The organism is Congregibacter sp. (assembly GCF_045107095.1).
Classification (GTDB): Bacteria; Pseudomonadota; Gammaproteobacteria; order Pseudomonadales; family Halieaceae; genus Congregibacter.
The window spans coordinates 1-47838 of the sequence record NZ_JBGCFU010000037.1 but is presented as its reverse complement, the minus strand read 5'-3'; the positions used below and the strand labels follow the sequence as shown (position 1 = coordinate 47838).

Genomic DNA, 47838 nt, shown 5'->3' with positions numbered 1-47838 from the left:
TGGATCTGGCACAGCACGCAGAAGCAGCGGGCTATCATCGATTTTGGCTTGCCGAGCATCACAACTTTGATGGCATCGCCAGCGCCGCCACTGCCGTGTGCATTGGCCACGTTGCCGGTGGCACCAGCACCATTCGGGTGGGTGCTGGCGGCGTAATGCTCCCCAATCATTCGCCCCTTGTGATCGCCGAACAGTTTGGCACCCTTGCAACACTGTATCCGGACCGCATCGATCTGGGTCTTGGCCGTGCGCCGGGCACAGACCAAAACACCATGCGAGCAATGCGGCGCAGTGCGAACTCGTCGGATCAATTTCCCCAGGATGTGATGGAGGTACAGGCCTTGTTAGGTCCACCGCAAGATGGTCAGTCGTTGCATGCCATCCCCGGTGAAAACACCAACGTGCCGCTGTGGATACTCGGATCCAGCCTCTTCGGAGCACAGCTCGCCGCCATGCTCGGATTGCCCTATGCCTTTGCGTCACATTTCGCCCCCCAAGCCTTGCATCAGGCCATAAAAATCTACCGCGAGCGCTTCGAACCATCCGCGCAACTTGCCAAACCCCAGGTAATGGTCAGCTGCAACGCAATCGTTGCGGACACCGAGGACGAGGCAAAGCGACTATTCACCTCATCACAGCAAACCTTTACCCGTATGGTGCGCGGTGGCCGAGGAAAACTACCTCCGCCTATCGACGACATCGAAACGTTCTGGTCCAGCACCGAGAAAGCTCAAGTCTCGTCAATGTTGGCATGCTCGTTTTACGGATCTCCCGATACGATTCGCGCAAAGATTCAACCCTTAGTAGACGCAACGGATGCTGACGAGCTCATGGTCTCTGCCGCAGTTTGGGATCACAGTGCTCGGGTACGCTCCTTTGAGCTACTTGCTCAAGCGATGGGGCAAGCCGCTGAACCTGCGGCACTAAAATCCGCGTGAGCAAATCAGACCCCATCAAATGGCCAAAGCTCTTTGCGGAATCCGCCGCGATTGTCGCCAGTATTCTCCTCGCGTTCGCTATCGATGCATGGTGGGACGAACGGAAAGAACGACGCTATGAGCAAGAGACCGTATTGGGACTCAAAGCAGAGTATGAAGAACACTACAAAGACATTAGCTGGCAGATAGACTTTCACGAACAGCTTCTTGGGGGTATTACCACATTGCTCCAGGCTTGCTCTGTGGGCAGCTTTGAAGAAACAGGGGTACGCATCGACGACGCCGTCTGGGCCTCACTGGTGCCCGTAACTACCGACCTCGGGTCCAGTGTTCGCGACTCATTGATTAACTCTGGACGCATCGAAATCATCAGCAATATTGAGCTACGCAAGAAGCTCGCCGATTGGGACAGATACGTTGATGAATTAACAGATACGCAGTTGGATAGCGCTGATCTCGTGAGGGACCAACTCATGCCCTACTACGCGAAGCACGGAATAGGGCTAGCCCATGGGAATACCGACAAGGATGGCACTCCTTGGCCCATAGCAACAAAACCCTCAAACCCGGAGTCCGAAGCTTTCGCGCTGCTATTCAGAGATCGAGCCTACTGTACGACCCTTGAGTTTCGCTATGCGAACATGAACCATACTTTAGATGAGTATAGGTACGTTTTAGAGGCAATCGAAGAAATACAAAGTTTGCTCGAAGAGCCATAGTTAGGGAGAAGCCCATGAGCTACATCGACGGTTACTTAATCGCAGTTCCGACAGCGAACAAACAGGCCTACATTGATTTCGCAAAGTCCAGCGATAGCATATTTGTGGAAATGGGTGCCACGCGAGTCGTTCAGTGCTGGGGTGACGACGTGCCGGAAGGGAGCGTCACTGATATGCGAAAAGCGGTTCACGCGGAAGCAGAAGAATCCATCGTATTCGCCTGGGTCGAATGGCCCGACAAAGACTCTCGTGAAGCGGCAATGGCAAAAATGATGGCTGACGATTTCGAAGATGATCGACTGGACTCTCAAAAGAACCCGATGCCCTTCGATGGCAGCCGTCTTATCTATGGTGGATTTCAGCAGATCGTGGAACTATGAAGGCAGCAAGTAGCGAGCGGACTGAGAGTTAACGACGCGGCATGACGAAAGAACAAACATTTTTCTGGATCCAGCTAGTCAGTGTTGCAGCATTATTGATTGGTGTCGTGCTGGTCGTGGTGCAACTTCAGCAAAATGAAGAGCTTTTACGATTTCAACTGGCGACAGATTTACGCGCGAATCGAGACAGCCTCAGAACAGCGACCTTAGGTGAGGATTATTCGTCGACACTGGCCAAGCTCAACAACGTCGACACGCTGAATCCGGCAGAGCTCCAGCAGTTCAGCGCTCACGCCTTTTCTGTGTATTACGAGCTAAGCCATCGATGGCAACTCTTTGATGAGGGTATTTTTGTCGGCGATTGGACACGCTGGTTGTTAGATGACAGATGCCTTCTCTTTAACAACCCTACAGGCCAGGCGTGGCTAAACTGGATGACAGAGGTCACTGAGGGCGACGACATTATCGAGCAGATTCGCAAGGACTTGCCCCTATGTGGCGTTTCTTTTAGCGAGTTTATTGAGAACAACACCTAGGTCCTCAGCAATTGATGTCCGTCAGCGCAAAGGCTCAGCACAAACACAACAACAAGGGCTAACCCATGAACCGAAGACGCTTTATCGCTCAGAGTGCCGCTCTGCTTACTCTCGGAGTACAAAACAACGTCTCGCTTGCGAAGTCCTTCGCAGCAAGTCTTCCTTCGCGAATCACAGACCTTGATGCTACTGAACTTTCTTTGGCCATACGAATGAAACTGCTGAGCTGTGAAGAAGTCATGGCCGCGTATCTACAGCACATTCATCGCTACAACCCGATTTACAATGCGATCGTCGCGCTCCAAGAAGACGACCTACTGTTAGAGGCGGCACGGAGGGCCGACCAGGAGCTTGCGCAGGGTATCTATCACGGGTGGATGCACGGTATGCCTCACGCGATAAAAGACCTCGAAGCAGTTAAAGGCATGCCCGTAAGCTATGGATCCCCGCTGTTTAAAGACAACGTAGCCGAGGCAGATGACCCCCTCCCAGCGAGTATTCGTCGCGCGGGTGCTATCTTTATCGGAAAAACCAATACACCGGAGTTTGGACTGGGTTCGCAATCCTACAATCCTGTTTATGGCGCAACGGGAAGCGCCTGGAACCCGGAGCTAACCGCGGGTGGCTCCAGCGGCGGTGCGGCATCGGGTTTAGGTACTCACATGCTGCCCGTGGCCGACGGCAGCGACATGATGGGTTCTCTTCGCAATCCGGGAGCGTTTAACAATGTTATCGGGTTTAGGCCCAGCGCGGGGTTAATGGGAAGCGGCAATGTCTTTACTCGTGATCTGGCCACGACAGGGCCCATGGGACGCAACACTCGCGATGCCGTGCGTCTGCTCAATACCATCATGCCGAAGCCCGAGCTCGACGCCCCCCAAGCTTTGTGGTCCGCTGCAAAAAACGTCGCGGCGCCGGCTCTCCTCAAACTTGAGGGTCTTAAGCTGGCTTGGTTAGGCGACTTCGATGGCTATCTTGCTATGGAGTCTGGCGTTCTCCCCTTATGTGAGTCTGCGCTTTCAAACGTCACGGATGCCGGCGCAACAGTCGAGGCAGTAACACCGCAGTTCGATATGGCTGATCTTTGGGACTGTTGGTTGACGCTTCGCAATCTGTCGCGTGTGGGCATGCGGGAGTGGTACGAGAACCCACAAAAGCGGCCACTCCTCAAACCCGAATTACAGTGGGAGATAGAGCAGTCCTATACTTTGACCGCAGAGGATATAAGCAGAGCCAAGGCAACGCGGTCGCGCTGGTATAGCGAACTCCAACGCTTGTTTGAAGCTTACGATTTTCTGCTATTACCCAGTGCGCAGGTTTTTCCCTTCGACAAGAATGTACATTGGCCTGCGACAGTAGGCGGACGGAAAATGGATACCTACCATCGTTGGATGGAGGTGGTCATTCCGGGCAGTATCCCCGGTCTACCCGTTGCAAACCTACCCGCAGGATTTGATGGCCAAAGACGGCCCATGGGCATTCAGGTGATGGGGCCGTACGGCGGCGACGGTAAAGTCCTTGGCTTCGCTGCCGCCTACGAGGGCATTACCGATTTCCTTGTCCAGCGCCCGGTACTTGTGGAGCGTTAATAACGAGGCGCTGTAAGTAGCTAAATACTCAAAGGCCTTTTCGTTCCTAGCGAGACAAACCTGCAAGAGGCCATGAGGGAATCTCGCCGCAGCCCAGGTCTTGATACTCGCGAGTATCAAACTGTTCACTCAGTCCATTGTTATCCAGGAACAAATCAACGTAGAGCGCGCAGCGCAGGCGCTCTGGCAGCCTTGTCTCTTGGGAGAGGCGCTGCTTAACATCCTCAACGGTGACGCTAATAGTCTCCGAACGGACGCCCTCACCTTCGTTGCCATCGAGGAGCATTAGATTGGGTTGCCGAGCACTCCAGACAGGCCAGGCCGGCTGCGACGCACTTCTTCCACTGCCTGGTCGCCCGTTATAGGCAAAACCTGCCCAGTAATCTCGCATTGTGCTGCCCAGAGCTTCGCGATCACCCGTGTTACCGACGTGAAAAACTCCCGGCACAATGCGACTGATGAGGGGGCCAAACAAGAAGTCCAGCTCAAGGGCATGGGTTGCACCAAGCAACTCAGGGAGATCCACAAGCCAGTTTTTGCGCATGTTGTCCCAGTCAAATCGATAAGCAAACAGCGCAGTATCTGGACTGCTAGCACTTATCAAAGACAGTGGGAGGTCCACCCCGGTCGCCTTCCAGGCATCACTGTGATACCGGTTCAGCAGTTCATAACGCTCAGGGTCATCTACCTGAGGAATAACGCCGAACAGGTTCGAGGTGTGACGACCCGAAAGAACAAGAAACAGCTTCATCTCATCGAGGTTTCCGCCGATCATCAACGGCATTTGATTCCAACGAGATGCGTCACTGAATATCTCTGTAAGAGGCTCTTTTGGCAACACAACGCCATCGCGAAACAGTGCCGGTGCACGGTACATACCGCCGGCCGTGGCAAGAGGCGCCATGATATCTGCAGTCCTCAAGCCTCTAAGAAAACTGGCAAGTTCCGTTGCTGACATTTGATCAAGCATCGCCGTTTCACTTCGGGCTTCATCTTGCTCAAGCCATGCCGAGGCCAGCGCATGGGATCCGTTAGGATGACCCGGCTGAGGACTCGAACTTGGCTTTTCTGCGCGGGCGCGAGTGAAGGTGCCAGGAAACCCACTCTGAATAATCGCGCCGTGAAAAAGGTTTTTGGCTAAGGGAGAGGCCAAAAGACCATAGATGTTCCGACCACCCGCAGACTCACCAAACACCGTGACGCGGGAAGGGTCGCCACCAAAATTTTCGATGTTGTCCTGAACCCACTGCAGAGCTGCAATCATGTCTAGCAATGCAAAGTTGCCCGAAGCATCTACCGCCGATGCGCCTTCGCGTAAGGCTGCGTGGCTAAACCAACCGAGCGCACCCAAGCGATAGTTGAGGGTGACCATGAGCACCCCTTGCTCCTGTACAAACGCCGAGCTCTCGTAGGGAATGGACGATCCAATGGTATTTCCACCACCGTGAATAAACACCATGACAGGCAAGGCCGCGTTCGCTTCCACGCCGCCGGGAGCAAATACGTTGAGAGAGAGACAGTCCTCGCTACCGATGAGAGTTCCGGGATCGGCAGAGGACGCAGACAAGCGACTTGCAAACTGCGGGCACACCTCCCCATAAGCGAGACTTTCCCGAGCTCTTAACCACGGCTGGGCCGGAGCCGGTGCTCGCCATCGCCGCTCGCCCTCGGGAGCGGCGGCGTAGGGTATTCCCAGCCAAACCTGCGCGCCGGGCGAACTTATTCCACCGACTACCGGACCGGCGTCCGTATCGCGCAAAGTGCTCATATCGGCGACCAACGTAAGCGGGCCTTTGTCGACATCCTGGCGGTTCATAAAAAGTCCGCCAACGATAAGCGCCATACCCGTAATCAAAACTAGCCAACGCATTGCTTGTTCCTCCTTTGCGCTACTGTAACGCTAGGCGCGCCTGCTTTGAACAAGTACTCCCTTGGCTGTCCGCACAATCTCTAGCAATCTCGGTGGTGTACCATTGCGCGCCCAACTGATTGCGTTGCTCCTAATCCTGTTTGGCAGAGCGCAACACAAGAAGCACTACCCCGTTAACAGTTCATCTACGGAGCCCGAACAAACATGAAAATTGGCATCCTCAGCGGCAGTCATCGAAACGATTCCCAGAGCGAGAAGATTGCCCGCTACGCAGCAGCGCAGTTAGAGAAGCAAGGTCTTTGCGATGAGACTTATCTTTTCTCTCTCGCAGACAACCCCTTGCCCTTCTGGGACGAGGGCCTTTGGACCGGAGATCCCAAGTGGGAAGAGGCTATCGGTGAACTACGTTCAGAACTGAACAGCTGCGACGGGTTTATTGTCGTGACACCGGAGTGGCATGGCATGGTGCCCTCGGGACTCAAAAATCTGTTTCTACTGTTTCCCGGCACCGGTGAGCTCGCTCACAAGCCCGCTCTTATTGTGTCTGTGTCAGGTGGGGCTGGCGGCGGCGCTTACCCGGTCGCTGAACTACGTATGAGTAGCTATAAGAACAGCCGGATCTGCTATCTGCCCGAGCACTTAATAGTGCGCAATGCGGGAAAGGTGTTTAACGAAGACAGTGCTGAGAATGACGACAGTCAGCATGACTACCTAAACGCGCGCCTCACTTACTGTCTGGAAATGCTGGGGGAGTACACCCGGGCGTTTCAGCAAATCCGAGCGAGTGGTAAAACGTCTCTGGAGAACTACAGCAACGGAATGTAGGTAATGTAGCGGGAAGATCCCGCCGCGGTTCGCGGCGGGAGTTTTGATCAGGAGTCCGAGCTCGCCACCTGCATAGCAGCGCGTTCTTTCTCTATAAGGAAGTCAGCAATTTTCAGCATGTTTGCCTGACCGCCGGCCTTGCGCGTGGTAATACGGTATTTTCCGGCAACCATAATCTCAGGAGTCCCTGTGATTTTTGCGGCGCGGGCTCGGGCATTTGCCTGCCGAGTCTGACTGCCAACGCCAAAAGAGTTGTAGGCCTTGGAAAAGTCCTCAGCAGAAACTCCATTCGCTTCGAACAAATCTGCAAGCTCGCTTTCGCTAGCCAAACGCTTGCGATCAACATTCAGGGCCTGAAACAGCGGCATGTGCATCTTATCCAGAACGCCTAGGGCTTCAGCGGCATAGAATGCTTTTGCGTGGATCTCCATGGGCGCGTTCCACATAGCGGGAGAGCCTTTCAAAACAACGTCGTCCGAAAGGCTTTTTTTCCATTGGGCCAGCTGAGGCTCAAAGTTGTAGCAGTGTCCGCAGCCGTACCAGAAAAACTCCGTAACCTCGATTTTGTCTGAGCTACTGCGAATAGCCGGGGAAATAACATCATAGTGCTCGCCGGCGACATAGTTGCCATCTTGGGCCTGAGCCGTAAAGGCGCTGAACTGCAACGCGAGCATGGCGATGGCTGCCAGACAAATACGCTTGTACATGGGGTTCTCCAGATTTCTTTGGTGATTACATAATAGGACAGGCATCCTAACGAAAAGTTCGCTGTTTTGGCAGCGCTCCAAGACTGCGGATACTCTTTAGCTGGACCATTCCGGGGCATCGCTGTGGAGTGGCCGGGCTGGGTGTCGCCAGCTTGGTGCCGCCAAGCCCGCAATCACCGGGAACCGAACTCTCCGCGCTGGCCCCCAATAGGTAGACTCAAGATCAGTAGTCAGATCTGCAGCGTCCTGGTCTGAAAACGCCATGGATGTGGCTTTGTGCGCTGTGCCCTTGAGCAGTGCTGCGGTTCGCGCCAGAGACAATCGTGCAGAAAGAGCTGTGCCAGTCTCACGACGCACACGCAGAGCTCGCAGCACAGCTGCCGCCATAAGGTAACCGGTGGCATGATCGAGCGCCTGAACAGGAAGCGGGGTAGGTGTTTTTCCATCACCACGTATCATGCCCTCGTGAACGATGCCGCTACTCATCTGTACAAGGCTGTCGTACCCCCGGCGCGTCGCCCAAGGGCCTGTCCAGCCATAGGCTGAGAGAGCTACATCAATGAGTGCTGGATTAATCGCTCGCCGTCGTTCAGCGCCCAAGTCGAGGCCCTCAAGCGCATCCGATCGATATCCATGTACAAATACGTCTGCACTCGCCAGTAACTTTTCGAAACACCGCTTATCGGCTGATGCCCTGAGGTTCAAGGTGGTCATTCGTTTACCCAGCGTTACCTCGGGCACTATATTCGCTTCGTCCCACCCCGGAGGATCGACTCGTAAAACCTCCGCTCCGTAGCCAGCGAGCAGGCGGGTACAAACAGGCCCGGCGAGAACACGAGTGCAATCCAAAACTCGCAAGCCCTTTAACGGAAGGCTCTCGGCACCGAAACTCGGGGCCGGCGCAGAGCTCTCTCCCGCAATCCAGGCAATAAGGGGCTCCTCTTGGCTAGCCACTCCCTGAGGGTGGGCGTCCCACTCCTCCTTGCTTCGAAGTGCCGCTGCACAACCCCCATTAGCAATAATCTCACGCTCGAGGTCTTCCGCCGTCCACTGAGAAACGCGCGCTGCAACATCCTCGCGTAAGCCTTCGCAAGAGAGCACGTCCAGGGCTGCGTGGCGATGGTGCGGCGCATTGGTGTGTAACCGTATCCAACGATCTTTGGCGCGATAGAGTCCTGCGATCGCATCCCATACAGGAGGCATCTCCCAGCCCTGTGGTCGAATGCTCATATCAAACCAGAGCGAGGCCAATCGTCGGCTTATTACAACTTGCTGATCAGATGGTCGGCAAGCTAACGCTGCCAGTTCAGCGCAGGCGGCCCCAATGCTTGCAACGGCGAGACCAGTAACGTCAAAGCAAGAAGGAAGTGCGGCAAAATCGTCATCACCCGTCACTGTGCTGGTGGATGAATCGACAGGGAAAAGCGCATCATTGATAGCTGCAAAGAGATCAACATCGTTTCTGTCGGTTTGCACGGCTGCTTACTCCAGAATTATGGGCAGACGATGCGGAGGCGTCTGAATAATGGTTTTTGCGTTCTTTACAACGAAAAACGGCCCGCAATGCGGACCGTTATCGAATGCACTGTAGCGTGCCTTAAAGCATCTGATCTATCCGCGTCTAAATGCTCTACTGCAAGCCCGACACGTAGGCAGCAACTGCCTCTATTTCCATGTCAGAAAGCCCGAAAGCGTTGCTACGCATGATCTTGGTATCTCCACCCGTTACACGACCGGTAGGATCCTCGTAGCCTTTGCGATACGCCCTTAGCTGCGCCGCAACATAGTCGGCGTGCTGACCACCGAGGGCTGGAAAGCCTGCAGGTGCGTTGCCTGTACCACGAGCACCGTGGCACGCGATGCAAGCGGCGACATTTCGATCCGCAACTCCGGCGCGATATACCTTCTCGCCCAGGGCTACCAGCGCGGGGTCAGCTTTTTCGACGCCGCGGGGCTTGCTGCTGAAGTACGCAGCGATATCTGCGAGATCCTGGTCGGACATATTGTCGACCTGCCCAGCCATCTGCGCTACGGGACGCACACCATCACGGATGTATTGCGTTTGCTTCAACAGATACTTTTCGCCCAAGCCTGCGAGCTTTGGAAACATAGGGACCATGCTATTACCGTCGGCGCCATGACAGGCTCCACAGGCAACGGCCTTCTGTTCACCGGCAACGGGGTCACCCTTAAGGATGTCCGCAGCCTGGACATTCACCGTGCTAAACACTGCGCCAAAAATGAACGCTCTGAGAACAAGCAGCTTTTTCATAACTTCAGAATCCCTACTCTTTTTTGCCCGCTGATTATTCAGCAGCAGTCGACATGTACTTGATCAGTTCCATGTACTCTTCATCCGAACAGTCAAAGCACATCCCCATGGGTGGCATAGCGTTAAGACCATTCTTTACGGAGGCTAGCAGCGCATCCATGCCCTTTGCCAAACGTGGCTCCCAAGCAGCGCTGTCGCCAATCTTGGGGGCACCAGCTACGCCAGCTGCGTGACATACGGAGCAGCTCTTGCCGTACTTTTCCATATTAGGTTCTGCCTGAGCAGCCATAGCAAATACCGCTACCGCAGCGGCCAAAATGACTTTCTTCACGGTAAACACCTCCCAGTGGTTTATTCGGTCACCCTTACCCAGCCCTGTCTGTGGGCACGTTAACTTAACGGTAAAAGACAACTCATAAATCGTGCCCCCTATACGAAGGGCGCGCTATTATACTCAAGATGGATACCCCAACAAATCACCAAAATGAGCAAGTTTTGGACGAACCCGTGAGCAAGCCGGCCTATCGCAAGGCCGAGTTCCTAACCAGTGCCGCAAAAGTAAGCCAGTGTCCCGACGACAATGGCTGGGAAGTCGCGTTCGCAGGACGCTCAAACGCGGGAAAAAGCAGTGCAATTAACAGTTTGACGCAAAACCACAAGCTGGCCCGAACATCCAAAACGCCGGGCCGAACCCAGCTCATCAATTTTTTTTCCGTAGGTGAGCAACAGCGCATAGTAGATCTTCCGGGCTACGGATATGCCAAAGTACCGCAAAAACTCAAACAAGAGTGGACCAAACAGATGGAGGCCTACCTCCAGGAGCGGCAAAGCCTCCGCGGGCTGGTTTTGCTGTCAGATTGCCGTCACCCGCTACAGCCCTTCGACCAGCAAATGCTCGGATGGGCCGCAGAAGCCGATATGCCTGTGCATATGCTCCTAACAAAGTGCGACAAATTGTCTAAAGGGGCCGGTAAACAAACACTTTTAAAAGTCAGAGGCAAAGTCGCACACCTCGGGGAACTCGTAAGCTGCCAGTTGTTTTCGGCGCTTAAGCACCAGGGGCACGGTGAGTTAATCGCCACGCTTGATAAATGGCTGACTGATACTTCGGTGTTTGATGACGAACCTGACGATTAGCTCTTAATCGCTCACAACCAGCGTGACACTCTCGCGAACCAGCAGCCAATAAGGTCCACTTCCCGAAAAGACTTGGGTGATCGGTGCGTGGACCTTATTGGCTGCTGATTCGCTGACATCCTGCATAGTGAGCGAGCGCGTGGCTGTATCGCGAAGCGTGGAAGCGCAAGCAGCGAGCGGTGCAGCCACGTGATTGCTCACGGCCCTGCGCGAGCAGCGCAAATATCAGCAAGTTAGGGTGGTTTTCAGCGAATTGCAGGCAAAAAAAGGCCCGGTTGCAAAACGAGGAGAAAAGCAACCGGGCAGTCAGGGTCTCTCAAGGGGAATGGACGCTGGAAACCATGCTAACCAGCGTCCTTGAACAATGCACTTCACCTCATTGTCACGATAAGTTTGAGGCTCAGTTATGACAAAAGTTCCGAAAGTACAAAAAAAGTTTTAGTGCGCCTCATCCCAATTGGCACCGCGACCGGCTTCCACCAGCAAAGGGACCGCAAGATCCGCGGCTGCCGACATCTGGCGGCAAAGCTCGTCACACACGGAATCAAGCTGCGAATCGGCAACCTCTAACACCAACTCGTCGTGAACTTGCATGATCATCCGCGCATCGACGCTATCTTCGTCGATCCACCGATCAACTGAAATCATCGCGCGCTTGATGATATCAGCGGCTGTTCCCTGCATCGGCGCATTAATCGCCGTTCGTTCGGCGGCCTGCTGTCGCATTTTATTGCGCACATTAATTTCGGGTAGGTACAGCCGACGGCCAAACAAGGTTTCTACATAACCTTGCTCGTGCGCGAGGGCTCGGGTGTTGTCCATATACTCACGAACGCCTGGGTAACGCTCAAAGTAAACATCAATGTAACGCTGGGCTTCTCCGCGATCCAGATGCAGCTGACGGGCGAGGCCGAAGGCTGACATACCGTAGATCAAGCCAAAATTGATCGCCTTGGCTTTTCGGCGCTGCTCCCCGGACACGGAGTCCAAAGAAACACCAAAAACCTCTGCAGCAGTGGCACTGTGCACGTCCAGGTTCTCCCTGAACGCCGCCAGCAAACCGGGATCCTCTGACAGGTGAGCCATAATCCGCAGCTCAATTTGTGAGTAATCCGCTGCGACGACCTGATAGCCCTCCGCAGCAATAAACGCCTGACGGATCCGCCTGCCTTCTTCAGTTCGAATGGGAATGTTCTGGAGGTTAGGATCCGATGACGACAAACGCCCCGTAGCAGTGACCGCCTGATGGTAAGAGGTGTGAATGCGTCCGGTGCGAGGATTGATCATCCCCGGCAGCTTGTCGGTGTAGGTCGACTTGAGTTTGGAGAGTCCGCGGTGCTCTATGAGCAACTTCGGCAGCGGATAATCCAGGGCCAGCTCCTGAAGGACCTCTTCTGCCGTGGAAGGTGCGCCTTTTGGGGTCTTTTTAAGGATCGGCAGTTCCAGCTTCTCAAAGAGAATCTGACCGAGCTGTTTTGGAGAACCAAGATTGAACACCTGACCGGCTAGATTATGGGCTTCTTCTTCTAATGCCTGAAGGCGTCCCCCTAACTCGCGACTCTGCTCCCAAAGGCGCTCTTCATCCAGCAGCGCACCTGTCCGCTCCATCCGCGACAGCACCGGCACCAAAGGAAGCTCAATATCATTAAATACGCTTTGCAGACCTGCATTTTCCTGAAGCTTTGGCCACAAGGTTTCATGCAAAGCGAGGGTAACCTCCGCGTCCTCTGCAGCGTAGGGAGCTGCTTGCTCGATCCCCACCTGATCAAAGCTTATCTGTTTGGCGCCTTTACCGGCCACATCTTCAAAGTGGGTCGTGCTGCGCCCAAGATACTTGAGTGCAAGGCTGTCCATGTCATGGCGTGATCCCGTGGAATCGAGAACATAGGACTCAAGCATGGTGTCAAAGGCTATGCCCTGCATCTCGATACCATGGCGAGCCAACACACTGGCATCATATTTAAGGTTCTGCCCAAGCTTGGCGCAGGCAGGGTCTTCCAACAAAGGTTTCAGGGCCGCTAACACGGCATCGCGATCAAGCTGTGCCGGGGCGCCGGGATAGCTGTGAGCTAAGGGCACGTAGGCTGCCTCACCGCGCTCTACAGCAAAGGACACACCAACGATGTCCGCTTCCATGTAGTTGAGACTGGTCGTCTCCGTGTCGAAGGCAAACAGAGGCGCGGATGATAACCGCGCTATCCATTCATCCAACGTCGCCTGATCAAACACCGTCACATAGTGCTGCTCACGGGTATCCGGCTCTACCGGCGTATCGTTATCGTCTAGCGCAGCCCCTTCAAGCTCATCTATCCAGCCCTTGAATTCGAGATCCCGGAAAAGCTCCAGAAGCGCTGCATTGTCCGGCGTCGCGTTCGCAAGCTCGGCATATGCCAGCGGCAGCTCCAAATCCGTAGCGATCGTTGCGAGTGTGTAAGACAGGTAAGCATTGTCTCGCTCTTTCTCGAGCTTGGCGGCCATAGTTTTGGCGCCGCGAAACGACAAGGTTTCTACCTTATCAAGAGAATCGTAAATTTGATCAAGGCTACCTAGCCCCTGAAGGAGGCCCAAGGCCGTTTTCTCTCCGACTCCAGGAACCCCGGGAATGTTGTCGACCTTGTCGCCCATCAGCGCAAGGAGATCGATAATCAACTCAGGGGGAATACCGAATTTATCCACAACGCCCTGAGGGTCCATGACCGTATCGTTCATGGTGTTCACCAGGGTGACTCGCTCGTTTACGAGCTGCGCCATATCTTTGTCACCGGTGGACACAATAACCGAGCAACCTGCGTCACCCGCTTGCTTAGCTAGGGTGCCAATCACGTCGTCGGCCTCTACTCCCGGCTCGCAAAGCAAAGGCAATCCCATTCCCCGAACAATGTCGTGAATGGGCTGGACCTGCTCCCGAAGATCATCGGGCATAGAGGGTCGGTTGGCTTTGTATTCGGGGTAAATGTCGTCGCGGAAGGTTTTCCCCTTTGCATCAAATACCACGGCAATCGTGCTTTCAGGGTAGTCTTTTTGCAGCCGACGGAGCATGTTGATAACGCCCTTGACCGCGCCGGTTGCCGAGCCTTTCGAATTCGTCAGCGGTGGAAGTGCGTGGTAAGCGCGGTAAAGATAGGAAGAGCCGTCAACCAGAACCAGGGGTTTCGTGTCGCTCATATCGTCGTGTGGCTCCTGTTCATGTCAGGCCTATCAATGATCCCAAATATAGCGTGCCGCGCGGTAGGTAACTTTCATTTTCGCGAGATCAAGGGGTGCTTTAAAAAACCCATGATAATGCCCGCGAGGATTAATAAGGACTACATTCGCACTATGGTCTACCTGATAGTCATCACCTTGACCCGGTACCTTGCGAAACGGTGTATTCAGTGCCGTAGCAAACCGAAACAAATCCAGAAACTCGCCGGTTACGCCGGTGAAGTCGTCATTGAAGTAAGGCACATAGCTTGCCAGCTGCTCCACTGTATCTCGTGCGGGGTCCACGCTGACCATTACCACAGCGGTATCTTTGGCCTCAGTGCCTTCAAGCTGGCCTACAAACTGATCCAAAAACGCCATAGTAGTGGGACAAACGTCAGGGCAGTAAGTAAATCCAAAAAATACCAGCGTCCACTGATCTTTGAGTGAATCCTGTGTGAAAGACTCTCCGCGATGGTCTGTTAGGGCAAAGTCACCAAAATCCCGAGGCGGGTCCATCAAATACAAGCCATTCGCCTGCAGCTCACCATCAGACATCAAGCGCGGTTGGCCAATACGATGAATAAAACCCGCAACCACGATGAGCATGAAGGTTAGAACTAAAGCTATGGTCAGCCGTATCCCCCGGCGCTGGCGTTTATCCTGATCGGTGGTCATACGGGGTAGGCCGGCACGGGAAGCAAATAATGATCAAGAAGCATAATCAGGAACAACAACATGAGATAGGTGATGGAGTACTTAAAAGCATAGATCGGCGCTTTGGGGTTTTTCTCTCGCCAAATCTCGATTGACCAGTAAAAAAAACGCAGACCCAGAACCACAGCACCCGCAAGATACAGCCAGCTGCTCATGCGCGTTGCAAAGGGCATGAGCGTAATCAAAAACATGATGATGGTGTAAAGGATGATATGCAGCTGCGTGAAACGCACCCCGTGGGTGACTGGCAGCATAGGGATATCCACTAGTGCGTACTCCTCGCGGCGATGTATCGCCAACGCCCAAAAGTGCGGTGGCGTCCAGGCAAAGATGATCAAAACCAGCAACAGGGCATGTCCGCTAACTTCGCCGGTAACTGCGGTCCAGCCAAGCAACGGTGGCGCCGCTCCTGCCAAACCACCAATGACGATATTCTGCGGCGTCGCCCTCTTTAGAAACAATGTGTAGATAAATGCGTAGCCCACCAAAGAAGCAAAGGTCAGCCAGGCGGTCAGGGCATTAATCCAAATCAGCAAAATAGCCATGCCGGCGACGCCCAGTGCCAGGGCAAAGATGATCGCATTGCGATTGCTCACTCGCCCCTTGGCCAGCGGACGGTTGCGAGTGCGCGCCATCCGCTGATCAATGCGCTGATCAACAACATGGTTGACGGCCGCCGCCGCCGCTGCACAAAAAGCGATACCCAGATTGCCCAGAATCAGTACATCGATGGGCACCCAACCGGGCACTGCCATAAACATACCAATCACAGAAGTGAGGATCAGTAAGGCCACGACCCCTGGCTTAGTGAGCTCCTTGTAATCCCGCCATGTCGCGCGGGAGTCTTGAGCCTCGTTGGATGCCGTAGCTGACTCAGCCATTGGAATTCTTCATCAGGAATTTAAGATCAGAGATGACATCCTTGTAACTCACGGACTGGTCGTAGCGCATCATCACCCATCCGGCGGGGTCCATAACGTACCAACTATCAGGGTAATCAGCATACTCGGGGAACATGTCAGCAAACTTGCTTTCAGTCGTATGCCACAGAGTCATGCCTCTTTGCTCGCGCTCCACGTAAGCTGCGAAATCGTCTGGAAGAGGTCGCTGGTCACTCAATGCCTCCACCGTAAGAACAACATTAGCTAGAGCCGCGTCCGTGATCATTAATCGTTCAGCCCTGCCCAGCTCTTTGCCCAGCGCCATATGAATCTGACGAACTTCATACAGACGTTTTTCGCAAGCAACATCGCAGCTGCCTCCACGCTGGGGAATAACCAGTGTCCACTTAGGATCATTGCCCACGGCAAAAGTCTCGCCTTGAGCATCTTGCCAGCCGGCCTCCGTAGCCTGTCTTGGAGGCTGTACCAGCTGCCCGCGATTAGAGGTTCCTAGGGCACCGACCAAATCTAACTGACCATTCGCCACGAAGTACCACATCCAGCTCGCTGCAAGAACGACAATCACCGGTATACCGGCAATCAGCAAGAGGGTCATACGACCATTACCTGGTTGCGGCTGTGTTGTAGCATCTGAGGGATTTTGGCTGTCTACGCGGTTCACGCGCTCATTACTCCTTAATGGTCCGAAGTGTTTTCTTCCGCGGAACCCGTGTCCGAGGAAGAGCCTAAAGACTTCTCTGGGGGACGGCCCGTCCGACCCAAACTCAAAACATTACTGCTACGAATGACAAAGAACACCAGTAAAGCGGCGGCCATGGTAAACCATTGCACAGCATAACCCTGGTGTTTTTCCGGAGACACATTCACTACCGGCCAATCTCTGCGAAAACCGGTGGGCTCTTGGGCAAGCAGGCGCAACTCAGTGGCAAGGAGACTACCTGACAGATCGGCACGCAGTATTTTTCGCAATGCGGGTGAGGACACGGTTTGCACCAACAACGGCCATTCCAGAGAATTGAACTGGTCCTCAGCGAGGAGGTAAGGCTCTCCCGGCGGCACATAGGCAGAAGTGCTCAAGGTAAACTGTCCCATAGGTACTTCTACCTGTGGAACACTCCGTCTTGATGCGTCCCCCGGCACCCAGCCGCGATTCAACAGAACGTGCTGCCCGCTATCTTGATCATAAAAGACCCCGTAAACATCGTGACCATAACGTCCGTCCCGTATCTGGTTGTCCAATAGGATCACTGCGTCGGGCACGTACTCTCCGCTTACGGTGACTGCACGATATGCCCGTTCCTCCGTAGGCATCTCGATGAGAGACGCTACGTCGATTGGGGCAGCGATCGCCCGTTGGCTTTCGCTCAGCGCAAGCTCAGACTTTTCCTGGGCCCGATCCAGCTGCCAAAACCCCAATGCAATAAGGCCGGGAAACAACAATGCCGTGGTCAAAGTGGTGCGCCACTCAAGATCAAGCTTAAAGGCCGTCATGGGGCACAGCTCCGCAAAACCAAAGCACACGACGCTCCGTTATACTGTGGGTTTGGCTTAAACAAGGTACCAGCTGTGCTGAAATTCTTGATCGTGCTTTTCATGGTGATGCTGGTGGGCAGCCTCGTTAGTGGTGCGTACTTCCTGATGGTGGATCAGGGAGACAAAACAAAACGCCGTACACACACGTCATTGGGTGTACGACTGGGGCTGGCAATAGGTTTAATGGGTTTGATTATCTTTGGCGTTGCAACAGGACAACTTGGTCATCGCAACCCCTGGGACAGCGGCCCCCAAGGGGCCGCGATGCCTACTCAGCAGCAGTAGGTTTAATCAGAGGATGTAAACGAACAGGAACAGGAATACCCAAACTACGTCGACAAAGTGCCAGTACCAGCTCGACGCTTCAAAACCAAAGTGATCGCCGGCGGTAAAGTGTCCGCCTCGCAGGGAACGCATGAGCTGGATTGCCAGCATGGTCATTCCCATAAACACGTGAAATCCGTGGAATCCGGTCAGCATAAAGAAGGTGGATCCATAGATACCTGAGTTCAACGTCAGGCCAAAGTGCGCGTAAGCCTCGTAATACTCAGCAATCTGCAGGATGACGAAGAGCACACCCAAGGCAACCGTACCGGCCAGCCACAAGTTAAACTTCTTCTTGTCGCCATTCAGAAGACCCGTGTGCGCAATGTGCACGGTCACTGAAGAAGACAGCAGGATGATGGTGTTCCACAAAGGCAGCCAGGCATACCAGTGGTGGGCTTCAGCAAAAGACATGCTCTGCTTGGCGCTGGCAAAGGAGCCATTGTTCGCGATCAGCTGATCCGCAGCACCGCCCACAGCTTCCTGAGGTGTCTGCATCATGGGCCAGCTCATCTGAAAGCCCTCCCAGAGCAGGTAGTTCATTCGTCCGCCTTCACCTTCAGCGGCCAACCAGGGTCCCGCCAGATTGCGAACATAAAACAGGACACCAAAAAATGCTGCGAAAAACATCACTTCTGAAAAGATGAACCAGTACATACCCAGCACATAAGACTTCTTGAGCTGGCCACTAGCCATGCCTGCGATATTTTCGCGAATAGTCGTGCGGAACCATACAAACAAGGTCGCTGCAAAGACGAACAGACCACAGTAAAGAATAGTGGGGGAGGCTTCGCCTGCCTCACCGAAAGTCAGTTGATTAATAAAGTTGGCCGCACCAAAAACGCTGAGAACAAGGCCGATAGTCGCCATAACAGCGAGTGGGCTTTTCTCCGGTACGTAATACTTTTCGTAATCCGTGGAGGTCTGGCTTGTCATTGAATTTTCTCTCCAGTTAAACCGTCGGTCCCCCTGACCGACAGCCGTTAGCGTGCAGCAACGGCGCCCTGCGCCATATCTGTCACGTCAAACAAGGTATAGGACAATGTGATTGTCTTAATATCGCTTGGCAGCTCACGGTCAATAATAAACTGCAAAGGCATTTCTGCCGAGCTGCGCCCATCCAGCGGTTGCTGGTTAAAGCAAAAACACTCTGTCTTGTGGAAGTACTCTGCTGCACGCGACGGCGAAACACTCGGTATTGCCTGTGCAACCATCGCCTGAGGCAAAGGGTTGCGGGCCAGGAAAACCGTGTCGTTCGACGCGCCAGGATTCACACGCATCATGGTGCTCGATGGCCGAAACTCCCAGGGCATCCCGTCGTTGTTAGTGGCAACAAACTGAATGGTGATTTCCCGGCTCTCGTCCACGCCCGCCTGTACAGCAGTGTAAACCTCACCCGAAGTCTTGCCGTTGATACCGAGAGCGTCACAAAGCACGTTATAAAGCGGCACCATAACGACGAAAACAAACGCAAACATAGCCACCGCTACCGTCACCAACTTGATGACGGTATCGATGGAAGGGTTGTTGCTTATTCGCATCATTCGAAAAGCTTACTCGACTCTAGTCCAGTGCTGCTTAAGAGTGCGCGTGCGCTGGATCGAGCGTCGGTGGCACTTCAAAGGTGTGATACGGCGCAGGTGTTGCTACCGTCCACTCAAGACCTTCGGCACCATCCCACACTTTCTCATCACTCACAGGCTTGCCCGCGACAATCGTTGCAACAACGTTGTAGAGGAACAGGATCTGCGATCCGCCGTAAATAAACGCACCAATAGAAGACATCATATTGAAGTCCGCAAACTGCAGGGCGTAATCCGGAATACGACGAGGCATTCCCGCAAGACCAACGAAGTGCTGTGGGAAGAAGGTGATGTTGAAGCCGATGAACGAAATCCAGAAGTGGGTTTTACCCATGGTCTCGTTGTACATCTTGCCGCACCACTTGGGCAGCCAGTAGTAAACCGCCGCCGACATGGAAAATACCGCACCCGCAACCATCACGTAGTGAAAGTGAGCAACAACAAAATAGCTGTCGTGATACTGGAAGTCCGCCGGAGCGATAGACAGCATCAAACCAGTGAATCCACCAATGGTGAATAGCACCAGGAAGCCAATGGAGAACAGCATGGGTGTCTCAAAGGACAGGGCGCCACGCCACATTGTGCTAACCCAGTTAAAGACCTTCACACCGGTAGGTACCGCGATGAGCATCGTCGCATACATAAAGAACAGCTCACCAGCGACAGGCATACCAACGGTGTACATGTGGTGTGCCCAAACGATGAACGACAGAAAGGCAATCGCTGCGGTGGCATACACCATGGAGTCGTAGCCAAAAAGCGGCTTGCGGCTAAAGGCTGGAATGATCTGAGAGACCACACCAAACGCTGGCAAGATGATGATGTATACCTCTGGGTGTCCGAAGAACCAGAAGATGTGCTGGAACAAGACGGGATCACCACCACCGGCTGCCGAGAAGAAGCTGGTGCCAAAGTGGATGTCCATGAGCATCATCGTCACCGCTCCGGCCAGTACAGGCATCACCGCCACTAGCAAGAAGGCAGTAATCAGCCACGTCCAAACGAACAGTGGCATCTTCATGTAGCTCATGCCGGGAGCGCGCATGTTCATTACCGTCGCGATAATGTTGATCGAACCCATAATGGAAGACAGACCAAGGATGTGGATCGCGAAGATAAAGAAAGTTACTGAAGGTGCGGCGTAAGTTGTTGAAAGCGGAGCGTAAAAAGTCCAACCAAAGGCCGGTGCACCACCTTCCATGAACAGTGTAGAAGCCAGCATCAGGAACGCAGGAGGAAGAATCCAGAAGCTCCAGTTGTTCATGCGTGGCAGCGCCATATCAGGTGCGCCGATCATCATGGGAATCAACCAGTTTGCCAGGCCCACAAAGGAGGGCATGATCGCGCCGAACACCATCACGAGGCCGTGAAGGGTCGTCATCTGGTTAAAAAACGCCGGCTCGACAAGTTGCATCCCGGGCTGGAAAAGCTCAGCGCGAATAATCATCGCGAAAGCGCCACCCAAAATGAACATTGCGAAGGAGAACCACAGGTACATCGTGCCGATGTCCTTGTGATTCGTGGTAAACAGCCAGCGGCTGATTCCTTTAGCGGGTCCGTGTGCCATCGTTAATACTCCCCTCAACCCTTCTTGTAATTGAATACATCAATGGGCTGAACCATATCGCCCATGTTGTTACCGAATGCGTTGCGCTGGTAGGTGATTACCGCCGCCATCTCAACGTCATTAATCTGGCCACCAAATGCCTGCATAGCTGACCCAGCGACACCGTTAATACCGATGTTCAGGTGCTGACCGAGCTCGCCAGTAGCTACCGCTGACCCGGCAATCGCGTTACCCACGCCGCCTTCGCCGTTAGCGCCATGACAAGCGAGACAGGCGCGAGCGTAAACAGCCTTGCCGCGCTCCATAAGCTCGTCCATGGTGAAGGTCTGTGCCATGAGTTCACGCACCTGAGCAGCTTCTTGCTGCTTATCGCTTTGCCACTGGGCGTACTCTTCCTGGCTGACAACTTTAACGACGATGGGCATAAAGCCGTGATCTTTTCCGCAAAGCTCCGCGCACTGACCGCGGTAGATGCCTTCTTCTTCAGCGAGGGTCCATGTTTCGTTGATGAACCCGGGTACCGCGTCTTTCTTAACCGCTAACTCAGGAACCCACCAGGCGTGAATCACATCGTTCGCTGTAACCAAAAACCGCACCTTGGTGTTAACGGGAATAACCAGAGGCTCGTCCACTTCAAGGAGGTAGTTCTCGTTTTTATCGGCAGAGTTGTAGATCTCTGACTGCGGAGTCTGCAGGTTACTGAAGAAAGTCACGTTTTCGCCGTCTTCGTTCAGGTACTCATACTTCCACTTCCACTGATAGCCGGTCACCAGAATATCCATCTCGGCGTCTTCAAAGTCATAGATTTCGAGCAAAGTAGATGTTGCAGGCACCGCCATACCGATAAGAATCAGGAACGGCACGACCGTCCAGGCAATCTCGACCTTGGTGCTCTCGTGAAACTGAGCTGGCACCACGCCGCGTGATTTACGGTGGTAGATGATGGAATAGAACATTACGGCGAATACCGCGATACCAATAATCACGCAGATCCACAAAATGATCATGTGCAAGTCAAAGATCGACTGACCCACGGCTGTGACGCCTGGATCCATATTGACTGTGCTTCTCTCTCCCTCAGCCTGTGCAGATGTTGCCATCAAGCTTGTTGCGAGAGTCATTGCCGAAAAAACCGCGGCTGCGCCTAATCTTTGAACAAGAGCTAGCGCTCGGTTGATTGTTCCCTGCATTACCGGGTCTCCATCAATCTATATTTCATCGCGCCTTTTAAGACAGTAATCTCAAAGGCTCCTAAACTGTTTGTCCAGCGAGCTCGGGTACACCTCGCTAGCACACCACAACGCTCAAGAGCTCGTGAAATACGCGCGCCTGAGCAAGTTTCTGCCCGACAAGTCGCACAGAAAGATCTTCGGTATGTTTTGTTTCGCCAGCTGCAAACCGTGTTTCCCCCGGGCTTACATGACTGACGGCGACAGGCTGTTTAGTGTTGTATAACGGTTGTAATAACCGTTGTAATGACTATGGCACTAGGCCACGTCCCCCTGAGGCCCGGTGATTATAGCGAAAGCTTCTCCATAAACCTACTAACGCGCTGATTTACAAGCGATTTGGTAAAAGCCAAAAGGAATCCGTTCTGCCCAGGGAAAAACCCCAAGATGTAGCGATACTCGCAAGCCTGGATGCCAAGATATGGGCGATTGCCTGGCCAGCGATCATTGCAAACATTTCTATTCCTTTGCTGGGCCTCGTCGATGCGGCCCTCCTTGGTCATCTTGACAGCTCCAAACACCTGGCAGCAGTGGCTGTAGGCGGTGCGGTTCTCTCCTTTCTTTATTGGGGTTTCAGCTTCCTGCGCATGGGAACCACCGGGGAAGTGGCTCGAGCAAACGGGGCCAAGGACGAACCACGGGCTTTGCTCGCATTAGCCCGGTCTGCGGTCATCGCCCTGGGTATCGCAGGATTGTTGCTGATCTTTCAGCAGCCTCTGCTCTTCCTGGGGTTTGAGATCATGGGAACGGGGCCTGAGATCAGAGCAACGGCTGACAATTACGCCTCATTGCGGATGCTTAGTGCACCAGCAGTCCTTTTGACCTATACCGCATTTGGCTGGTTCATCGGGCACCAGGATACCCAGTGGCCCATGCGCATATTAATCATCACAAATGTGAGCAATATCGCCCTCGACGCACTTTTTATCATGGGCTTGGGACTCGCGAGCAGTGGTGCTGCCGTGGCTACCGTCATCGCTGAGTATCTCGGCCTTATCATGGTACTGGTGGCTTTAAGAAAACAACTGGCTGGATTTTTGAGCACCGAGCTTTGGACGAAATTGCGGGCCCCAGGCCCTTATCTGGGGCTCCTTCGCAGCAACCTGAACTTGTTTTTTCGAACTCTCAGCCTTTTGTTCGCCTTCGCCTTTTTTACGGCGGCAGGGGAGAAGCTAGGTCCGGAAGTTGTCGCGGCCAACGCGGTAATGATGCAGTTTCTACTCTTTGCTGCTTTCGCAATGGATGGCTTTGCCTACGCGGCCGAGGGCATGGCTGGGGAAGCATTAGGCGGTGGCGACCTCGAGAGATTCTTCCTCGTTAGCCGCCGCTGTGCACTTTGGACTGCAGCGTCCGCCCTGATCATCAGTGCTTTGATACTTCTGGGAAAGCCCTGGCTGTTCCCAATGCTAACCAGCTTGCCCGAAATACTGGCAATCATGCGAGCCCATGGTCTTTGGCTCGTTGCGCTGCCACTAATTGCTGCCCCAAGTTATCTACTGGACGGTTTATTCATTGGTGCAGGCGCCACACGAGCGATGATGGTGACCATGCTATTTAGCGCCTTCGTAGTCTATTTGCCTTGCTGGTACCTGACCACGGGACTGGGGAATCAGGGCTTGTGGTTTTCCTTTGCAGTATTCAATGCAAGCCGTGGAATCACTCTTGCGCTGTATTTTGGGTATTTTACTCGCCGTCACCACTGGCTTGAGAGTCACTCGGATCCAATAGCCTGACTACCTCCGCAGGTGTTTCGACCCGCCGCGCCGAAGCTCTATTCACGCGAGTCTTCACCTCTTCCGGCGCACTGACAGCAGGACGGCCTTCGCGGAAACCACAGGCAACACATTCGCGCTCATCGGTGTCCAAGTCCACGACGATCTTATCCATTTCAGCGCAACGAGGGCAGACAGCCCCTGCAATGAAACGTCTCCGGCTTTGAAAACCGCTCATCTTTTTTTCCTCACTACTCTTTATCCAGCGCGTTTAGAAAACACGGTGGTCGACAACCGCGTTTGCCGCCACAATGGTGCCTTGATGTCCCGACAGATAAGGTTCTTGCGATCATGCACAAGCATTACACCAACTTAAATCTACGCAGCTTCGGGGGTCATACGCCTAAACTCGGGAATCGGGTTCTTATTGACCCCAGCGCCGTAGTCTCGGGCGACGTAGTTCTCGGCGACGATGTATCAGTATGGCCAGGAACCATCATTCGCGGAGATATGCACTCCATCCGCATCGGCGCGAGAACCAGTGTTCAAGACGGTAGCGTACTGCATATCACCCACGCCAGTGACTTTAATCCGGCGGGCTGGCCACTCACCATTGGGGATGAAGTCACCATCGGCCACAACGCGACGCTCCACGGCTGCACTCTGGGAAACCGGATATTAGTCGGTATGGGTGCCGTGGTGATGGATGGCGCGGTCGTAGAGGACAACGTAGTCATTGCTGCCGGCGCACTTGTGACACCGAAAAAACGTTTGGAGAGTGGCTACCTTTATGCCGGTTCTCCGGCCAAGCAGGTACGGAAGCTCAGTGATAAGGAAATGGCTTTCTTTGGCTATAGCGCAGGAAACTACGTGCGTCTAAAAGACCAACACATCGATGAACTTGATGCGCTTTTTGAGGGAAACGGATAGCTCACGCCGCGGCGGCCAAGACACCTCGGAGCTGTTGAATCACAGGCTGGGTTTCGGGGCGCTGACGGTGCCACACATAAAACGCTTCAGCCGCCTGCTCTACCAACATACCCAATCCGTCGCTCACCGCCCAGGCCGCGTTCTGGGCTGCCCAACGCATAAAAGAAGTAGGCTCAGCGCCGTACAGTAGGTCATAGCAACAGCAGCGTTCACTCAAAATTCCCGGCGGAAGCGTCGGCATTTCGCCGCTAAGGCCCGCGCTACTAGCATTGATCACAAGATCAAATTGGCCATCAGAAACGCTGTCATAACCGCCCGCTGAAATCGTACCCAGCACACCAAACTCCCGAGCTAGTGTTTCTGCGCGCTCTACCGTTCGATTCACGATATGCACAGACGCGGGTAATTCGCGCATTAAGGGCTCTAGAACACCTCGCACAGCCCCGCCTGCACCAACTATGAGCACCCGCTGCTCCTGAACACGCCAACCTAGATTGGCGACCATATCGCGCACCAAGCCAACACCATCCGTTGTGTCACCATGCAAGACGCCATCGTCGTCCCGCCACAGGGTATTAACCGCCGTAGCCCGCGCTGCGCGGGGTGTTAACTCTGCAGCAAAAGCCGCGGCCTGCTCCTTGAAAGGAACCGTAATGTTTAAGCCCTTGCCGCCAGCATCAAAAAATGCCGTAACCGCGCGCTCAAAATCGTTCAATTCAACACGCAGCGCCCGATACTCAAGCTTCACATCGCATTGCGCAGCGAAAGCTGCGTGAATCATAGGCGACCGGCTGTGCTTGATGGGATTGCCAAAAACGGCAAACCGCTTGTTATTGGTCATGAAGCGACTCCGGCGCTGTTCAGATGTAGCCAGTCGCGTCCCGTGAGAAAATAATCCGTGAGGCGGGCCTCATCGGTCCCGGGCTCCGGTTGAAACGCATACTCCCAGCGAACCAGGGGCGGCAACGACATCAGTATTGCCTCGGTGCGACCATTTGATTGCAGGCCAAACAATGTGCCGCGATCGAACACGAGATTAAACTCCACGTAGCGTCCGCGCCGATACAGTTGGAACTGCCGCTCTCGGTCGTCATAAGGAGTGTCCTTACGACGCTCGAGGATAGGTCGGTAAGCGGCGATAAATGAGTCGCCGATGGCGCGCATGAATGCAAAGCAAGTTTCAAAATCCCAGCTGTTGAGGTCGTCATAAAAGAGACCGCCGATACCCCGGGGCTCGTCACGGTGCTTGAGATAAAAATACTCGTCACACCATTGCTTGTACTTTGGGTACACCTCGTCACCGAAGGGCGCGCAGGCATCTGCAGCGGTCTTGTGCCAGTGGACACAGTCTTCTTCGAATCCGTAATAGGGCGTGAGGTCGTAACCGCCGCCAAACCACCAAACCGGCTCCTCGCCGGGTTTCTCAGCGATAAACAAACGCACGTTGGCGTGGGACGTGGGCGCATAGGGGTTACGGGGATGGATAACCAGCGAAACACCCAGGGCTTGATAACTACGGCCCGCTAACTCGGGACGCGCAGCGGTAGCAGAACCCGGCAACTCCGCACCCATAACGTGAGAGAAATTCACCCCAGCTTTTTCAAGCACTTCACCATCACTCAGCACGCGGCTACGCCCGCCGCCACCTTCGGGGCGATCCCACTCTTCAATCGTGAACTCTGCAGCCCCATCGACCTGCGCGAGACTCTCGCAAATACTGTCCTGAAGGCCCAGCAAGTACTCTTTTATAGGGTCGGTCATCTCGCTCATAGTGCGGATCCTTTTATTTTTTGTATTCTCCGACGAGTCGGGATCTTACTTGCCGGCAATTTAGGCACGAAACACCTCGTCACTAAACACATCACGAATGATCGACGGCCGCTGGGCACCACCCACTAATCCCGGAAGCACAGCATCCAGGCGATTACCAAAATAGTTTCGCACTGCCAGCAAGGTCTTGGGTGCGGGACTCCCCGCCACATTCGCAGAGCTGGAAACCAGCGGTCCGCCATGAGCTTGGCAGAGTGCTCTAACTAAAGGATGGCCACTAACCCTCACCGCCACGCTTTCAAACCTGCCATGTACCAATGCAGGGACTCGCCCGCGATGAGGAACCAGCCAGGTATTCGGCCCAGGCCAGGACACGCGAACCTTTCGCTGTAAAGCTTCGGGTAAGTCATCAAGCAAAAACGCCAGCTGTGATTCATCGCCCGCCACCAAAATCAGGCCTTTATGCGCAGGCCGCTGCTTAAGATCCAGCAAGCGCTGTACCGCAACATCGCTAAAGGGATCACAGCTCAAACCCCACACCGCTTCCGTAGGACACGCGATCACACCATGTCCAGCCAAGGCATTGGCACACAGGCGCATACGAAAAGAAATAGCTGCAGGCATTCGGTTCAGTGAACAGGCCGTTGAAACGGGCGCCGATTCTAGCAACTGGTCTGGCGCTGGCAAGGCTTGCAGTCATTCCGGCAATAGCGTCCATCTATATTGCTGAGCCATCCTTCAATCTCCAGTTCACTCAGTAGGGCCAGTAAATCGGAAACGGGCAGGCCCGTAATCTGCTGGAGGGTATTCAGTGCGAGACCTTCATCACCCAGATGCAACAGAAGCTTCGCGGCATCACCCGTGGGCGTTGGGCCGGATGGGTATTGATGATCCGCGACGCCAGGAAACAAGCTGGATAGGTCCTCCATCGCCGTGATGGGGGTCGCTCCATCACGCAACAAACGCCTGCAACCGGCGCCCTGCTCATGAAAAATCGACCAGGGGAGGGTAAGAACCTCACGACCCTGCTCCAGCGCAGCCGACGCGGTATGCAAAGACCCGCTGGGCAACGCCGCTTCGACAATCACTGTTGCCTGCGCCAAACCGCTAATAATGCGGTTCCTTCGCGGAAACTGATGCTTTGCTGGAGGCGTACCGGCGGGCAGCTCACTAACTACGCAGCCCCGGCGCGATATGTCCGCCGCTAACTTTCGATGGCGAAGCGGAGACGCTCTATCCAAACCGGATGCCAGTACTGCGGCGGTTTGACCACTCTGAAGAGCGCCGCGATGAGCTGCCGCATCAATGCCCAAAGCGAGACCTGAACAAACGGTATAGCCAGCCGCTGCAAGGCTTTGAGCTATCTCCTGCGCGGCACGGAGTCCTCCATGACTCGCACGACGACTACCGACAATAGCTACCGCAGGTTTTGCGAGGCAGGAAGGATCACCTCGACAAAACAACCAAGGCGGTGGATCAGGAATTTCCTTGAGTGCATCGGGATAGCGACGATCGCCGAAGGGAATGAATTCATCTGTATGAGCGTCGCCGGTCTCTCGAAGTGTCCCCTGGCGGTTTGTCAAAGGCCAGTGCTTGCGAGCACGCGCAAGCATACTCTGGGTCGCTCTCGGCAAGGCGGCAAGTTGTTGTTTAGCAGGTTCAGCTAGCCAGTCAGCGGCGAACAAGGCGGCAGGTGTTTGATACTCACGCAGCAAGTTTCCGAGGCCCTGAGTTTGAGTCCCAGACCAACTAAGCAGTATGTGAAAGTGTTCCCGGGTCATGTCATCCATGACCCGGAAGCTTACGTCAGGGGTTCTTAACCTTGTCCATCACTTTCAGCGGACGGTTGGATTTGAGGACCAGCGCGTAGCTCGCTTTCTCGGCAACCTCAAAAACCATGGCTAATCCCGCACGAACATCAGGAAGACTCACGTTAGTTTGAGCAACCTCGTCAAACACCACCTCGCCTGTCTGGTAAATAGCGAGTACGTGGCCTACTTCCAGACCCTCTCGATCACCTTTGTTCAGAACCACGATGTCCCAGGTACCGATTTGTGTGACGCCGCCATCAACGGCAATCATGAAGGCGTCTTCAACATCTACACTGGGAGCTCGTGGCTGAAAGGTCGCGTCCAAAATTCTCTCATCCAGAGGGAGTAGGCGATCGGTAATGCGCACTTCTTCAGTTACCCGGGTTACCTCCAGCTCAACAACCGGATCCGAAAGGCTGCTTTTAGCCTGGGCATTGCCAATGTCCTGCGCCTGATAACCCAGAACCTCCAGTGTCAAAGGATCACGATATACGTCTCCAGCGCGATAAATACCGTAGGCACGCTCGTCCTCAGGAAAATAGCCGCGGCCATAGATCGTGTCACCGTTGGCTGTGATCAGGTGCTCTTGTCCACCTGCCACTACATACGACGAGGACTCTAGCTCCTCAGGACCAATGATTCGATGGCGCTTTAAAAATGCATCGACATCGTCAAGAGGAATCACAGGGATCGCCAAATCCAGCGGAGTGACCCGCATGTTAGGCGCAAGCTTTACATCACGGCCACGGCTCAGCGACAAGCGCGGTCGGCCATCAACATAGCTAAGGTAAAGAGTGTCTCCGGGAAAGATCAAATGGGGGTTATCAATCTGAGGGTTCACATCCCAGACTTCTGGCCACAGCCAAGGCTCCTCGAGGAACATATCCGCAATACCCCAGAGGGTATCGCCTTTCTTAACGAGGTAGGTGTCCGGCGCATCACCCCGCACTGTCGCTTCTTGCGCGGAACTTAATCCCGGCAGAAACAGTGCGATTATTAAAAGAGCACTAGTCAACCATCCCTTAAGAGCAGGATTACTCTTGTGGGGCGCTGAGGGGGCATTAATCAGCCATTCTGTCATCGGTCATTCTCCCAGGCACGGAGCTTACGCAGTGTTCGCGCATAAGCGTCCACGTTATACTATCGCAGTCTACGGTAGAAGTTAGATTCATGGCAGTCCTCGACATTTTAGAATTTCCTGATCCGCGTCTGCGCACGGTGGCAAAACCCGTGGAAATAGTCGACGACGGCATACGCACGCTTATCGATAATATGATCGAAACCATGTACGAGGCTTCGGGCATTGGCCTTGCCGCGACTCAAGTCAACGTTCATCAGAGGTTATTGGTCCTTGATACTTCCGAGGATCGAGACACGCCCAAGGTTTTTATTAACCCCGAGGTCAGCATTATCGACGAGACGCTGGGCAGCTATGACGAAGGCTGTTTGTCAGTACCGGGGTTTTACGAAGAAGTGAATCGACCGCAAAAAATTCGCGTCGATGCCTTAGGTAGAGACGGCAAGCCCTTCAGCGAAGAGCTGGACGGACTGCCGGCGATTTGTCTGCAGCACGAGATAGATCATCTTGATGGCAAGCTATTCGTTGACTACATCTCGCCTTTGAAACGCAATCGCATCCGCAGCAAGCTCGAAAAAGCTCACCGGCTGCGAGCCTGAGATCCCCGTGTCGCCCTTGCGTCTGGCCTTCGCAGGCACCCCAGATTTTGCCGCGATCCATCTTGAAGCGCTGATCCACTCAAACCACGAGCTGGTTGCGGTACTTACGCAACCCGACAGACCTGCGGGACGAGGTAAGAAGGACCGTCCAAGCCCCGTCAAAGTGCTGGCAGAAAGTCATAATCTGACGTTAATGCAACCAGCAAGTCTTCGCAGTCCTGAAGCAATAACAGCCATCGACGAACTTCAACTAGACGCCCTTATTGTCGTGGCCTATGGCTTGATTCTGCCCCAGGCGGTGCTTGATTTGCCGCGTCATGGATGCCTCAACGTACACGGGTCCTTACTCCCCCGATGGCGTGGAGCGGCCCCCATACAACGAGCGATCGAAGCAGGAGATTCTGAAAGCGGCGTGACGATCATGCTCATGGACGCGGGGCTCGATACGGGCCCTATGCTGGCCAAAGGGCCCTGTCCCATCACTCCGCAAACCAGTAGCGCTGACCTTTACGAAGAACTCGCAGGTATTGGCCCTCCGTTGTTGTTACACGTTTTGGAGGATCTACCCGAGCACCTTTCTGCTGCCACAATGCAAAACGAGGGCGAGGCCAATTACGCGGCAAAGATCACTAAAGATGAAGCTCTTATTGATTGGTCCGAACCTGCCGCCGTCATCGCCAGGCGCATTCGTGCATTCAAACCTGCTCCAGGATGCTATGCCTTTCTGGAGGGGCAGCGTCTAAAAATTTGGTCGGCCCAGTCCGCCTCCAGCAGCTCGCGCGCCCTACCGGGCACGATTTTGAATAGTTCAGAGCACGGGATCACCGTGCTTTGTGGAGAAGGCGCTGTCGTACTCGAAACACTGCAAATGGCAGGCTCAAAGGCGATGCAAGCTCAGGATCTGCTCCGCGGCAATAGCACATTATTTGCGCCGGGAAATCGATTTAGCACCGAAGGGGGCGTGTGAAACCCGGAGCCGCCGTGCGTGCCCGAGCCGCTCAGGTAATAGCCGCAGTAATGCGCGGTGACTCCCTTGATCGCGCGTTCGAATCACTGGGGGCAGGACTCCCCGAACGGGATCAACCGCTCTGCCGTGAAATCTGCTACGGAACTCTCCGCCTGTTTCCCCGCTTGAACGGCTTACTTGGGCAGCTGCTTCAAAAACCCCTGCGGACGAAAGACCGGGATATTCATGCGCTGGCGCTGGCTGGCCTTTACCAGCTAACAGAAATGCGCATCCCGCCCCACGCGGCCGTCAGTGCGACGGTGGATGCCGCTACGATTCTCAAAAAGCGCCAACTCTCTGGATTGCTAAATGCTGTGCTGCGGAGGTTTCAGCGAGAAGAGGCTGATCTCGTGACAGCACTAAGCCCAGCACAAAATGCGGCCCAAGCCGATTGGTTTTGGGAGGCCCTAGGCAAGCATTGGCCAGCACAGCGTGAAGAAATAGCTCAAGCTAACAATACTCACCCCCCCATGACTCTGCGTGTGAATCTTTCTCGCACAGATCGAGATAGTTACCAGCAGCAACTAAACAGTACCGATATCACGTCTCGGAAAGGCGTGATTAGCTCGGCCGCGCTAATCCTTGATCAGCCGACGGACGTCTCCGCGCTACCGGGTTTTATGGATGGCCTATGCAGCGTTCAAGATGAAGCCGCGCAGATGGCGGCACAGCTGTTAGCTCCAAAGCCTGGTGAACGTATTCTTGACGCCTGCGCTGCACCCGGCGGAAAGAGTGGCCATATTCTGGAGCAGCAAGGCTCAGAGCTCTGTCTCACTGCCACGGATATCAGCGAAGACCGTTTGCATCGCGTTCAGGAAAACTTAAATCGACTGCGGTTCAGTGCAAAGCTTCTGTGCGATGACGGTGCCAAGCCTTCTACAGCACTTAAAGATGAAGGCCCCTTTGACGCCATGCTTCTGGATGTTCCTTGCTCTGCTACTGGCGTAATTCGCCGGCATCCCGACGTAAAGCTCCTGCGGCGTATAGAAGATGCGGCGGGGTTTGCGCGGCAACAGAACGCAATTCTCGATGGGCTTTGGCCGCTCCTCGTACCAGGCGGGCGACTGCTATACGTCACCTGTTCCTTGCTACCGGAAGAAAACAGTGACGTGGTAGCCGCGTTTTTAGCAAGGCAGGCTAACGCTCGTGAAGAGCCTCTCGAACTCGAGTCGGCACTCCCATGTCCCCACGGACGGCAGCTGCTACCCAGTGCCAAGGGTGCTGACGGACTCTATTTCGCCATGCTTTATAAAGATGCTTGAGCTCCAAGAAGTCGCACTTTTTGCGCGTAAGATTTCCACTATGAGGCCTGTATTGCGGCAGTTGATTGCAGTACTGTGCAGCCACTGCAGCGGCAGGATCTTTGCGGCATGAAAATAATCATCCTGGGGGCCGGACAGGTGGGCGGAACGCTCGCAGAACATCTGGCAAACGAAAAAAACGATATCACCATTGTCGACACCGACGGTGAACGCCTGCGCGCGCTAAAAGATAGCCTTGATATTGGCACCGTCACCGGCAGCGCTTCGCACCCTGACACTCTGCGAGAGGCTGGTGCCAAAGATGCCGAAATGCTGATTGCGGTCACCAATAGCGACGAAATCAATATGATGGCCTGTCAGGTGGCGCATACTTTTTTCCGCACGCCTCAGAAAATATCCCGGGTGCGCTCTCAGGCTTATCTCGATCATCAGAAACAGCTTTTTTCTGCAGAGAACATACCTGTAGACGTCATCATTGGTCCTGAACAACTCATTACCTCCTCGATCCGACAGCTCATCGTTAATCCCGGCGCTTTACAGGTTCTCGATTTCGCTGAGGGGCGAGTACAGTTAGTGGCCGTGCGTGCAGTGCACGGCGGCCCCATCGTTGGCAAGGAGCTGAGTACGATTCGCGAGCATATGCCGAAGGTGGACACTCGCGTTGCCGCGATTTTTCGAAGAGACCGTGCGATTTTTCCCAAGGGCGATACGGTGGTGGAAGCCAACGATGAGGTTTTCTTCATCGCGGCAAGTAAGCACATTCGCCAGGTCACCTCTGAGCTACGCCGTGTAGACAAACCTTACAAGCGCATCATGATTGCGGGCGGCGGCAACATCGGTGCTCGACTCGCAAATTCGCTGGAAAAAGACTTCTCAGTAAAAGTGATTGAGTACAGTTACGCGCGCTGCCGCGTTCTGTCGGAACAACTCAAACACACTCTCGTTATTGGCGGCAGTGCGGCTGAGCCTGCATTACTAGCCGAGGAAAACATTGAACACACCGATGTTTTTTGCGCGCTGACCAACAACGATGAGTCAAACATCATGATGTCGATGCTCGCCAAGCGCATGGGAGCAAAGAAAGTGATCACGCTGATCACAAACCCCGCTTACGCAGAGCTTGTAGGTGACGAGATCGACATCGCTATCTCACCCCAGGAAATTACCATCGGCAGCTTGCTAACCTATGTTCGTAAAGGCGACATCAGTGCCGTACACGCGCTTCGCCGAGGAGCGGCTGAAGCCATCGAGCTGGTGGCACGAGGCGACGCCTACTCCTCAAAAGTTGTTGGACGCCGCATAGAAGAAATACCTCTCCCCGAGAGCGTCACTATCGGTGCTATCGTTCGAGGCGAACAGGTACTCATCGCGCATCACGATTTACTGGTTGAAACTGATGACCATGTCATCCTGTTCTTGGTTGATAAGCACAAAATTCACGCGGTAGAGAAACTCTTTGCCGTAGGTTTTGGCTTCTTCTCTTAGGCCATCGCGTGCATTTCGCCATTAGTCTGCGCATCCTGGGGCTTCTACTAAGCCTCTTCAGCGTGGCGATGTTGCCGCCGCTGCTCATAGCAGTCCTTACTGACGATGACACAGTGACGGGCTTTATTTCCGCCTTCGCGATCACCTTATTGTCGGGCATTACACTATGGCTCCCCCTCCGAGGAGTTAAACGCGATCTGCAAATCCGCGACGGCTTTCTGATAACCGCGTTGTTCTGGACCGTACTGGGACTATTTGGCGCCTTACCTTTTGCGCTGACAGAATCCCTGAACATGGGAGCCGCCGACGCGATATTCGAGTCAATTTCAGGGCTTACTACCACGGGCGCTACGGTGTTGACGGGCCTCGATGACATGCCCGCTTCGATTCTTCTCTATCGGCAGATGCTCCAGTGGTTGGGTGGTATCGGTATCATCGTCGTGGCGGTAGCCGTGCTACCCATGCTGGGTATTGGTGGCATGCAGTTGTATCGCGCAGAGACCCCCGGGCCGAGCAAAGACAGCAAACTCACTCCGCGTATCACAGAAACCGCCAAGGCATTGTTTTCTGTCTATCTTACTTTGACGGTGCTTTGCGCAGGCGCCTACAGCCTGGCGGGAATGTCGGGCTTCGATGCGGTGTGTCACGCCTTTGCAACGGTCGCTATCGGTGGGTTTAGTACCCACGACGCCAGCATGGGTTACTTCGACAGCGAAGCTATCTATCTCATCAGCACGCTGTTTATGCTGATTTCAGCGCTGAACATCGGGCTGCACTTCACGGCGTTTCGCCGCCGCAGTGCATCGGGATATTGGGAGGATTCTGAAGCGCGTTTTTTCGCTAGTGCCATGGCAGTTTGCGTAGTCATTACCTGTGCTTACCTCATGTTCTCAGAAACACTCAACATTCAGGAAAGCGTCGTACACGGTCTTTTTCAGGCGGTATCCATCACCACTACCACGGGTTTCGCCACGCAGGACTTTTCGCTGTGGCCCGGCTTTTTACCCATGATGCTCCTGATGTTTTCCTTTATGGGCGGCTGTGTAGGATCTACCGGCGGTGGTATCAAGGCCATGCGTCTAATGCTCATCTACAAGCAGGGAATTCGAGAGTTAAAACAGCTGGTACACCCCCATGCGATTATTCCTTTAAAGGTCGGCAATCGCCGCGTAGAAGCCACGGTAGTGAGTGCAGTTTGGAGCTTTTTTGCGGTTTACACCTTCGCATTTATCGTGATCATGCTGGTGCTCATGGCCACAGGTCTTGACTTCATTACCGCATTCTCTGCAGTCGCTGCCGCGCTTAACAACCTGGGTCCAGGACTCGGATCTGTAGCCGCGAATTACGGTGAAGTCAGTGATTTTGCCAAGTCAGTGTTGTGCTTTGCCATGCTCTTGGGGCGACTCGAAGTGTTTACCTTACTGGTGTTGTTTACGCCGATGTTTTGGCGTAACTAAGTCTCGCCAACCTCTAGTCGCGCCAGTTACCCGCTCTTCCCTGTACCGCGGGATTTACGCACTAATTCATAAGCGGCCTGAATTTCCTGGGACTTTTCCGTGGCGATCTTCAGCATATCCTCGGGCACGCCTCGCGCCGACAACTTGTCGGGGTGATGCTGGCTCATGAGCTTTCGATAGGCGCGTTTCACTTCGCTGTCCGTTGCGTCTTCACTCACTCCCAAAGCCGCATAAGCGTCCGAAAGCGTGGGTGTTGAGGGGTGCCCCGGGTGCTGATGAAACTGCTCCTGCGCTGTCGCCATACGCAGGAGTTCTTCGACGACCTCATCGCTGTAGCCTAAAAGATTTCCGATCTGCCTGAGTGCCGAACGCTCACCGCTATGTAGCTGATTGTCAGCAAGCGCCAGAGTTACAAGAAACATCATCAGCGTTTGCTTTAGCGCTGGATGTGCTCCGCCTGCAAGCAAGTAGCTCTGGATAGTGGCGTCTACAGAAAAGTCCTTATCGCCCCCTTCCTTGAATAACAGAATAGCGTCGTGGCGCTGATCATCTGATAAACCCAGTTGCTGGAAAATTGTTTCGGTATGGGCAACTTCATCCTCCGAGATACGACCGTCAGATTTCGCTACGTGGCCCATGAGCAAAAAGGTACTGCGAAAGAAATGCTCTCTTACTTTTTCTAGGTCGGCGGTACCCATTCCCAATACACCGGCCAACCCTCGATCAAATAGGTGGCCGAGCACCACACCAAAAATGAGCCCGGGAAAACCAGCAACGAGTAATCCCAGAATGCCCGCAAGCAACTTGCCAAAAAACATCATTAACTCCGATCGGAAAAGAGAAGAAAAAACAGAAGGTTGTTCAGTTGGACTCTGGCCGCCAGTCCGGGGCGTAATAATCCACGCTTCCTCGGGGCCTCACCCGAAACCGCTTGTACTCCCATTGGTACTGCGCCGGCGACATGCGTACACAGCCCTCAACCCCATCATTCAGTGCTTTCAGCGAGGTTTGCATGTCCTTGCTATAAATACCTTCGTCAGCAGGCAAGTAATGTAACCGGTAACCGCCGGGAATACGCTCCGCAAAACCAAAGAAGGCTTGCGCGCCGCTCTTGGCCAACAGCTTGCTAGCCAGGGTCATAGTAAAGGTCGGCACCCCCATAAAAAGGCTATTCTCTCCGGATTCCACTACTGGAGGAACTTGATCCGGCAAGATTCCAGCAATACCGCCCTTTTTCAAAGACTTCACGAGCTTTGCAAGTCCGCGGGCGTCTGTAGGAACCAGGACGGAGCCCGAGCGTTGCCTGGCAGCACGCACCATGTCGTCGAGCTGCTGCATATGGGGAGGCTCGTAAAGTGCTACTGACTCACCCATTTCAGAAATATGCAGGCCAACAATCTCCCAGTTCCCAAGGTGCGGCCCCAACATCATGACTCCTCGACCCTCTGCGAGGGCGGCACGGACGGCGTCGTCTCCCACTATCTCAAGGATGTGGCCTCGAATCTGATCCCAGGGACGGTTCCAGATGTAACCCATCTCAACGGCCAGCTCACCCGTAGACTGCAAGGAGCGGCGAGCCAATAATTCCTGCTCCTGCTTAGACAGCTCTGGAAAGGCCAGGCCTACGTTTCGCTCGGTCACCCTTCGTGGAGAGCCGCCTATCCACCAGGCAACGCGACCTAAGCCACGGCCCAAAGCGCGACAGACTCCCAAGGGGAGCAAGGATGATGACCACAATAAAAATGTTATGAGACGACTTTTCACGAATCCCTGTTTCGATATCGTTGTGAAGCAGCGCTAATAAAAACGCACAAATTGCGCGTTAGTTGTGTAACGACTGCGTATTGTGCCGCTGTTACTGACGGTATACTACGGGCCTTTTGCACCTCGCACAGGATTTCGCGTGAGCCAGTATCTCGACCCAGCACAAGACCCCATCAGTTTTCAGGAACTTATTCTTAAGTTACAGCAATTCTGGGGTGAAAAAGGATGCCTCATCCTGCAGCCACTAGACATGGAAGTAGGGGCCGGAACATTTCACCCGGCGACATTTCTCCGCTCTCTGGGACCCGAGAGTTGGAATGCGGCCTATGTACAGCCAAGCCGTCGTCCCACCGATGGGCGCTACGGCGAAAACCCCAATCGGTTGCAGCACTATTATCAGTTTCAGGTGGCAATGAAGCCATCACCTCCCGAGTTTCAGGAGTTGTACATACAGTCTTTACAAGCCTTGGGTATCGACACACTCACTCACGATGTCCGGTTTGTCGAAGACAATTGGGAATCACCGACCCTGGGCGCATGGGGATTGGGTTGGGAAGTGTGGCTTAACGGCATGGAAGTGTCGCAATTCACCTATTTTCAGCAGGCAGGGGGAATTGAGTGCTATCCCGTAACCGGTGAGATCACCTACGGTCTTGAGCGTATCGCGATGTATCTTCAGGGCGTTGATAGTGTCTATGATTTGCTTTGGACTCGAAGCCCCCAGGGCCCCGTGCTCTACGGCGACGTGTTTCACCAGAACGAAGTGGAAATGTCGCGATACAACTTTGAAGAAGCAGATGTCGACTTCCTGTTTTCGCAGTTCGATCATTGTGAGAAAGAGGCAAAACGCCTAACCGATCTTGAACTACCGCTGCCGGCCTATGAAATGGTCATGAAAGCCTCGCACACCTTCAACCTATTAGATGCACGTCATGCGATATCGGTGACTGAGCGACAGCGCTATATTTTGCGCGTCCGCACACTGGCTCGAAACGTTGCGCAGGCATATTTCAATGCCCGAGCAGCTCTTGGGTTTCCTATGGCGGAGCCCGGGATTCGTGACGAGGTGCTTGCACAGCTAAAGGAGGCTGCGGCATGAGTCAGCCTCTGTTATTAGAAATAGGTTGCGAGGAGCTTCCGTCAAGCAGTCTGGAGCAATTAGGTCGTGCACTGCATGAGCAGCTCATCAGTCAGCTAGCGGACAAAGGTTTGTCTCACGGCAATAGTCAGTGGTTTGCAGCACCGCGACGTCTTGCTGTGCTCGTTGAAGAACTCGTTGATAAAGCAGCGGATGAATCTAAAGAGGCCTTAGGCCCTCCCGTAGCGCAGGCCCGCGACGATGACGGCAACTGGTCGCGTGCCGCGCAGGGCTTTGCTGCAAAGCTGGGCTGCACCCCTGAAGAGCTTGAAGTTATCGATACGCCCAAGGGACAACGGCTTGGCTTAAATCAGATCATCGCCGGTGCTGAAACCAGCGAATGCCTGAGTGTCATCGTAAATGACGCCGTTGCTGCGTTGCCCATAGCAAAACGGATGCGCTGGGGCGCTTCTCGAATGGAGTTTGTTCGCCCCGTGCACTGGATTGTGCTGATGTACGGCAGCGAGTCTGGATTTGGAGATGTGCTGGGCATAGCGAGTGGTAACACAAGCCGCGGTCATCGCTTCCACGCACCAGACGAAATCAGCTTTGAGTCCGCGGGCGACTACCAAACAGTAATGAGAGACGGCTGGGTTATCGCAGACTTTCAGGAGCGCTGCGATCTCATAAAGAAACAGGTCGAAGCTGCCGCAGACGCATTGGGTGGTACGGCACTTGTGGATAGCGATCTGCTCGGTGAGGTTGCAAGTCTCGTCGAATGGCCCGTGGCCCTGGCAGGGAGCTTTGATACAGCGTTTCTTGAGGTTCCCCCTGAAGCGTTAATCTCATCTATGCAAAGTCACCAGAAGTACTTCCCAGTGGTGGACGGTGACGAGCAGTTAATGCCAAATTTTGTGACCGTGAGCAACATAGAGAGCCGCGACCCAAGTCAGGTTGTTGCGGGGAATGAGCGCGTGATCAGACCGCGGCTTGCGGACGCTGCTTTCTTTTACGAACAGGACCGTCAAAGCACGCTCGCGTCCCGAGTGGCTCGTCTTGGAGCAGTTATCTTCCAGAAGCAGCTGGGATCTTTGCTGGACAAAACACAGCGGGTGCAACGGCTGGCAGGAGAACTTGCCGAGCTAACAGGCGCTGACAGAACTCAGGCTGAACGTGCTGCCGAGTTGTGTAAAGCGGATCTGGTTTCCGACATGGTGTTGGAGTTCGGGGATATGCAGGGTATCGCCGGAGCGTATTACGCGCGTAACGACGGTGAAGATACTGCCGTTGCTGACGCTATCGCTCAGCACTACTGGCCCACGCAAGCAGGAAGCGACCTACCGGTTGGCGGCGTTGCCGTAGTGGTAGCGCTCGCAGATCGCCTGGACACGCTGATTGGTATTTTTGGGATTGGCCAGCCGCCCACAGGTTCAAAGGATCCGTTTGCTCTGCGACGCGCATCTATTGCTGTGTTGCGAATCATCATCGAAAAACAACTCGATTTAGATTTGCATGGCTGCCTGAGAATGGCAGTGGAGGGTTTTGGCGAAGGCATAATCGCTGACGGAACAAGTGAAGCTGTGTTTGACTACATGTTGGATCGATTACCTGCGCTTTACGAAAACGATGCCATCGCCATAGAAGTCTTTCGCGCTGTGCGCGGTAGCGGCAGCTCAAAACCGGCCGATTTTGATCGTCGTGTTCGCGCGGTACAGGCCTTCGGCGAACGACCCGAAGCAGAAGCCCTAGCTGCCGCAAATAAGCGTGTAAGCAATATCCTGGCGAAGGCTTCAGACTTTGACAGTAATTCGAGTGTAAGCACTAACTTACTCGTAGAGGCTAATGAATTGGCACTTCATAGTGCGGTTTCGGCAGCAGCCGAAGATAACGTTAGTGCTTTAGTAAACGCAGATTACGCCGCCGCTCTGGCGCGTCTTGCGGCGCTTCGGAAACCTGTAGATGCCTTCTTTGATGAGGTTATGGTTAACGCAGAGGATCCGGCACTCAAGGCGAACCGACTCGCCTTACTGTCGACCCTCCGCGATCAATTCATGCTAATAGCAGATATTTCGCAGCTCGCTGGTGGGAAGAGCGAGTGATCGAGACCGTAGTTAGAATCTTAGTCAGCACCTTTGTTATTGAGACGCGCGAAGGGTTGTGATTGAGACTGCCCTCAACGACCCGTCGCTCTGGTACGCCATCGCAGGTCTAGTTTGTGGAGGCTTCATTGCCTGGTTGTGGCGTGGTGCAGAAGTCACGAAAACTCGAGGGGATCTCAAGGAGCAGGGTGATCGCCTTCAAGAGCTCGAAATCGCACACGCCAGCCTTTTAAGTGAACGAGAGGTCCTTGGAGAGCAATTTCGGCAAATGAGCGAGCGCGTGTCTGAGCTGCAGCAAGAGCGAAACGCCTTAGCAACAACCAACGCTGGCTTGAGTGCACGTCAAAGTGCGGATCAGGAGAAACATAAAGAACAGCTCGCACTTCTTGAGCGAAGCAAGCAGCAACTTGCCATAGAGTTTGAGAACCTCGCAAACCGCATCTTTGAAGAGCGTGGCAAAAAGTTTAGCCAGGACAATCAGCAATCGATGGAGTCCTTGCTAAAACCTTTCGGAGAACAGATTCACCGTTTCCAGTCCCGAATCAACGAGGTCCACGCGCAGTCAATACGCGGCAATGAAAGCCTGGCAGGTGAACTGCGCAACATGATGGGCGTGGGCCTAAAAATGAGTGACCAGGCAGAGAACCTCGCCAAAGCATTAAAGGGTGACAAGAAGACCACAGGTAACTGGGGGGAAGTGCAACTCGAACGCACCCTCCAACTCGCAGGTCTGGAACCCGGGAGCCATTACGAAGCTCAATCCAGCTTTCGCGATAGCGAAGGCAAGCTGCGTATACCAGACTTTGTTATCAAGCTTCCCGATGGCAAGCACTTGGTTATTGATAGCAAGGTGTCGTTAGTTGATTACGATCGCTCCGTCGCGGCCGAAACGGATGAAGAGCGCAACGAAGCACTAAAGGCCCATGGCGCAGCACTTAAGCGTCATATAGATGACCTATCCGCAAAGGACTATTCCGCACTGGGCGGCATGAACAGTCCAGAGCTTGTATTCATGTTCATGCCCATTGAGGCTGCCTATATAGAAGCGCTCAAATTCAACCGCGAGCTGTTTAATGATGGGTACCGCAAAAATGTGATTATGGTGTCTCACACAACCCTGCTACCTATGCTTCGTACAGTGGCGAGCCTTTGGATTACCTATAGAAGCAACGAAGAAGCGCGAGAGATTAGCGAGCTGGCAGGCGATATCTACAATAAGGTGTGCCTCGTGGGTAACCGTCTTGAAGACATGGGCAAAACCTTGAATACCGCCACAGATAAGTACAACAAAACGGTCACCGCTTTAGTGGGGAAACAAGGCCTCTATGGAAAGGTAGAGCGGTTTAAGAGCATCGCGGCGAATGCCAAAGGTGAACTGCCTGCTGCAGTAACGCAACATCCGACGATAGAACACGATCGGCTGGGCGTACTCACAGCAGACGACACGACTAACGACACAGCTAGCGAAACAACTAGCGAAACAAGCAAAAGCCCAACCGAGCCATCTTTGGTCGATGAATCCGACGCCCCATCCAACTAGCTTAGCTGCAGCTCAGGGCTAACCGTGAGCCAGCCGTCTCTCAAGCAATTAAGCTACATACTCGCTGTTGCCAAAAGTGGCAGCTTCCGCGGTGCGGCCGACGAACTTGGTATAAGTCAGCCAACGCTGACGGCGCAAATTGCCAGGGCCGAAGAAGCCCTGGGAGAAAAGCTCCTGGAGCGCTCACGAAACGGCGCATATTTAACGCCCGTAGGACGTTTGTTCGAGCCTCAGGCGAGACGCGTCATTGAGGCTATGGAAGAGCTTGGTCAAATCGTTGGTGATACAAACATCAATGAAAAGGCCACCTACCGACTGGGTGTGAAGGGAACCCTCGGTCCCTATTTGTTGCCACAAATACTGCCAGCACTCAAAGACGCTCATCCTAATCTTCAGTTTTATGTTCGTGAGGATACGCCGCACGGATTAGAGGAAGGCATTGCGCGAGGTGATTACGACCTGATTATCACTGCATTGCCTGTCAACTCGAAGGACCTTGTCCAGGAACCCCTGTTACGCGAGAAGATTCTTTTAGCGGCACCGGCGGATCATTCATTGTCACAGGTAAAAACCTGGCGCGGAAGCTACCTTAAGGGTGAGCAAGTCCTTACTACCGAGCCGGGTCACCAATTCGCTCGACTCGTTGAGGGTGTTTGCCAGCGCTTAGGCGCTCAAGTCCGTCGCGACTATGAGGGCAGCAGCCTCGATGCCCTAAGACTCATGGTTGTGATGGGAATGGGCCTTACGTTCCTACCCGCACTTTATGTTGAGTCAGAGATAAACGCTGACAGCGGAATAACCGTTGGTGAGTTAGCGGATGAAACAATAGCTCGATTACATGTTTTGGCGTGGCGGCCTAGCAGTCCCGCCCGAGGCTTCTACAAGGTTCTGGCCCAGGATCTTCGCTCGATAATCGCCCAAAGGTTGGGTCACGCTGTAGAAGTTGTTGATCGTCTGTAAAGACTACCCACCAGGACTATCCGCCTGTTTAATCTACGGGTATTCCCGGTGAACTAGCGACAGATAGATCGACGTGCGCGTTTTCTGTGGTGAGCCCTTGGGTGCAGTTGCTCAAACCGAGCGCGGGAGGGTCCATCGAAAGCGTTAAAGGCGCAAACTGCGCAAGCGCGTTGAGACCCATAAGGTTACGTCCAGACCCCGGAACCACGAGCACTTCCGTTAAACCAACGTCGCAGCCGCCAACCAAGTGAAGCGCCTCTATTTCGTATACATCCAATCTGCGGGTGCGTCCATCGGCCATTTTCGCTGCAACTTCACGTACTTTCCGTACAGACCCTCGATCACTGATACTGGCAAAAAGCGAGCTATTGATCGTCACCATCGCGGCGCCGGTATCCAGCAAAAACGTCGCTGGGTGTCCATCAACGACCATGGCTAGCTCCAAAGCACCGCCTGAGCCTTTGTTTAAAGGTAACTCCACTGTCTGTTCCGCAGTTGCTGCGTTGGTCTTCGCAAAGAGCAAAACAAAGAATAGTGCTGATAGGTAGCGCTTAAGCATGCTCTTTGACTGCAAAAGCTAAGCCACGAATCAATAAGTCCTAAGGGTTGCGGGCATTAGAGAAGTCACGCCGGATCGGAACACGTAATAGTGCTCTATAATTGTTCACTTTCTGCTTCAACAAGGTGCGTAAAAGCTTTAAAGAACAGCGGATTACGAACGAAAAGTCGCTGGATATCAGTTTGCTTTACTCGGTGTGCCTATATGATAGAAATAATCTATCGAAAATTATCGGCAATTTAGTCAGGTATAAAGGGCATTTACTTTAAAATAATGATCAAAAGGCGGTTAGGGAATGTGCGAGGCCGCCCAAAAACAAGTAGGAGGTATTTAGGTATGCACTCAAGCAAAAAGCCCAATACATCAATGCTTCTCGTTGCAGCTATTGCGGCTGGAACTGTGTCTTTTGCAGGCACAACTCTGGCAGACAACACCGCTATGGCTGGCGAAACCGTGTATCGCTGGGAAACAGACATGAGAGGTAAGCCACCTTACAAGCGACAGCGTGTCGCCGTTGAAACTGTAGATATAGCGTCATTGGAAATCATAAATTCCGACGTTGCAATGGAAGAGGTTCGCACCCGCAGTTTTACAGGTCGTCCTCCCTTTGATCGTAAGGTCGTTGAGCTCCCTGTGGTAGACGCGGCATCAATAGAGCTGGTTGAAGAACAGCAAGAAGCCACCACTTTTCGCGGTCGGCCGCCATTTAAACGGCACCGTTAACAGGCAATCCTCCCCTCAGCGCCGAACCTTATGGAACGGCGCTTTTTTTTGCGCCATCATTGAGCAGACAAACCCTTTAACCAGAGAACTACAAGCATGCTGCTCACCAGGGTTACGGAACACGTGCGAACACAAAACTGGTTAGCAGTGGCCATCGATTTCGTTATCGTTGTTGTCGGTGTGCTCTTTGCATTGGTAGCAGAGCAGTGGTTTAGGGATGAACAGCTACGAAAAGAGCTCACCCAAATAGAAGTCGCCCTAAACGCGAGCCTTCTGCAAAACCTTTTTAATATCCGAGAAGTGCTTGCAATAGAGCCCTGTAGGCAAGAACGCACAGAAGCTCTCTCTTCATTACTCGTAAATGACCGAGACCCCTGGAAAGGCTTACCCTGGACGGCTAACCAAGGCATTTTTGAGACGGTTCTCCCGGAGGTCCTCCCCACGCCGTATCGAATGTGGGGATCTCGCGTTTGGAATGCAGAGCAGAGTGGTGAAGCTATTGGCCTCATGAACACCGACCGTCGACGTGCTTTAGATACTATATTCACAGGCACGAACCTAATCCAACTCAAACAGCAGGATGTTTTCGACGCGTTGTCCAAACTTAAGGTTTTAGCAATAGCGCGAGACATCAGCGCGAGTGATCGAACTCGATACCTGGAAATGCTGCATTATTACGACTTACAGAGTGGTTTGCTTGAACGTATGGCAAGACAGACCCTTGAACAAATAGAGGTCGTCGGCTACAGCCCCGATGCTAACTACATCGATGAGTTTACGCCGTACATGGAAACCTACGCTGATAACCGAATCGAACGCTACGGCAACTGCTTTGTGCCGTTTGAGTTGCCGTTTTTAGGCGCCGATCCTGTAAGCACGCCTAGAATTTAAGTTGCGGCGCGACTGTCCGCTTTCAGCGGTGTCATTTGAGTATCGTGGCAATTTCTTCGAGGCGCTCTACCAAATCATCGGCTTGCACGGCTAGAAATTCGCCAAACAGCAGGGCAAGTAGTCTCGTATTCTTAATCGCTCTCTCACGCTCAGCTGCGACCTCGCTGGCATCTTTAGCTTTTTGAAATTCTGAGGTCTCAAAATTTACGATGTGATTTCCAGTGGTATAAACTGCAGTATCGGAGGTGTGGATTCTCGTTGCGATGTCTTGGTTGTTGGCATAGGTAGCTACTACTGATTTCAATCTCATCAGTTTAGGTAGTAATTCTGGTTGATCCTCCAACGCTGCGGAACCAAAGGCTGTGAGAAAATCCACCATGCCCAATTGTGGCTGGGAGCCAGGCATGGCGACCACGAGAGCCATTAAGTCATCTAACTCTGATGAAGAAATTTAGGTTCGTCCCTGCAACACGTCACCCAAGGTGGATACGTTCTGTGCGTATTGTCGATTCAATTTCGCGGACCTACGAAATTGCTCAATGTTCTCAAGAACCTCTTCCTCAAGTAGCGAAAGTTGCACTGCGTGCTGTTTGCTTTCCTTGGATTCTTCCCACCATGCGTCGATGGAAAATGCCAACAGGATGCTGCCGACGATAGCGATTGATTCCAATATTAAACGGCGGAACGGAAATGCTTCATTCCTGCAGACGCACTTTTAAGTAGAAAAAAAGAAGGCATGAAACTACCAGAAGCACACCGATGATGCGCGCTACCTTTGAGACGCAATTCAAAGCATAGCTTTACTCGGCACAGGGTCACAAAGCGGGCCTCCTATCCGCCAGAAGCAACCTTACCGACGAAACTGGAGTGGGTGTCTCATCATGTTGTCATGTTCGGCGCGGGTTAGCTGCAAAATGCAAAGGCGGGTCAAGTTTGCGCACAATTCAACACACGTTCGCCCCAGGCTCAAGACGACATTTAGAGTAAACACGTCATTCAGCTGAACTCAGTGTCGTCGTGCGCTGTCGAATCACCCATGACTAGTGAATAACAGTTTGGAATCACAATGGATAAAATCAACCTAAAACTGCTTCGAGCGCTTTGCGAAAACGCACGTATCTCCTATGCGGACCTTGCTAAATGCGTTCATTTGTCAGCGCCGGCGGTCGCCGAGCGTATCAGGCGAATGGAAGAAGATGGGGTGATTACAGGTTATCGTCCCCGCATTAACCTTGAGAAACTTGGACTGCCGATTACAGCATTGATCGAGTGTGAGGTCCATCGAGGTAAGGAGCGTGCCTTGAAAGCACTGTTGCTGGACTTTGACGAGGTTATGAAGATTTACAATATCACCGGCGTCACGACGTTCATCGTGCAAGTGGGTGTGGCGAATATGTCAGCGCTCGACGATGTTATAGAGCGTATGATTGACTACTGCGATACCAATACCAAGCTTATAATGCGCCTGCCTGTCGACGACGCACTACCAAGAAGCATCGAGAAGATGCTAACGCTAACGTTGGATGAATAAGCGAACCCGCTGCCGCCCTGCCAGGGCCCGCTGATTCCGTGCTGAGATTAAGCTGCCTTAAACTCGCTGACCGGAGTCCCCCGACGGCGAACTAATAGCATCAAACCGGTGCCCAGTAGTATGAGGGCGGAGGGTGCAGGCACCATCGCCGCGGTATCGTTAATACCATTCATCGTCGGCACGATCACTTCGTTATTCTGGCTCAAGATTTCTGACATCGACTCACTTGAGAAGGCTACGTCGAATGCCAAAGATGAAGATTCGGATAGGATGGCGCTACTCAGGTCGAGCGTGAAAAAACCATCTCCTAGGGGTAGTTGACTTCCCACCGAAAAATCACTGGAACCAAGGTCATTCACGGCAGCGATAGTCAGGCTTAGCAGTTCGCGTATTGTCGTGGTTCTCACCCTAGATTCGGTTCGTGTTCGCGTGCCGTCGCCGCTAGCTGCTTCACTTACTTCCACCCGTTCGGATATGGTGTTTGTACTGAACGTAAATGTACGCTCCACTCCGAGTGGGTTCGGGCCCTCTGCTACGGGCGAGCCTGACTCGAACAAGGGGACAATGCTAAACAGTTCAGCACCGTCACCCTGAAGAATCGGGTCACCCAGGGGGGTTATGATCAATCCCCCTGGTTGATTGATAGTTATAAGGTTTGCGTTTGCGGCAAGTGAGAACGAAAGAACTGGTAGCAACGCGAGTTTATTGAGCCATTTCATAGCGAGGTGACCTTTAGGAGCGTGGGTTTTAGATAAATCGTGACTGTCTGGCTACTGGCGAAAGCGTTTACTAGACCCTTCTAGAATAGGTGAGTCATGGCCCCCAGATACATGGCATTACCGCTGTTACGGACGCCATTCACCAAGCAAAAAAAGGAATTTCGGGGATCTTCCTTTTTAATTAAAGGCTCTCAGTTTTTGGTGTATAAAATTCGGAGCGATTTACACTAAGAGATAAAAAGAAAGCATTGTGGTTATGGCGATACTTTTTACCATCGACGAAGTCTCCGTCGAAAGAGATCGTAGGCAGCATTACTCATGGAGAGCCGTTGACCAGGATAGTGAGGTGGTCGATGTGTACTTTCAGGCGAGGCGCAATGGTGCGGCGGCTAAAACAACGACCTCACGATTCAAACTCAATAACGGCAACTAATCGACGTTGGGCCGGATTTGTCGTGTCGGTGGGAAGAGGTCTTCCCTAAACTTGCTCAAAAACAGATGTTAAAAAACTTAGCCCACTGATTTTAAAGGCAATGGGTTAAGTTTTTAGTTCATTTGGGGTGAGAAATTTTCAAATAGCGTGAGAACTAACAACGCTTTCCTTTACACATCCAAATTGGACACATAAAGCGCGTTTTCCTCAATAAACTCTCGGCGCGGCTCCACCTGATCTCCCATAAGCGTGGTGAATATCTCGTCCGCGCGCATAGCGTCATCGATAGTAACCTGAAGCATCCGACGGCTTTCAGGATCCATAGTGGTTTCCCAAAGCTGCTCTGGGTTCATTTCACCTAGACCCTTATACCGCTGAATGTAGTATCCCCGCCGGGCCTCCGTCATCAGCCACTCTAAG

50 protein-coding genes and 1 pseudogene are annotated in these 47838 nt (G+C 53.5%); 23 read left to right on the top strand and 28 right to left on the bottom strand.

The window, feature by feature from the left end:
* The 5 genes from AB8B76_RS07535 to AB8B76_RS07515 all read left to right on the top strand — a co-directional run.
* On the top strand, positions 1–938 hold a 938-nt coding region (locus tag AB8B76_RS07535), incomplete at its 5' end, for an LLM class flavin-dependent oxidoreductase (protein WP_405271411.1).
* Positions 935–1657 (top strand): hypothetical protein, encoded by a 723-nt coding sequence (locus AB8B76_RS07530; protein ID WP_405271410.1) that lies wholly within the window; start codon positions 935–937, stop codon positions 1655–1657. The genes AB8B76_RS07535 and AB8B76_RS07530, both read left to right, overlap by 4 nt.
* 14 nt (positions 1658–1671) lie before the next feature.
* Positions 1672–2037, top strand: coding sequence for a DUF1428 domain-containing protein (locus tag AB8B76_RS07525; RefSeq protein ID WP_405271409.1), 366 nt, complete (start codon positions 1672–1674; stop codon positions 2035–2037).
* A 41-nt stretch (positions 2038–2078) separates the two neighbouring features.
* Entirely contained in the window at positions 2079–2573 is a 495-nt protein-coding gene (locus AB8B76_RS07520) for a hypothetical protein (protein WP_405271408.1), read from the top strand.
* 65 nt (positions 2574–2638) lie between these two features.
* A complete protein-coding gene (locus AB8B76_RS07515; protein WP_405271407.1) occupies positions 2639–4162 on the top strand; it encodes an amidase in 1524 nt (507 codons plus the stop codon).
* A gap of 46 nt (positions 4163–4208) precedes the next feature.
* Here AB8B76_RS07515 and AB8B76_RS07510 read toward each other — a convergent pair whose 3' ends face one another.
* A complete protein-coding gene (locus AB8B76_RS07510) occupies positions 4209–6032 on the bottom strand; it encodes a carboxylesterase/lipase family protein (protein ID WP_405271406.1) in 1824 nt (607 codons plus the stop codon).
* A 204-nt stretch (positions 6033–6236) separates the two neighbouring features.
* Here AB8B76_RS07510 and AB8B76_RS07505 point away from each other — a divergent pair, with 204 nt between their 5' ends.
* Positions 6237–6857, top strand: a complete 621-nt coding sequence (locus tag AB8B76_RS07505) for an NADPH-dependent FMN reductase (protein WP_405271405.1) — start codon at positions 6237–6239, stop codon at positions 6855–6857.
* Between the two features lie 47 nt (positions 6858–6904).
* On the opposite strand, the gene AB8B76_RS07500 is transcribed toward AB8B76_RS07505, so the two are convergent.
* The 4 genes from AB8B76_RS07500 to AB8B76_RS07485 all read right to left on the bottom strand — a co-directional run bounded on the left by AB8B76_RS07500 (position 6905) and on the right by AB8B76_RS07485 (position 10167).
* The gene (locus AB8B76_RS07500; RefSeq protein ID WP_405271404.1) at positions 6905–7564 is read right to left on the bottom strand and encodes a thiol:disulfide interchange protein DsbA/DsbL; all 660 of its coding nucleotides are present in this window, start codon (positions 7562–7564) and stop codon (positions 6905–6907) included.
* A 96-nt stretch (positions 7565–7660) separates the two neighbouring features.
* On the bottom strand, positions 7661–9040 hold the full coding sequence (locus AB8B76_RS07495) for a CoA transferase (RefSeq protein WP_405271403.1): 1380 nt from the start codon (positions 9038–9040) through the stop codon (positions 7661–7663).
* A 154-nt stretch (positions 9041–9194) separates the two neighbouring features.
* Complete coding sequence (locus tag AB8B76_RS07490; RefSeq protein ID WP_405271401.1) at positions 9195–9836, bottom strand: c-type cytochrome; 642 nt, start codon at positions 9834–9836, stop codon at positions 9195–9197.
* A gap of 34 nt (positions 9837–9870) precedes the next feature.
* Entirely contained in the window at positions 9871–10167 is a 297-nt protein-coding gene (locus AB8B76_RS07485; protein ID WP_405271400.1) for a c-type cytochrome, read from the bottom strand.
* 176 nt (positions 10168–10343) lie between these two features.
* Here AB8B76_RS07485 and yihA point away from each other — a divergent pair, with 176 nt between their 5' ends.
* On the top strand, positions 10344–10973 hold the full coding sequence (yihA, locus tag AB8B76_RS07480; RefSeq protein WP_405271399.1) for a ribosome biogenesis GTP-binding protein YihA/YsxC: 630 nt from the start codon (positions 10344–10346) through the stop codon (positions 10971–10973).
* A gap of 3 nt (positions 10974–10976) precedes the next feature.
* Here the strand turns inward: yihA and AB8B76_RS07475 are convergent, their stop codons facing one another.
* The 6 genes from AB8B76_RS07475 to AB8B76_RS07450 form a co-directional block, all read right to left on the bottom strand.
* Positions 10977–11162 (bottom strand): hypothetical protein, encoded by a 186-nt coding sequence (locus AB8B76_RS07475; RefSeq protein ID WP_405271398.1) that lies wholly within the window; start codon positions 11160–11162, stop codon positions 10977–10979.
* A gap of 249 nt (positions 11163–11411) precedes the next feature.
* Positions 11412–14138: a DNA polymerase I gene (gene polA / locus AB8B76_RS07470; protein WP_405271397.1), complete on the bottom strand. Its 2727-nt coding sequence runs from the start codon at positions 14136–14138 to the stop codon at positions 11412–11414.
* Between the two features lie 33 nt (positions 14139–14171).
* Positions 14172–14834, bottom strand: coding sequence for an SCO family protein (locus AB8B76_RS07465; protein ID WP_405271396.1), 663 nt, complete (start codon positions 14832–14834; stop codon positions 14172–14174).
* The gene (gene cyoE, locus AB8B76_RS07460; RefSeq protein ID WP_405271395.1) at positions 14831–15754 is read right to left on the bottom strand and encodes a heme o synthase; all 924 of its coding nucleotides are present in this window, start codon (positions 15752–15754) and stop codon (positions 14831–14833) included. The genes AB8B76_RS07465 and cyoE overlap by 4 nt, the downstream gene beginning before the upstream one ends.
* Positions 15747–16436, bottom strand: a complete 690-nt coding sequence (locus tag AB8B76_RS07455) for a hypothetical protein (RefSeq protein WP_405271394.1) — start codon at positions 16434–16436, stop codon at positions 15747–15749. Before AB8B76_RS07455 ends, cyoE begins: the two co-directional genes overlap by 8 nt.
* Positions 16437–16450: 14 nt before the next feature.
* The gene (locus AB8B76_RS07450; RefSeq protein WP_405271393.1) at positions 16451–17266 is read right to left on the bottom strand and encodes an SURF1 family protein; all 816 of its coding nucleotides are present in this window, start codon (positions 17264–17266) and stop codon (positions 16451–16453) included.
* 75 nt (positions 17267–17341) lie between these two features.
* Here AB8B76_RS07450 and AB8B76_RS07445 point away from each other — a divergent pair, with 75 nt between their 5' ends.
* Entirely contained in the window at positions 17342–17593 is a 252-nt protein-coding gene (locus AB8B76_RS07445; RefSeq protein ID WP_405271392.1) for a DUF2909 domain-containing protein, read from the top strand.
* A 6-nt stretch (positions 17594–17599) separates the two neighbouring features.
* Here AB8B76_RS07445 and AB8B76_RS07440 read toward each other — a convergent pair whose 3' ends face one another.
* From AB8B76_RS07440 to coxB, 4 genes are read right to left on the bottom strand one after another with little or no spacing between them, the layout of a single operon-like run.
* On the bottom strand, positions 17600–18568 hold the full coding sequence (locus AB8B76_RS07440) for a cytochrome c oxidase subunit 3 (protein WP_405271391.1): 969 nt from the start codon (positions 18566–18568) through the stop codon (positions 17600–17602).
* Between the two features lie 47 nt (positions 18569–18615).
* Positions 18616–19176 (bottom strand): cytochrome c oxidase assembly protein, encoded by a 561-nt coding sequence (locus tag AB8B76_RS07435; RefSeq protein WP_405271390.1) that lies wholly within the window; start codon positions 19174–19176, stop codon positions 18616–18618.
* 34 nt (positions 19177–19210) lie between these two features.
* Complete coding sequence (ctaD, locus tag AB8B76_RS07430) at positions 19211–20782, bottom strand: cytochrome c oxidase subunit I (RefSeq protein ID WP_405271389.1); 1572 nt, start codon at positions 20780–20782, stop codon at positions 19211–19213.
* Positions 20783–20796: 14 nt separating this feature from the next.
* A complete protein-coding gene (gene coxB / locus AB8B76_RS07425) occupies positions 20797–21903 on the bottom strand; it encodes a cytochrome c oxidase subunit II (RefSeq protein WP_405271413.1) in 1107 nt (368 codons plus the stop codon).
* Positions 21904–22334: 431 nt separating this feature from the next.
* On the opposite strand from coxB, the gene AB8B76_RS07420 reads away from it, so the two are divergent.
* On the top strand, positions 22335–23744 hold the full coding sequence (locus tag AB8B76_RS07420) for an MATE family efflux transporter (RefSeq protein ID WP_405271412.1): 1410 nt from the start codon (positions 22335–22337) through the stop codon (positions 23742–23744).
* Here the strand turns inward: AB8B76_RS07420 and AB8B76_RS07415 are convergent.
* The gene (locus AB8B76_RS07415; protein WP_405271388.1) at positions 23695–23961 is read right to left on the bottom strand and encodes a YheV family putative metal-binding protein; all 267 of its coding nucleotides are present in this window, start codon (positions 23959–23961) and stop codon (positions 23695–23697) included. The two genes, AB8B76_RS07420 and AB8B76_RS07415, sit on opposite strands and share 50 nt — an antisense overlap.
* A 113-nt stretch (positions 23962–24074) precedes the next feature.
* Here AB8B76_RS07415 and AB8B76_RS07410 point away from each other — a divergent pair, with 113 nt between their 5' ends.
* Positions 24075–24653, top strand: coding sequence for a gamma carbonic anhydrase family protein (locus AB8B76_RS07410; protein ID WP_405271387.1), 579 nt, complete (start codon positions 24075–24077; stop codon positions 24651–24653).
* Position 24654: 1 nt separating this feature from the next.
* Here the strand turns inward: AB8B76_RS07410 and aroE are convergent, their stop codons facing one another.
* The 5 genes from aroE to AB8B76_RS07385 are packed head-to-tail and all read right to left on the bottom strand — an operon-like array spanning position 24655 to position 29315.
* Entirely contained in the window at positions 24655–25494 is an 840-nt protein-coding gene (gene aroE, locus AB8B76_RS07405; protein ID WP_405271386.1) for a shikimate dehydrogenase, read from the bottom strand.
* A complete protein-coding gene (hemF, locus tag AB8B76_RS07400; RefSeq protein WP_405271385.1) occupies positions 25491–26423 on the bottom strand; it encodes an oxygen-dependent coproporphyrinogen oxidase in 933 nt (310 codons plus the stop codon). Before hemF ends, aroE begins: the two co-directional genes overlap by 4 nt.
* 60 nt (positions 26424–26483) lie before the next feature.
* Entirely contained in the window at positions 26484–27047 is a 564-nt protein-coding gene (locus tag AB8B76_RS07395; RefSeq protein ID WP_405271384.1) for an L-threonylcarbamoyladenylate synthase, read from the bottom strand.
* A 38-nt stretch (positions 27048–27085) separates the two neighbouring features.
* Positions 27086–28213, bottom strand: a complete 1128-nt coding sequence (dprA, locus tag AB8B76_RS07390; protein WP_405271383.1) for a DNA-processing protein DprA — start codon at positions 28211–28213, stop codon at positions 27086–27088.
* Positions 28214–28229: 16 nt separating this feature from the next.
* Positions 28230–29315 carry a LysM peptidoglycan-binding domain-containing protein gene (locus tag AB8B76_RS07385; protein WP_405271381.1) on the bottom strand — a complete coding sequence of 362 codons (1086 nt, stop codon included), beginning with the start codon at positions 29313–29315 and terminating at the stop codon, positions 28230–28232.
* A gap of 89 nt (positions 29316–29404) precedes the next feature.
* On the opposite strand from AB8B76_RS07385, the gene def reads away from it, so the two are divergent.
* From def to AB8B76_RS07360, 5 genes are all read left to right on the top strand, one after another.
* Complete coding sequence (def, locus tag AB8B76_RS07380; RefSeq protein ID WP_405271380.1) at positions 29405–29911, top strand: peptide deformylase; 507 nt, start codon at positions 29405–29407, stop codon at positions 29909–29911.
* A 7-nt stretch (positions 29912–29918) separates the two neighbouring features.
* Positions 29919–30878 carry a methionyl-tRNA formyltransferase gene (gene fmt, locus AB8B76_RS07375; RefSeq protein WP_405271379.1) on the top strand — a complete coding sequence of 320 codons (960 nt, stop codon included), beginning with the start codon at positions 29919–29921 and terminating at the stop codon, positions 30876–30878.
* A gap of 14 nt (positions 30879–30892) precedes the next feature.
* Positions 30893–32179 carry a 16S rRNA (cytosine(967)-C(5))-methyltransferase RsmB gene (gene rsmB / locus AB8B76_RS07370; protein ID WP_405271378.1) on the top strand — a complete coding sequence of 429 codons (1287 nt, stop codon included), beginning with the start codon at positions 30893–30895 and terminating at the stop codon, positions 32177–32179.
* A 108-nt stretch (positions 32180–32287) separates the two neighbouring features.
* Positions 32288–33664 carry a Trk system potassium transporter TrkA gene (gene trkA / locus AB8B76_RS07365; RefSeq protein WP_405271377.1) on the top strand — a complete coding sequence of 459 codons (1377 nt, stop codon included), beginning with the start codon at positions 32288–32290 and terminating at the stop codon, positions 33662–33664.
* Between the two features lie 8 nt (positions 33665–33672).
* The gene (locus AB8B76_RS07360; RefSeq protein ID WP_405271376.1) at positions 33673–35121 is read left to right on the top strand and encodes a TrkH family potassium uptake protein; all 1449 of its coding nucleotides are present in this window, start codon (positions 33673–33675) and stop codon (positions 35119–35121) included.
* A 26-nt stretch (positions 35122–35147) separates the two neighbouring features.
* On the opposite strand, the gene djlA is transcribed toward AB8B76_RS07360, so the two are convergent.
* Together djlA and AB8B76_RS07350 are read right to left on the bottom strand one after the other, a co-directional pair.
* Positions 35148–35939 carry a co-chaperone DjlA gene (gene djlA, locus AB8B76_RS07355; protein ID WP_405271375.1) on the bottom strand — a complete coding sequence of 264 codons (792 nt, stop codon included), beginning with the start codon at positions 35937–35939 and terminating at the stop codon, positions 35148–35150.
* A gap of 43 nt (positions 35940–35982) precedes the next feature.
* Positions 35983–36885 (bottom strand): lysophospholipid acyltransferase family protein, encoded by a 903-nt coding sequence (locus AB8B76_RS07350; RefSeq protein ID WP_405271374.1) that lies wholly within the window; start codon positions 36883–36885, stop codon positions 35983–35985.
* A gap of 139 nt (positions 36886–37024) precedes the next feature.
* Here AB8B76_RS07350 and glyQ point away from each other — a divergent pair, with 139 nt between their 5' ends.
* From glyQ to AB8B76_RS07330, 4 genes are read left to right on the top strand one after another with little or no spacing between them, the layout of a single operon-like run.
* Positions 37025–37984 (top strand): glycine--tRNA ligase subunit alpha, encoded by a 960-nt coding sequence (gene glyQ, locus AB8B76_RS07345; protein WP_405271373.1) that lies wholly within the window; start codon positions 37025–37027, stop codon positions 37982–37984.
* On the top strand, positions 37981–40062 hold the full coding sequence (glyS, locus tag AB8B76_RS07340; RefSeq protein WP_405271372.1) for a glycine--tRNA ligase subunit beta: 2082 nt from the start codon (positions 37981–37983) through the stop codon (positions 40060–40062). Before glyQ ends, glyS begins: the two co-directional genes overlap by 4 nt.
* A 58-nt stretch (positions 40063–40120) precedes the next feature.
* Positions 40121–41602: a DNA recombination protein RmuC gene (rmuC, locus tag AB8B76_RS07335; RefSeq protein WP_405271371.1), complete on the top strand. Its 1482-nt coding sequence runs from the start codon at positions 40121–40123 to the stop codon at positions 41600–41602.
* Between the two features lie 24 nt (positions 41603–41626).
* Positions 41627–42562, top strand: coding sequence for a hydrogen peroxide-inducible genes activator (locus AB8B76_RS07330; RefSeq protein WP_405271370.1), 936 nt, complete (start codon positions 41627–41629; stop codon positions 42560–42562).
* A gap of 28 nt (positions 42563–42590) precedes the next feature.
* Here AB8B76_RS07330 and AB8B76_RS07325 read toward each other — a convergent pair whose 3' ends face one another.
* Positions 42591–43121, bottom strand: coding sequence for a retroviral-like aspartic protease family protein (locus AB8B76_RS07325; protein ID WP_405271369.1), 531 nt, complete (start codon positions 43119–43121; stop codon positions 42591–42593).
* Positions 43122–43457: 336 nt separating this feature from the next.
* Between AB8B76_RS07325 and AB8B76_RS07320 the strand changes: the two genes are divergently transcribed.
* Together AB8B76_RS07320 and AB8B76_RS07315 are read left to right on the top strand one after the other, a co-directional pair.
* Positions 43458–43844 carry a hypothetical protein gene (locus AB8B76_RS07320; protein WP_405271368.1) on the top strand — a complete coding sequence of 129 codons (387 nt, stop codon included), beginning with the start codon at positions 43458–43460 and terminating at the stop codon, positions 43842–43844.
* A gap of 96 nt (positions 43845–43940) precedes the next feature.
* Complete coding sequence (locus tag AB8B76_RS07315) at positions 43941–44735, top strand: hypothetical protein (RefSeq protein WP_405271367.1); 795 nt, start codon at positions 43941–43943, stop codon at positions 44733–44735.
* Between the two features lie 31 nt (positions 44736–44766).
* On the opposite strand, the gene AB8B76_RS07310 is transcribed toward AB8B76_RS07315, so the two are convergent.
* Positions 44767–45159: a hypothetical protein gene (locus AB8B76_RS07310; protein WP_405271366.1), complete on the bottom strand. Its 393-nt coding sequence runs from the start codon at positions 45157–45159 to the stop codon at positions 44767–44769.
* Positions 45160–45186: 27 nt separating this feature from the next.
* The gene (locus AB8B76_RS07305; protein ID WP_405271365.1) at positions 45187–45405 is read right to left on the bottom strand and encodes a hypothetical protein; all 219 of its coding nucleotides are present in this window, start codon (positions 45403–45405) and stop codon (positions 45187–45189) included.
* Positions 45406–45801: 396 nt separating this feature from the next.
* Between AB8B76_RS07305 and AB8B76_RS07300 the strand changes: the two genes are divergently transcribed.
* Positions 45802–46266 (top strand): Lrp/AsnC family transcriptional regulator, encoded by a 465-nt coding sequence (locus AB8B76_RS07300; protein ID WP_405271364.1) that lies wholly within the window; start codon positions 45802–45804, stop codon positions 46264–46266.
* 47 nt (positions 46267–46313) lie between these two features.
* Here AB8B76_RS07300 and AB8B76_RS07295 read toward each other — a convergent pair whose 3' ends face one another.
* A complete protein-coding gene (locus AB8B76_RS07295; protein WP_405271363.1) occupies positions 46314–46985 on the bottom strand; it encodes a PEP-CTERM sorting domain-containing protein in 672 nt (223 codons plus the stop codon).
* 256 nt (positions 46986–47241) lie between these two features.
* On the opposite strand from AB8B76_RS07295, the gene AB8B76_RS07290 reads away from it, so the two are divergent.
* On the top strand, positions 47242–47418 hold the full coding sequence (locus AB8B76_RS07290; RefSeq protein ID WP_405271362.1) for a DDE-type integrase/transposase/recombinase: 177 nt from the start codon (positions 47242–47244) through the stop codon (positions 47416–47418).
* Positions 47419–47588: 170 nt separating this feature from the next.
* Here the strand turns inward: AB8B76_RS07290 and gyrB are convergent.
* A pseudogene (gene gyrB, locus AB8B76_RS07285) lies at positions 47589–47838 on the bottom strand (DNA gyrase subunit B); the annotation flags it as partial.

What these genes read in the sequence shown, in the direction of transcription:
- hemF (WP_405271385.1), bottom strand. Translation starts at nt 26,423, where the DNA reads ATGAGCGAGATGACCGACCCTATAAAAGAGTACTTGCTGGGCCTTCAG.
- glyS (WP_405271372.1), top strand. Translation starts at nt 37,981, where the DNA reads ATGAGTCAGCCTCTGTTATTAGAAATAGGTTGCGAGGAGCTTCCGTCA.
- AB8B76_RS07290 (WP_405271362.1), top strand. Translation starts at nt 47,242, where the DNA reads ATGGCGATACTTTTTACCATCGACGAAGTCTCCGTCGAAAGAGATCGT.
- AB8B76_RS07415 (WP_405271388.1), bottom strand. Translation starts at nt 23,961, where the DNA reads ATGAGCGGTTTTCAAAGCCGGAGACGTTTCATTGCAGGGGCTGTCTGC.
- AB8B76_RS07465 (WP_405271396.1), bottom strand. Translation starts at nt 14,834, where the DNA reads ATGACCACCGATCAGGATAAACGCCAGCGCCGGGGGATACGGCTGACC.
- polA (WP_405271397.1), bottom strand. Translation starts at nt 14,138, where the DNA reads ATGAGCGACACGAAACCCCTGGTTCTGGTTGACGGCTCTTCCTATCTT.
- AB8B76_RS07385 (WP_405271381.1), bottom strand. Translation starts at nt 29,315, where the DNA reads ATGACAGAATGGCTGATTAATGCCCCCTCAGCGCCCCACAAGAGTAAT.
- AB8B76_RS07515 (WP_405271407.1), top strand. Translation starts at nt 2,639, where the DNA reads ATGAACCGAAGACGCTTTATCGCTCAGAGTGCCGCTCTGCTTACTCTC.
- cyoE (WP_405271395.1), bottom strand. Translation starts at nt 15,754, where the DNA reads ATGGCTGAGTCAGCTACGGCATCCAACGAGGCTCAAGACTCCCGCGCG.
- trkA (WP_405271377.1), top strand. Translation starts at nt 32,288, where the DNA reads ATGAAAATAATCATCCTGGGGGCCGGACAGGTGGGCGGAACGCTCGCA.
- AB8B76_RS07520 (WP_405271408.1), top strand. Translation starts at nt 2,079, where the DNA reads ATGACGAAAGAACAAACATTTTTCTGGATCCAGCTAGTCAGTGTTGCA.
- djlA (WP_405271375.1), bottom strand. Translation starts at nt 35,939, where the DNA reads ATGTTTTTTGGCAAGTTGCTTGCGGGCATTCTGGGATTACTCGTTGCT.
- AB8B76_RS07505 (WP_405271405.1), top strand. Translation starts at nt 6,237, where the DNA reads ATGAAAATTGGCATCCTCAGCGGCAGTCATCGAAACGATTCCCAGAGC.
- AB8B76_RS07295 (WP_405271363.1), bottom strand. Translation starts at nt 46,985, where the DNA reads ATGAAATGGCTCAATAAACTCGCGTTGCTACCAGTTCTTTCGTTCTCA.
- AB8B76_RS07500 (WP_405271404.1), bottom strand. Translation starts at nt 7,564, where the DNA reads ATGTACAAGCGTATTTGTCTGGCAGCCATCGCCATGCTCGCGTTGCAG.
- AB8B76_RS07320 (WP_405271368.1), top strand. Translation starts at nt 43,458, where the DNA reads ATGCACTCAAGCAAAAAGCCCAATACATCAATGCTTCTCGTTGCAGCT.
- AB8B76_RS07510 (WP_405271406.1), bottom strand. Translation starts at nt 6,032, where the DNA reads ATGCGTTGGCTAGTTTTGATTACGGGTATGGCGCTTATCGTTGGCGGA.
- AB8B76_RS07450 (WP_405271393.1), bottom strand. Translation starts at nt 17,266, where the DNA reads ATGACGGCCTTTAAGCTTGATCTTGAGTGGCGCACCACTTTGACCACG.
- coxB (WP_405271413.1), bottom strand. Translation starts at nt 21,903, where the DNA reads ATGACTCTCGCAACAAGCTTGATGGCAACATCTGCACAGGCTGAGGGA.
- AB8B76_RS07325 (WP_405271369.1), bottom strand. Translation starts at nt 43,121, where the DNA reads ATGCTTAAGCGCTACCTATCAGCACTATTCTTTGTTTTGCTCTTTGCG.
- AB8B76_RS07440 (WP_405271391.1), bottom strand. Translation starts at nt 18,568, where the DNA reads ATGACAAGCCAGACCTCCACGGATTACGAAAAGTATTACGTACCGGAG.
- ctaD (WP_405271389.1), bottom strand. Translation starts at nt 20,782, where the DNA reads ATGGCACACGGACCCGCTAAAGGAATCAGCCGCTGGCTGTTTACCACG.
- def (WP_405271380.1), top strand. Translation starts at nt 29,405, where the DNA reads ATGGCAGTCCTCGACATTTTAGAATTTCCTGATCCGCGTCTGCGCACG.
- aroE (WP_405271386.1), bottom strand. Translation starts at nt 25,494, where the DNA reads ATGACCAATAACAAGCGGTTTGCCGTTTTTGGCAATCCCATCAAGCAC.
- AB8B76_RS07410 (WP_405271387.1), top strand. Translation starts at nt 24,075, where the DNA reads ATGCACAAGCATTACACCAACTTAAATCTACGCAGCTTCGGGGGTCAT.
- AB8B76_RS07395 (WP_405271384.1), bottom strand. Translation starts at nt 27,047, where the DNA reads ATGCCTGCAGCTATTTCTTTTCGTATGCGCCTGTGTGCCAATGCCTTG.
- dprA (WP_405271383.1), bottom strand. Translation starts at nt 28,213, where the DNA reads ATGGATGACATGACCCGGGAACACTTTCACATACTGCTTAGTTGGTCT.
- AB8B76_RS07490 (WP_405271401.1), bottom strand. Translation starts at nt 9,836, where the DNA reads ATGAAAAAGCTGCTTGTTCTCAGAGCGTTCATTTTTGGCGCAGTGTTT.
- AB8B76_RS07525 (WP_405271409.1), top strand. Translation starts at nt 1,672, where the DNA reads ATGAGCTACATCGACGGTTACTTAATCGCAGTTCCGACAGCGAACAAA.
- AB8B76_RS07315 (WP_405271367.1), top strand. Translation starts at nt 43,941, where the DNA reads ATGCTGCTCACCAGGGTTACGGAACACGTGCGAACACAAAACTGGTTA.
- AB8B76_RS07300 (WP_405271364.1), top strand. Translation starts at nt 45,802, where the DNA reads ATGGATAAAATCAACCTAAAACTGCTTCGAGCGCTTTGCGAAAACGCA.
- AB8B76_RS07310 (WP_405271366.1), bottom strand. Translation starts at nt 45,159, where the DNA reads ATGGCTCTCGTGGTCGCCATGCCTGGCTCCCAGCCACAATTGGGCATG.
- AB8B76_RS07435 (WP_405271390.1), bottom strand. Translation starts at nt 19,176, where the DNA reads ATGATGCGAATAAGCAACAACCCTTCCATCGATACCGTCATCAAGTTG.